Origin of the sequence: Streptomyces sp. NPDC058274, from assembly GCF_042881375.1 — a bacterium.
Lineage (GTDB): Bacteria > Actinomycetota > Actinomycetes > Streptomycetales > Streptomycetaceae > Streptomyces.
The window spans coordinates 1-56295 of sequence record NZ_JBHVXW010000010.1 but is presented as its reverse complement, the minus strand read 5'-3'; the positions used below and the strand labels follow the sequence as shown (position 1 = coordinate 56295).

At 70.3% G+C, this 56295-nt stretch carries 52 protein-coding genes, 2 tRNA genes and 1 riboswitch (1 of these 55 only partly in view); of the genes, 21 read left to right on the top strand and 33 right to left on the bottom strand.

The window, feature by feature from the left end:
• Positions 1 to 46, top strand: a riboswitch (cobalamin riboswitch) (it extends 96 nt beyond the left edge of the window).
• A gap of 126 nt (positions 47 to 172) precedes the next feature.
• Entirely contained in the window at positions 173 to 2554 is a 2382-nt protein-coding gene (locus tag ACFVYF_RS20935) for a ribonucleoside-diphosphate reductase subunit alpha (protein WP_389457350.1), read from the top strand.
• On the top strand, positions 2554 to 3567 hold the full coding sequence (locus ACFVYF_RS20930) for a ribonucleotide-diphosphate reductase subunit beta (protein WP_389457348.1): 1014 nt from the start codon (positions 2554 to 2556) through the stop codon (positions 3565 to 3567). The genes ACFVYF_RS20935 and ACFVYF_RS20930 overlap by 1 nt, the downstream gene beginning before the upstream one ends.
• Here ACFVYF_RS20930 and ACFVYF_RS20925 read toward each other — a convergent pair.
• Positions 3480 to 3701: a hypothetical protein gene (locus tag ACFVYF_RS20925; RefSeq protein WP_389457346.1), complete on the bottom strand. Its 222-nt coding sequence runs from the start codon at positions 3699 to 3701 to the stop codon at positions 3480 to 3482. The two genes, ACFVYF_RS20930 and ACFVYF_RS20925, sit on opposite strands and share 88 nt — an antisense overlap.
• 93 nt (positions 3702 to 3794) lie before the next feature.
• Here ACFVYF_RS20925 and ACFVYF_RS20920 point away from each other — a divergent pair, with 93 nt between their 5' ends.
• Complete coding sequence (locus ACFVYF_RS20920; RefSeq protein WP_389457345.1) at positions 3795 to 4760, top strand: helix-turn-helix domain-containing protein; 966 nt, start codon at positions 3795 to 3797, stop codon at positions 4758 to 4760.
• A 24-nt stretch (positions 4761 to 4784) separates the two neighbouring features.
• On the opposite strand, the gene ACFVYF_RS20915 is transcribed toward ACFVYF_RS20920, so the two are convergent.
• The 10 genes from ACFVYF_RS20915 to ACFVYF_RS20870 form a co-directional block, all read right to left on the bottom strand.
• On the bottom strand, positions 4785 to 6152 hold the full coding sequence (locus tag ACFVYF_RS20915; RefSeq protein ID WP_389457342.1) for a cytochrome P450: 1368 nt from the start codon (positions 6150 to 6152) through the stop codon (positions 4785 to 4787).
• Positions 6149 to 7234 carry an epi-isozizaene synthase gene (cyc1, locus tag ACFVYF_RS20910; protein ID WP_389457340.1) on the bottom strand — a complete coding sequence of 362 codons (1086 nt, stop codon included), beginning with the start codon at positions 7232 to 7234 and terminating at the stop codon, positions 6149 to 6151. Before cyc1 ends, ACFVYF_RS20915 begins: the two co-directional genes overlap by 4 nt.
• 412 nt (positions 7235 to 7646) lie before the next feature.
• Complete coding sequence (def, locus tag ACFVYF_RS20905; RefSeq protein ID WP_389457338.1) at positions 7647 to 8297, bottom strand: peptide deformylase; 651 nt, start codon at positions 8295 to 8297, stop codon at positions 7647 to 7649.
• A 76-nt stretch (positions 8298 to 8373) separates the two neighbouring features.
• Positions 8374 to 9354 (bottom strand): tetratricopeptide repeat protein, encoded by a 981-nt coding sequence (locus tag ACFVYF_RS20900; protein WP_383279353.1) that lies wholly within the window; start codon positions 9352 to 9354, stop codon positions 8374 to 8376.
• A gap of 153 nt (positions 9355 to 9507) precedes the next feature.
• A complete protein-coding gene (locus tag ACFVYF_RS20895; RefSeq protein ID WP_389457336.1) occupies positions 9508 to 10779 on the bottom strand; it encodes an HD-GYP domain-containing protein in 1272 nt (423 codons plus the stop codon).
• Complete coding sequence (locus tag ACFVYF_RS20890; protein ID WP_389457334.1) at positions 10776 to 12155, bottom strand: HD-GYP domain-containing protein; 1380 nt, start codon at positions 12153 to 12155, stop codon at positions 10776 to 10778. The genes ACFVYF_RS20895 and ACFVYF_RS20890 overlap by 4 nt, the downstream gene beginning before the upstream one ends.
• 196 nt (positions 12156 to 12351) lie before the next feature.
• Positions 12352 to 12654: a mycothiol system anti-sigma-R factor gene (rsrA, locus tag ACFVYF_RS20885; protein ID WP_383279345.1), complete on the bottom strand. Its 303-nt coding sequence runs from the start codon at positions 12652 to 12654 to the stop codon at positions 12352 to 12354.
• Entirely contained in the window at positions 12651 to 13343 is a 693-nt protein-coding gene (gene sigR / locus ACFVYF_RS20880; RefSeq protein WP_389457332.1) for an RNA polymerase sigma factor SigR, read from the bottom strand. Before sigR ends, rsrA begins: the two co-directional genes overlap by 4 nt.
• A gap of 295 nt (positions 13344 to 13638) precedes the next feature.
• Complete coding sequence (locus tag ACFVYF_RS20875) at positions 13639 to 14265, bottom strand: alpha/beta family hydrolase (RefSeq protein WP_389457330.1); 627 nt, start codon at positions 14263 to 14265, stop codon at positions 13639 to 13641.
• A gap of 1 nt (position 14266) precedes the next feature.
• Positions 14267 to 15085, bottom strand: a complete 819-nt coding sequence (locus tag ACFVYF_RS20870) for an SOS response-associated peptidase (protein ID WP_389457328.1) — start codon at positions 15083 to 15085, stop codon at positions 14267 to 14269.
• Between the two features lie 50 nt (positions 15086 to 15135).
• Here ACFVYF_RS20870 and ACFVYF_RS20865 point away from each other — a divergent pair, with 50 nt between their 5' ends.
• The 4 genes from ACFVYF_RS20865 to ACFVYF_RS20850 all read left to right on the top strand — a co-directional run bounded on the left by ACFVYF_RS20865 (position 15136) and on the right by ACFVYF_RS20850 (position 18892).
• The gene (locus ACFVYF_RS20865) at positions 15136 to 15858 is read left to right on the top strand and encodes a M50 family metallopeptidase (protein ID WP_389457326.1); all 723 of its coding nucleotides are present in this window, start codon (positions 15136 to 15138) and stop codon (positions 15856 to 15858) included.
• A 144-nt stretch (positions 15859 to 16002) separates the two neighbouring features.
• Positions 16003 to 17343: a 3-phosphoshikimate 1-carboxyvinyltransferase gene (aroA, locus tag ACFVYF_RS20860; protein WP_389457324.1), complete on the top strand. Its 1341-nt coding sequence runs from the start codon at positions 16003 to 16005 to the stop codon at positions 17341 to 17343.
• A 16-nt stretch (positions 17344 to 17359) separates the two neighbouring features.
• Positions 17360 to 18370, top strand: a complete 1011-nt coding sequence (gene rsgA / locus ACFVYF_RS20855; RefSeq protein ID WP_389457322.1) for a ribosome small subunit-dependent GTPase A — start codon at positions 17360 to 17362, stop codon at positions 18368 to 18370.
• Positions 18371 to 18568: 198 nt separating this feature from the next.
• Positions 18569 to 18892 (top strand): DMT family transporter, encoded by a 324-nt coding sequence (locus tag ACFVYF_RS20850; protein ID WP_383279324.1) that lies wholly within the window; start codon positions 18569 to 18571, stop codon positions 18890 to 18892.
• Positions 18893 to 18914: 22 nt separating this feature from the next.
• On the opposite strand, the gene ACFVYF_RS20845 is transcribed toward ACFVYF_RS20850, so the two are convergent.
• From ACFVYF_RS20845 to ACFVYF_RS20835, 3 genes are read right to left on the bottom strand one after another with little or no spacing between them, the layout of a single operon-like run.
• Positions 18915 to 20717, bottom strand: a complete 1803-nt coding sequence (locus tag ACFVYF_RS20845; protein WP_389457320.1) for a dipeptide ABC transporter ATP-binding protein — start codon at positions 20715 to 20717, stop codon at positions 18915 to 18917.
• Entirely contained in the window at positions 20714 to 21655 is a 942-nt protein-coding gene (locus ACFVYF_RS20840) for an ABC transporter permease (protein ID WP_389457318.1), read from the bottom strand. The genes ACFVYF_RS20845 and ACFVYF_RS20840 overlap by 4 nt, the downstream gene beginning before the upstream one ends.
• Entirely contained in the window at positions 21652 to 22638 is a 987-nt protein-coding gene (locus ACFVYF_RS20835; protein WP_389457316.1) for an ABC transporter permease, read from the bottom strand. The genes ACFVYF_RS20840 and ACFVYF_RS20835 overlap by 4 nt, the downstream gene beginning before the upstream one ends.
• Before the next feature lie 268 nt (positions 22639 to 22906).
• On the opposite strand from ACFVYF_RS20835, the gene ACFVYF_RS20830 reads away from it, so the two are divergent.
• The gene (locus ACFVYF_RS20830) at positions 22907 to 24595 is read left to right on the top strand and encodes an ABC transporter family substrate-binding protein (protein ID WP_389457315.1); all 1689 of its coding nucleotides are present in this window, start codon (positions 22907 to 22909) and stop codon (positions 24593 to 24595) included.
• Here the strand turns inward: ACFVYF_RS20830 and ACFVYF_RS20825 are convergent.
• A complete protein-coding gene (locus ACFVYF_RS20825; RefSeq protein WP_389457313.1) occupies positions 24585 to 25208 on the bottom strand; it encodes a TetR/AcrR family transcriptional regulator in 624 nt (207 codons plus the stop codon). The two genes, ACFVYF_RS20830 and ACFVYF_RS20825, sit on opposite strands and share 11 nt — an antisense overlap.
• A 165-nt stretch (positions 25209 to 25373) precedes the next feature.
• Between ACFVYF_RS20825 and hisN the strand changes: the two genes are divergently transcribed.
• Complete coding sequence (gene hisN, locus ACFVYF_RS20820) at positions 25374 to 26174, top strand: histidinol-phosphatase (RefSeq protein ID WP_383279306.1); 801 nt, start codon at positions 25374 to 25376, stop codon at positions 26172 to 26174.
• A gap of 228 nt (positions 26175 to 26402) precedes the next feature.
• Entirely contained in the window at positions 26403 to 26795 is a 393-nt protein-coding gene (locus tag ACFVYF_RS20815) for a cyclic nucleotide-binding/CBS domain-containing protein (protein ID WP_389457311.1), read from the top strand.
• Between the two features lie 118 nt (positions 26796 to 26913).
• Here the strand turns inward: ACFVYF_RS20815 and ACFVYF_RS20810 are convergent, their stop codons facing one another.
• A complete protein-coding gene (locus ACFVYF_RS20810) occupies positions 26914 to 28392 on the bottom strand; it encodes a catalase (RefSeq protein WP_389457310.1) in 1479 nt (492 codons plus the stop codon).
• A gap of 125 nt (positions 28393 to 28517) precedes the next feature.
• Here ACFVYF_RS20810 and ACFVYF_RS20805 point away from each other — a divergent pair, with 125 nt between their 5' ends.
• The 4 genes from ACFVYF_RS20805 (at position 28518) to ACFVYF_RS20790 (ending at position 31850) form a co-directional block, all read left to right on the top strand.
• Complete coding sequence (locus ACFVYF_RS20805; protein WP_389457308.1) at positions 28518 to 28934, top strand: Fur family transcriptional regulator; 417 nt, start codon at positions 28518 to 28520, stop codon at positions 28932 to 28934.
• Positions 28935 to 29074: 140 nt separating this feature from the next.
• A complete protein-coding gene (locus tag ACFVYF_RS20800) occupies positions 29075 to 29842 on the top strand; it encodes an ABC transporter ATP-binding protein (RefSeq protein WP_389457306.1) in 768 nt (255 codons plus the stop codon).
• Positions 29839 to 30702: an ABC transporter permease gene (locus ACFVYF_RS20795; protein ID WP_389457304.1), complete on the top strand. Its 864-nt coding sequence runs from the start codon at positions 29839 to 29841 to the stop codon at positions 30700 to 30702. The genes ACFVYF_RS20800 and ACFVYF_RS20795 overlap by 4 nt, the downstream gene beginning before the upstream one ends.
• Positions 30699 to 31850 carry an ABC transporter substrate-binding protein gene (locus tag ACFVYF_RS20790; protein ID WP_389457303.1) on the top strand — a complete coding sequence of 384 codons (1152 nt, stop codon included), beginning with the start codon at positions 30699 to 30701 and terminating at the stop codon, positions 31848 to 31850. Before ACFVYF_RS20795 ends, ACFVYF_RS20790 begins: the two co-directional genes overlap by 4 nt.
• 136 nt (positions 31851 to 31986) lie before the next feature.
• Here ACFVYF_RS20790 and ACFVYF_RS20785 read toward each other — a convergent pair.
• The 4 genes from ACFVYF_RS20785 to ACFVYF_RS20770 form a co-directional block, all read right to left on the bottom strand.
• A tRNA-Met gene (locus tag ACFVYF_RS20785) sits at positions 31987 to 32060 on the bottom strand.
• Positions 32061 to 32589: 529 nt separating this feature from the next.
• A complete protein-coding gene (locus ACFVYF_RS20780; protein ID WP_389457301.1) occupies positions 32590 to 34404 on the bottom strand; it encodes a tetratricopeptide repeat protein in 1815 nt (604 codons plus the stop codon).
• 260 nt (positions 34405 to 34664) lie between these two features.
• Positions 34665 to 34738, bottom strand: a tRNA-Met gene (locus ACFVYF_RS20775).
• 43 nt (positions 34739 to 34781) lie between these two features.
• Positions 34782 to 37721, bottom strand: a complete 2940-nt coding sequence (locus tag ACFVYF_RS20770; protein ID WP_389457687.1) for a UPF0182 family protein — start codon at positions 37719 to 37721, stop codon at positions 34782 to 34784.
• Positions 37722 to 37885: 164 nt separating this feature from the next.
• On the opposite strand from ACFVYF_RS20770, the gene ACFVYF_RS20765 reads away from it, so the two are divergent.
• Positions 37886 to 38428, top strand: coding sequence for a PPA1309 family protein (locus ACFVYF_RS20765; protein ID WP_389457299.1), 543 nt, complete (start codon positions 37886 to 37888; stop codon positions 38426 to 38428).
• Positions 38429 to 38498: 70 nt separating this feature from the next.
• On the opposite strand, the gene ACFVYF_RS20760 is transcribed toward ACFVYF_RS20765, so the two are convergent.
• The 4 genes from ACFVYF_RS20760 to ACFVYF_RS20745 all read right to left on the bottom strand — a co-directional run bounded on the left by ACFVYF_RS20760 (position 38499) and on the right by ACFVYF_RS20745 (position 41761).
• On the bottom strand, positions 38499 to 39593 hold the full coding sequence (locus ACFVYF_RS20760; RefSeq protein WP_389457297.1) for a PDZ domain-containing protein: 1095 nt from the start codon (positions 39591 to 39593) through the stop codon (positions 38499 to 38501).
• Between the two features lie 92 nt (positions 39594 to 39685).
• A complete protein-coding gene (locus ACFVYF_RS20755) occupies positions 39686 to 39874 on the bottom strand; it encodes a hypothetical protein (protein WP_389457295.1) in 189 nt (62 codons plus the stop codon).
• 115 nt (positions 39875 to 39989) lie between these two features.
• Positions 39990 to 40451: a molybdenum cofactor biosynthesis protein MoaE gene (locus tag ACFVYF_RS20750; protein ID WP_389457294.1), complete on the bottom strand. Its 462-nt coding sequence runs from the start codon at positions 40449 to 40451 to the stop codon at positions 39990 to 39992.
• A 197-nt stretch (positions 40452 to 40648) separates the two neighbouring features.
• A complete protein-coding gene (locus tag ACFVYF_RS20745; RefSeq protein ID WP_389457292.1) occupies positions 40649 to 41761 on the bottom strand; it encodes an SDR family oxidoreductase in 1113 nt (370 codons plus the stop codon).
• Between the two features lie 191 nt (positions 41762 to 41952).
• Here ACFVYF_RS20745 and ACFVYF_RS20740 point away from each other — a divergent pair, with 191 nt between their 5' ends.
• Positions 41953 to 43413, top strand: a complete 1461-nt coding sequence (locus tag ACFVYF_RS20740; protein ID WP_389457290.1) for a zinc-dependent metalloprotease — start codon at positions 41953 to 41955, stop codon at positions 43411 to 43413.
• On the top strand, positions 43410 to 43931 hold the full coding sequence (locus ACFVYF_RS20735; RefSeq protein ID WP_389457288.1) for an NUDIX hydrolase: 522 nt from the start codon (positions 43410 to 43412) through the stop codon (positions 43929 to 43931). The genes ACFVYF_RS20740 and ACFVYF_RS20735 overlap by 4 nt, the downstream gene beginning before the upstream one ends.
• A 148-nt stretch (positions 43932 to 44079) precedes the next feature.
• On the opposite strand, the gene ACFVYF_RS20730 is transcribed toward ACFVYF_RS20735, so the two are convergent.
• From ACFVYF_RS20730 to ACFVYF_RS20715, 4 genes are all read right to left on the bottom strand, one after another.
• On the bottom strand, positions 44080 to 44835 hold the full coding sequence (locus ACFVYF_RS20730; RefSeq protein WP_389457286.1) for an AIM24 family protein: 756 nt from the start codon (positions 44833 to 44835) through the stop codon (positions 44080 to 44082).
• 16 nt (positions 44836 to 44851) lie between these two features.
• A complete protein-coding gene (locus ACFVYF_RS20725; RefSeq protein WP_383279264.1) occupies positions 44852 to 45532 on the bottom strand; it encodes an AIM24 family protein in 681 nt (226 codons plus the stop codon).
• Between the two features lie 11 nt (positions 45533 to 45543).
• Positions 45544 to 47235: a TerD family protein gene (locus ACFVYF_RS20720; protein ID WP_389457284.1), complete on the bottom strand. Its 1692-nt coding sequence runs from the start codon at positions 47233 to 47235 to the stop codon at positions 45544 to 45546.
• 164 nt (positions 47236 to 47399) lie between these two features.
• On the bottom strand, positions 47400 to 47996 hold the full coding sequence (locus ACFVYF_RS20715; RefSeq protein WP_389457282.1) for a M48 family metallopeptidase: 597 nt from the start codon (positions 47994 to 47996) through the stop codon (positions 47400 to 47402).
• Positions 47997 to 48213: 217 nt separating this feature from the next.
• On the opposite strand from ACFVYF_RS20715, the gene ACFVYF_RS20710 reads away from it, so the two are divergent.
• Positions 48214 to 49506, top strand: coding sequence for a TOMM precursor leader peptide-binding protein (locus tag ACFVYF_RS20710; protein ID WP_389457280.1), 1293 nt, complete (start codon positions 48214 to 48216; stop codon positions 49504 to 49506).
• Entirely contained in the window at positions 49499 to 50869 is a 1371-nt protein-coding gene (locus ACFVYF_RS20705; RefSeq protein WP_389457278.1) for an ABC1 kinase family protein, read from the top strand. Before ACFVYF_RS20710 ends, ACFVYF_RS20705 begins: the two co-directional genes overlap by 8 nt.
• A 6-nt stretch (positions 50870 to 50875) precedes the next feature.
• Here the strand turns inward: ACFVYF_RS20705 and ACFVYF_RS20700 are convergent, their stop codons facing one another.
• From ACFVYF_RS20700 to ACFVYF_RS20680, 5 genes are all read right to left on the bottom strand, one after another.
• The gene (locus ACFVYF_RS20700) at positions 50876 to 51097 is read right to left on the bottom strand and encodes a hypothetical protein (protein ID WP_389457276.1); all 222 of its coding nucleotides are present in this window, start codon (positions 51095 to 51097) and stop codon (positions 50876 to 50878) included.
• A 117-nt stretch (positions 51098 to 51214) separates the two neighbouring features.
• Positions 51215 to 51538 carry a hypothetical protein gene (locus ACFVYF_RS20695; RefSeq protein ID WP_389457274.1) on the bottom strand — a complete coding sequence of 108 codons (324 nt, stop codon included), beginning with the start codon at positions 51536 to 51538 and terminating at the stop codon, positions 51215 to 51217.
• Positions 51535 to 51903, bottom strand: a complete 369-nt coding sequence (locus ACFVYF_RS20690; RefSeq protein WP_383279243.1) for a WhiB family transcriptional regulator — start codon at positions 51901 to 51903, stop codon at positions 51535 to 51537. Before ACFVYF_RS20690 ends, ACFVYF_RS20695 begins: the two co-directional genes overlap by 4 nt.
• Before the next feature lie 174 nt (positions 51904 to 52077).
• Positions 52078 to 52398 carry a hypothetical protein gene (locus ACFVYF_RS20685; RefSeq protein ID WP_389457272.1) on the bottom strand — a complete coding sequence of 107 codons (321 nt, stop codon included), beginning with the start codon at positions 52396 to 52398 and terminating at the stop codon, positions 52078 to 52080.
• A gap of 163 nt (positions 52399 to 52561) precedes the next feature.
• The gene (locus tag ACFVYF_RS20680) at positions 52562 to 54865 is read right to left on the bottom strand and encodes an ATP-dependent DNA helicase UvrD2 (protein WP_389457271.1); all 2304 of its coding nucleotides are present in this window, start codon (positions 54863 to 54865) and stop codon (positions 52562 to 52564) included.
• 129 nt (positions 54866 to 54994) lie between these two features.
• Here ACFVYF_RS20680 and ACFVYF_RS20675 point away from each other — a divergent pair, with 129 nt between their 5' ends.
• Both ACFVYF_RS20675 and ACFVYF_RS20670 read left to right on the top strand, forming a co-directional pair.
• Positions 54995 to 55252, top strand: coding sequence for a mycoredoxin (locus ACFVYF_RS20675; RefSeq protein ID WP_389457269.1), 258 nt, complete (start codon positions 54995 to 54997; stop codon positions 55250 to 55252).
• Positions 55253 to 55349: 97 nt separating this feature from the next.
• On the top strand, positions 55350 to 56162 hold the full coding sequence (locus ACFVYF_RS20670; RefSeq protein ID WP_389457267.1) for a phosphotransferase enzyme family protein: 813 nt from the start codon (positions 55350 to 55352) through the stop codon (positions 56160 to 56162).
• The last annotated feature ends 133 nt before the right edge of the window (positions 56163 to 56295 follow it).

Below are 56295 nucleotides of genomic sequence, written 5' to 3'. Positions count from 1 at the left end.
GCGCGCTCGGTCAGTCCGAGGACCTGCCGACAGCGCGCCCCGGCCGGCCGGCCCGGGCGCCGACGACGTCCGGGCCTCGTGGAATGGGCCGGTGGACGCACGCGTACCGGCAAGGTGTCGCGTGTTCCGCTGCCCTCCGCAAGGCCCCGTGCCGAGCGAGGGAGAGCCCCACGTGACCATCGCGCCAGCCGATCCGGCCACCGCGACACCGTCCGCGACGTCGGAGGAGACGGACGGTCCGGGTGCCGCACTGCTGCGGACCCTGACCCGCCTCACCGCCGACCTCCCCGGCGCCGACCCCGGCCGGGTCGCAGCCGCCGCGCTGCGCGGCCGGTCCGCCCGCGCCGATGAGGCGGAGCTGCGCGAGCTGGCCACCGAGGCGGCCGCCGGACTCATCTCCGAGGATCCCGTCTACTCGCGGCTGGCCGCCCGGCTGCTGACGATCAGCATCGCCGCCGAGGCCGCCTCGCAGGGCGTCACGTCGTTCTCCGGGTCCATCACCACGGGCCACCGCGAGGGTCTGATCGCCGACCGTACGGCCGCGTTCGTACGCCTGCACGCGGCCCGTCTGGACGCGCTGATCGACCTCGAAGGCGACGACCGCTTCGGCTACTTCGGGCTGCGTACGCTGCACAGCCGCTATCTGCTCCGGCATCCGATCACCCGGCAGGTCATCGAGACGCCCCAGCACTTCATGCTGCGGGTGGCGAGCGGTCTCGCCGAGGACGAGACGCCCCGCGCGCTCGACGAAGTCGCCGCTCTCTACGCCCTGATGAGCCGCCTGGACTATCTGCCGTCCTCCCCCACGCTCTTCAACTCCGGTACGCGGCACCCGCAGATGTCGTCCTGCTACCTCCTCGACTCCCCGCTGGACGAGCTGGACTCCATCTACGACCGCTACCACCAGGTGGCCCGGCTCTCGAAGCACGCCGGCGGCATCGGCCTGTCGTACTCCCGGATCCGCTCCCGGGGTTCGCTGATCCGCGGCACGAACGGGCACTCCAACGGCATCGTCCCGTTCCTGAAGACCCTCGACGCCTCGGTGGCCGCGGTGAACCAGGGCGGCCGGCGCAAGGGCGCGGCCGCGGTGTACCTGGAGACCTGGCACTCCGACATCGAGGAGTTCCTGGAGCTGCGCGACAACACCGGTGAGGACGCCCGCCGTACGCACAACCTGAACCTCGCGCACTGGATCCCGGACGAGTTCATGCGCCGGGTCGACACGAACGGCGTCTGGTCGCTCTTCTCCCCCGCCGACGTGCCCGAGCTGGTCGACCTGTGGGGCGACGAGTTCGACGCCGCGTACCGCAGGGCGGAGGAAGCCGGGCTCGCCAAGAAGACCATCCCGGCCCGCGATCTGTACGGCCGCATGATGCGCACCCTCGCGCAGACCGGCAACGGCTGGATGACCTTCAAGGACGCCGCCAACCGCACGGCCAACCAGACCGCGGAGCCGGGCCACACCGTGCACTCCTCGAACCTGTGCACCGAGATCCTGGAGGTCACGGACGACGGGGAGACGGCCGTCTGCAACCTCGGGTCGGTCAACCTGGGCGCCTTCGTGGTCGACGGCGACATCGACTGGGAGCGGCTGGACGCGACCGTGCGCACCGCGGTGACCTTCCTCGACCGGGTCGTCGACATCAACTTCTACCCGACCGAGCAGGCGGGCCGTTCCAACGCCAAGTGGCGGCCGGTGGGCCTCGGCGCGATGGGTCTGCAGGACGTCTTCTTCAAGCTGCGGCTGCCCTTCGACTCGCCCGCCGCCCGTGCGCTCTCCACCCGGATCGCCGAGCGCGTGATGCTCGCCGCGTACGAGGCCTCCGCCGACCTCGCCGAGCGCAACGGCCCGCTGCCCGCCTGGGAGAAGACCCGTACCGCCCGCGGTGTCCTGCACCCCGACCACTTCGACGTCGAGCTGAACTGGCCGGAGCGCTGGGCGGCCCTGCGGGAACGCATCGCCGCGGTGGGCCTGCGCAACTCGCTGCTCCTCGCCATCGCACCGACCGCGACCATCGCCTCCATCGCGGGCGTCTACGAGTGCATCGAGCCGCAGGTCTCCAACCTGTTCAAGCGCGAGACGCTGTCCGGCGAGTTCCTCCAGGTCAACTCCTACCTGGTGGACGAGCTGAAGAAGCTCGGCGTGTGGGACGCGCAGACCCGGGAGGCGCTGCGCGAGTCGGGCGGCTCGGTGCAGGGTTTCACCTGGGTGCCGCAGGACGTCCGCGACCTCTACCGCACGGCGTGGGAGATCCCGCAGCGCGGCCTGATCGACATGGCCGCCGCCCGCACCCCGTTCCTGGACCAGGCCCAGTCGCTGAACCTGTTCCTGGAGACGCCGACCATCGGCAAGCTCTCCTCGATGTACGCGTACGCCTGGAAGTCGGGCCTGAAGACGACGTACTACCTGCGCTCGCGCCCGGCGACCCGGATCGCCCGTGCCGCCCAGGCGCAGGCCCAGCCCGAGAAGACCATCCCCGTCCAGCAGGCCGCCGACCCCGACGCCGTCGCCTGCTCCCTTGAGAACCCCGAGTCCTGCGAGGCCTGCCAGTAATGTCCAGCGAAACCAAGAACCTGCTCGACCCGGGCTTCGAGCTGACCCTGCGTCCGATGCGCTACCCGGACTTCTACGAGCGCTACCGGGACGCGATCAAGAACACCTGGACCGTCGAGGAGGTCGACCTCCACTCGGACGTCGCCGACCTGGCGAAGCTGTCGCAGGGCGAGCAGCACATGATCGGCCGGCTGGTCGCGTTCTTCGCGACGGGCGACTCGATCGTGGCGAACAACCTGGTGCTGACGCTCTACAAGCACATCAACTCGCCCGAGGCGCGGCTGTATCTCTCGCGCCAGCTGTTCGAGGAGGCCGTGCACGTCCAGTTCTATCTGACGCTGCTCGACACCTATCTGCCCGACCCCGAGGACCGGGCGGCGGCCTTCGACGCCGTCGAGAACATCCCGTCCATCCGCGAGAAGGCCGAGTTCTGCTTCAAGTGGATCAACGAGGTGGAGAAGCTGGACAGCCTCGAGACCAAGGCCGACCGGCGCCGCTTCCTGCTGAACCTCATCTGCTTCGCCGCGTGCATCGAGGGGCTCTTCTTCTACGGCGCCTTCGCGTACGTCTACTGGTTCCGCAGCCGGGGTCTGCTGCACGGCCTCGCGACCGGCACCAACTGGGTGTTCCGTGACGAGACGATGCACATGTCCTTCGCGTTCGAGGTCGTCGACACCGTCCGCAAGGAGGAGCCGGAACTCTTCGACGACCGGCTTCAGGAGGAGGTCACCGACATGCTGCGGGAGGCCGTCGAGGCCGAGCTGCAGTTCGCGCGCGACCTGTGCGGTGACGGCCTCCCGGGGATGAACACCGACTCGATGCGCCAGTACCTGGAGTGCGTCGCGGACCAGCGCCTGACGCGTCTCGGCTTCGCGCCGGTGTACGGCTCCGAGAACCCCTTCTCCTTCATGGAGCTCCAGGGGGTTCAGGAGCTCACCAACTTCTTCGAGCGGCGTCCCTCGGCGTACCAGGTGGCGGTGGAGGGCTCGGTCGGCTTCGACGAGGAGTTCTGACCCTCCTGGGCGGCCCTCAGCTCCCGGTCGATCCGCGCTTCGCGGCGCAGTCCGAGCAGCGCGGGGAGAGCCAGGACCACGAAGATCCCGAGGACGGTCAGCAGGGCGGCTGTGGTGTTCATGAGTGTCTGCATGAACACCACTGTCGCGCCGATCGGCCCTCGGGGTCAGTGGCAGGACTGCCGTAGGCCCTCGAATTCCTGCCACATCCGAGGCACACTGACAGCATGCTGAAAAACGTGGCCGCGGTTCTCCTCGACGGAGTGCATCCCTTCGAACTCGGCGTCGTCTGCGAGGTGTTCGGCCTCGACCGCAGCGACGAGGGCCTGCCCGTGTACGACTTCGCGGTGGCCTCGGCCGAGGGGCCGACCCTCGCTACCCATGTCGCCGGGTTCACCGTCTCCACTCCCTACGGCCTCGACCGGCTCGAAGAGGCCGACCTGGTCGTGGTGCCGGCCGCGCGCGACAACGCCGGGCGCGGCTATCCGCCCGAGCTGCTCGACGCCCTGCGCCGGGCCGTGCGCCGCGAGGCCCGGGTGCTCAGCGTCTGCTCGGGCGTCTTCGTGCTCGGCGCGGCCGGGCTCCTCGACGGACGGCGGTGCTCGGCGCACTGGCAGCACGCCGACGAGCTCGCCCGCCGGCATCCGCGGGCGATCGTCGAACGGGACGTCCTGTACGTCGACGAGGACCCCGTCATCACCTCGGCGGGCACCGCCGCCGGAATCGACGCCTGCCTCCACATCGTCCGCAAGGAGCAGGGTCCCGAGGTCGCCAACACCATCGCGCGCCGCATGGTCGTACCGCCGCACCGCGACGGCGGACAGGCCCAGTACATCGAGCGGCCGCTGCCCCGCTCGCAGTGCGACACGGTCGGCGAGGTGCTCGTCTGGATGGAGCGCCACCTCGACGAGGAGGTGACCGTGGAACAGCTCGCCGACCGCGCCCACATGTCCCCGCGCACCTTCGCGCGCCGCTTCCAGCAGGAGACCGGCACCACGCCCTACCGCTGGATCCTGCGGCAACGGGTGCTGCGGGCCCAGGAGTTGCTGGAGGCGTCGGACGAGACGATGGACGCGATCGCGGGCCGCACCGGGTTCGGCAACGCGGCCGCGCTGCGCCATCAGTTCGTCCGGAGCCTGGGGACGACCCCGCAGGCGTACCGGCGCACGTTCAGGGGCCCGCAGGCTGCCTGACCGTGCGCCGGTAAGCGCGCGGGGTCAGCGCGGCACGGCCCTCAGCAGCAGCCGCCGGGGTCGGAGCGTGATGCCGACCCTGGTGTTGCGGTCGGTCTCCGGCAGGTTCTCCAGACGCCACTTCGGCACCACGGTCGCCAGGATGATGGCGAGTTCGGCCATCGAGAAGTGGTCGGCCGGGCACTTGCGGTTGCCCACACTGAACGGACTCATCGCGTACTTCGGCACGTCCTTGGAGCGTTCCGGGAGCCAGCGGTCCGGATCGAACTCCAGATTCCGCTCGTAAGACCGCGGATCACGCTGGATCGCCAGCGGACTGTAGACAATGTCCGCACCGGCCGGAATGCGGTAGCCACCGAGTTCGGTTTCGGCCAGCGCCTGCCGCGTCAATATCCATACGGCGGGGCGTATACGCAGCGCCTCCGTGATGACATTGTTCGTGTGGCGCAGGTTCCGGAGGTCTCCGAATGTGATCGGCCGGTCCCCGATGACGGATTTGACCTCTTCGCTCAGCCGGGTCGCGTGTTCCGGGTGCTCCGCGAGCAACTGCAAGATCCACATCAACTGGGACCCCACCGTTTCGCTGCCCGGTGTGAGTATCGCTATGACCTGATCGTGAACCTCCTGATCGTTGACCGTTTCACCATTTTCGTCCTTCGCCTCGAGCAGCGCCGTGAGCAAATCGTCCGGCTTCTCCTTCGACGCCCGGCGCTCCGCGATGACCTCGTCGGCCAGGCGGTGCAATTCGGCCAATGCGCGGTCGAATTCACGATGGGCCGGAAGGGGGAGCCGATAGAACGGGCCGAACGAGAGGATCATGCGCCGGTACATACCGCCGAACACGGTCGCCAGCGCCGTGCTCAGCCGTTCGGCCAGCTCGTCGATGGGCCCGATCTGCAGGAAGCAGCGGGCCGTGACGCGGACGCCGATGCGGAACGCCTCCGTCGTGACGTCGACCGTGTCGCCGGGCTTCCAGCGCTCCGCGAAGGCCTGCGCCTCCTCCACCATCACCGCCGTGTACTTGGGGATGGCGTCGAGCCGGAACTCGGGCTGGATCGTCTGCCGCTGCCGCCGGTGCAGCTGGCCGTTGCTGGTCGCGACCCCCTTGCCCAGCAGGACGTCCAGGGTGTCCCAGAGCGGGCCGCCGATCTGGTATCCGGGGCTCGTCAGCAGAGTGCCGACGAGGGCCGGCGAGGTCACGGCATAGACCGTTTTCGGACCGAGCTTCAGCCGGACCAGATCGCCGTGGTCGCGCAGCTGGGTCAGGAAGCCCAGCGGATCGCGTACGAGGTTCCAGCCGTGACCGAGACCCGGAACACCACCTCCCGCGAGGGGCGGTACGGACAGCTCCGGCACTTCGGGGGTCGTGGGCCGTACGGACTCGACGGTCATTTCTCACCTGCCGCTTCGTTGTTGACGTACGGGGGTGTGGAGCGGTCGTCCCAGTTGTCGACCATGTACCGGCCGGACTCGTGATGGAACCAGTACACGGAACTGAACCAGTTCCGCATATTGGAGAGGCACGCCTTTACGGCACAGCTCAATTCCCGGCCCTGTGCGGTGCCGTCCGCGAGGGTTTCCGCGAGCCGCAGGACTTCCTTTTCAGCGGCCCGGAATTCGTCGATGCATTCCTCGACCCGGCGCCGTACTTCCGTGACGGCTTCCTCGATGGTCAATCCCTCGTGCTGAATGAGACTGATTCCGAGATTATGGACCTCGTCGCCCGCTATCTCCTTGGGGAGCGAGCAGAGATCGTTGTACCAGGCGGCGAATTCCTGACTGAGCAGTGCGGCCCGCCGAAATGCCGGGTGTTCCCGCACGCGAGCCGGAATTTCGCATCCCGCGCTCGGCTCCAGGAGGTCGGTCCAGATCCAGTGCGCGAACGTCAGCCGGCGGAGTTCGAGGTACTCCTCGACCGTGGGCACGGTGCCGGACGTACGGTTGTGGAATTCCCGGTCGTACGCGTCGATGACGGCGTGGAAGTGGCCGGCGAACCGCGCGTTCCACCGCTTGCTGAGGAACGAGTAGAGCCGGACCATACTGTCCGCGAACGCTGCGACCAGGGGATCCTTGTGGTGCAGATGGTCCCGGGGGGAGTCGAGCGCCGCGTGCAGCTGGAAGCGGAGCCTCCGCCAGGCGGCCGGGCGGCCGTGGACGATGTCGCGGTCGTGCCGGTCGTCCCAGACGAAGAACCACGCGCTGTAGTCCGCTATCGCCTGGAGTACCTCCTCGGGGGCGCCTATGTAGTAGCCCGCCATGAGGTCCGTGTAGCACAGTCCGTCGGCATATTCCTGGACCTTGTCCGGGGACATGAGGCGCTTTTCGAGGAGCCAGGCCCTCGTCTTCTCCTGGAGCCGGGGCCAATACGGGTGCAGTTGACGAGGAAACGCCGTCTCGATCACCGGGAGAGAGAGCGCCGGTGGTACCGCGATCGCGGTCGGTGTCGATGAAGTGCCGTGTGAGAAAGCATGCACGAACAAACCCCTCTCAGCCGCCTGTTGGCGCTACACCCCTCCCGTCGTGCCGGGCGTGCGCCGTTGCGTATCCCCGCACTTCCCATTCAGCACCACAACTGACCGTTCTGGGAACGGATTTGCTCCACTCACTACCTCAAGGTGCCGAGAATCTCCCCATGTATGACTGATTCTGGATCATTCCAGGAGTACAAGCGATCGAACGTGCGACGTACAGACGAACGACGCCTGGTCAGAGAGGTTCTCGACCAGGCGCCGTTGATGCGGGCTCACAAGAGATCGCGAGCCTCGCCTGTCATTTTCTGTCACAGCCGTCCGCGACGACGTCTCCGTCACACGGGCAGCACGGGTCACTCGGCCTGACGCCGTCTCCGCCGCAGCGCGGCGCGAGGGACTCGGCCCTGACGACCTCTCAGTCGTTCGCCACGATCGGGTAGCGGGGCTCGTTCTCGGCCATCTGCCGCAGGGCGTCCTTGCGCTCGCGCTTGGAGAGCCGGTCGATGTACAGGTAGCCGTACAGGTGGTCCGTCTCGTGCTGGAGGCAGCGCGCGAAGTAGCCGGTGCCCCGCACCTTGACCGGGTTGCCCTTCTCGTCCTGCCCGGTGACCTCCGCGTAGTCGGGGCGGGCGAGCGGCGCGTAGGCGGTCGGCACCGAGAGGCAGCCCTCGTTGCTGTCGTCCAGGCGGCGCTGGTCGGCGGGCAGTTCGACGAGCACGGGGTTGCAGACCACACCGGTGTGCCGCTTGCCGTCGTCGTCGGGGCAGTCGTACACGAACACCTTCAGGTCGACGCCGATCTGGTTCGCGGCCAGGCCCACGCCCTCGGCGGTGTGCTGGCTGGCGAACATGTCGGCGACCAGCTGCGCCAGCTCGTCCCCGAACTCGGTGACGTCCCTGCACTCCTTGTGCAGCACCGGGTTCCCGACGACCGTGATCGGCCGCGAGGTACCGCGCTCACGGTAGGCGGCCTCACGCTCCTCGCAGTCCTCGGTGTCGATGACGAAGCCCTCGTCGTCCACGGGGAGCACGCCCGTGTGCTGCTGATCGGTGTCCTGCTGCGCCATGACCGACGTATGCCTTCCTGCAACGTGGAGAGATTCTGCGCGTACAGCCTAAAGGGCGCTGCGGCGGACCCCTGCGCTAACAGACCTCTTCGAGGTCCCGCCAGTCCCGGGAGTCCGGGCTGTCGGCGACCCAGCCGTCGAGCAGGCCACGCACCAGAGCCGCCGGCGCAGCCAGGCCGCACTCCCGCTCGGGCACCCACAGCTGCCCGTCGGTGCGGTGGCCCAGGGGCCCGGGGTGGCCCGGCTCACTGTGGTCGTGCGGGTCCAGATGCTCGCCGTCGCCCTCGTCGGACGGCATCCGCGACTCGGAGCACATCCGGCACAGCAGCCGTACGGACGACGACCAGTCCTCGGCCGCGAAACCGGCGTCGGCGGCGAGCCGCTCCAGGGCGTCCCGGTCCTCCTCGGTGGCCGCCTCCAGGAGCACGACCCAGGTGGGGACGGGTGAGGGCGCCCACAGCTCGATCTCGTCGAAGACGGGGTAGGCGTGTCCGGCCGCGGTGGTCCTCTCGCCGTGCGGGACCCCGTCGTGCAGCACGACCTCGCCCCAGCGCCGGCCGGACGACGGCAGCGGAATCGACAGCACCTCGATCCGTGCGGGGTCCAGCCTGCGCCCCCACACGACCTCGGCCTCACCCTCGGGCGACAGCCGGACGGCAGAGCTGCCCAGGTCCATGCCGACCGGCTCGCCGGCCACCGCGGCACCGCCCGGCACCCGCAGCCCGTAGGCCTGCCAGGCGCGACGGGCCAGCGGCCAGTCCTGGAGTGCGGTGGCCGCGATGCCCACGTTCCACCAGTCAGGTGCGCCGGTCTCCCGGTCGAGCAGGGCCACGGCACGCAACCCGGCCGCGCGCGCCTGCTCCCAGTCGTGCCGGAACTTGTGCAGCAGGGCCAGGTTGAACCAGGACTCGGACAGCCAGGGCTCCAGGTCCGCGGCACGGGTCAGCAGCGCTCCCGCGTCCTCGTACCGGCCGTCGCCGATCAGCGTGAACGCGCGGTCGGTGGCCTGCCGCCATGAGGCGGAGGGCCGGTGTCGTCCCTTGCCGAAGATCCTCACGATTCCCGCCTGCCAGTTCCTTGCGATTCCCGCCTGCCGGTCCCTTGAAGAGTCCCCTGGAGACAGCGCAGCCCCGGGCTGGCCCGTGCCCCCGAACACCCTCTTCCTCGCATCCAACCACGTACCGTCGGACGGGCGCTCATTACCCATGGGTTACCCAGCCTGGGGCAAGGTCAGACCCGGTCGGGACAGCACCCTGGCCAGCGACTCCACGACCTCGGGCTGATAGTCGCGGGCCGTCGCCAGGCGCAGCTGCTCCAGGGCGGTCAGCGGCCCTGTGGGCCCTGCTTCCCTGGCCATCTCCTCGTATGCGTTCACGGCCCGGACGATCCGCGCGCTGACGGGCTGCTCCCGGTACGGGTCGGCCTGCCGCTCCACGACCACGGCGACCTCGGCGTCCACCCCGGTCTGGCGGACGACGGCACCGCCCAGGAGAGCTATCCGCCGTTGCTCGTCGGTGGGGAGGGCGGCGGTCGCCCCGGCCGGCACCGGGTCGACGAGGCTGAGCTGTCCGATGTCGTGCATCAGGGCCGCGTACTCCAGAACGGTCAGGTCGGGCTCGGAGAGCCCGAGCTCCCGGCCGACGGCCCGGCTGAGCACCGCCACCCGCCGGGCGTGCCCGGCCGGCGTGTAGCCGGCGATCTCGGTCGCACGGGCCAGGGAGGCGATGGTCTGCCGGTAGGTGGTCCGCACGGCGGCATACCGGCGGAAGGACATCTGGGTGAGCAGCAGCGGCAGCGAGAAGACGGGCAGCGCCCACAGGCCCACCACCGCCACCGCGAGGGACATCACGGCTCCGGTCGCGCACACCGCGGAGCCGACGCCGAGCATCGCCCGCAGCTCGTCGCGCAGGACCGGTCCGAAGGGCCAGCGCGTCCGGGAGTGCGCCATCACCGCCGCGAGCACGGCGTCGCACAGCGCGGTGAGCACCAGCAGGGCGACCAGGAGCACGGCGTACGCGGGGCCGTTCCACTCCAGCAGCCTGCCCTGGTTGTAGAGGGGCTGGAAGCAGACGGCGGTGAAGGCGACGGTCAGGACGCGCCGGGCGAGATGGTCGAGGGTGGGTCCCCGTCCCCGCGCGACATGCGGCACGGAGCCGACGAGGACGGCCGCGACCACCACGGCGACGACCTGGAGCACCCCGTGGTGCGTGGGGTGGCCCGCGTTCTCGCCGAGCAGGGCGTACGCCAGGGCCCCGGCGGCCCCGAGCGGCGCGGACTCCCGCTCCTCGGTCCCGCTCCAGCGGGCGAGCTCGCCCACGGCGACGAGCGCCCCGAAGGCGAGGGCGACGCCCCGCTCGTCGAGGCCCTGCCAGAGGGTGCCGGCCAGTGCGACGACGGCGAGAAGTGCGGCCGAACCGTGGACGAGGGAGAGGGCGAAGGGGGGCCGCGCCGGCCGCGGGAGGCCCGCCCCGACGGCGCTCACGACGTTCTCCGGCCGGCGGTGTCGCGCCGGCCCTCCCACTGACCGGCCAGGGGCGCGGCGGGTGCCTGCGCTCCGTCGCGCAGGGCCGGCAGGCTGCCCGGCGGCTCGTCCGCGGTGACCGCCGGATGCCAGCCGTGCCGGCCCAGCGCCCGCACCAGGGCGGTCACCATCTGCGGGTCGAACTGTGCCCCCGAGCAGCGTTCGAGTTCCTCCAGGGCCACCGGCACGGGACGGGCCCGCCGGTAGGACCGCGTGGACGTCATCGCGTCGAAGGCGTCGGCCACGGCGACCACCCGGGCGAACTCCGGGATCTGCCGCCCGATCAGCCCGTACGGGTATCCGCTCCCGTCCAGCCGCTCGTGGTGGTGCAGGATCGCCGACCGCGCCTCCCCGAGGAAGCCGATCCCGCGGACCATCTCGTGGCCGTACTCGGGATGCAGCTCGATGATCCGCCGCTCGTCCGGGGTGAGCGGGCCGTCCTTCCTCAACAACCGTGTGGGGACGCCGAGTTTGCCCACGTCGTGCAGGATTCCGGCGAACCGCAGCACCTCGGCGCGCTCGTCGTCCATGCCCAGTTCCCGGGCGATCATCATGGACGCCTGCCCGACCCGCTCGCTGTGACCGCGGGTGTAGCCGTCCTTGATGTCGACGGCCTGCACCAGGGCGCGGATGGTGGCCTGGTGGGCGGCCCGCTCACGGTGGTACTGGGCGAACACCCAGCAGGAGACGTACATCGGCAGCAGGACGAGCAGGGCCGCGACCGGGCCGTACGGGCTGCGCCACAGCACGGCCATCATCAGCCCGGCCAGTCCGTGCACGGTCACGGGCGCGAGGGAGCGCAGGAACAGTCCGCGCCAGGCGGTGCGCACCGGCACCCGCTCGGCGGTGGCCAGGATCCCGCCGTCGAGGACGGTCAGGACCAGGCAGAACGCCAGCACCGCGAGACCGGCGGGCCAGAGTGCGTACGGGAAGTCGGGCGCGACGACCGCGTCACGGCCGCCCAGCGCCCAGTGCACGCGGGAGGCGGCCCAGATGCCGAGGGCGAGCTGGGCGGCGCGCCAGATCCGGCGCAGCCGACGGGGCCGCTGTTCGACCCGGGAGAGGAGCGCGCCGGGCAGCGCGACGAGCGCGGCGGCCGGCGGCGGCAACAGAAAGGCCCCGGCCAGCAGCACGGGGAAGAAGGTGCCCATCCCCTTGGGGGCACGGTGGCCGACGAAGCGGCAACGGGTGATCTGCTCGCAGCCGGCGTACAGCGCGGCCAGCAGCGCGATGGCCCACCACGGTGTGCGGATCGCCGTCACGGGGGCGACAACGGCCAGGGCCGCGACGACGACACAGGCCACGTACACACGGGCCCACGCCGGAATCGACCCCATCCTCGTCCCCTCCCCCCTGTCCAGGCTTCCGGAGCCTAGAGCTGCGGGCGTGGCAGGGGGGTGGCAATGGGCGAATCCGCGGGTTCAGAGCCCGCGGATTAGCACATTCGGGTGACGGGCGGCCGGCTCCCGCGTCCCGGCCGAGGGTGCGGGACGGGCCTGCCCCCGCGAACCCGCGGAGGGTGCGTGCCGGGGTTCAGGACTCCTGCGCGGTCGCGGTCACGTCGTGCTCGGGCACCGTCTGTCCGGAACGGATCAGGTCGATGCGGCCCATGACCTTGGCGCGCAGATCGGTCGGCACGTCGTCCTGACCGCAGCAGCGCTTGACCAGCTTCTTCACGGCCTGCTCCAGGCCGTACTTCTCCAGGCACGGGGAGCACTCCTCGAAGTGCACCTCGAACTTGGTGCAGTCCGCGTCCGGCATCTCATGGTCGAGGAACTCGTAGAGATGGTCGAGGACCTCACTGCAATCCGTCTCGTGCGGCTCTCCGCAGCTCATGAGCCCGAGCCTTTCGCTTCGTTCGACTCTCCGGCGCCGGCCGGGACCAGCCCGCGGTCACGGGCGTAGTCCTCGAGCATGCCGCGCAGTTGGCGACGGCCCCGGTGCAGCCGGGACATCACCGTTCCGATGGGTGTCCCCATGATGTCCGCGATCTCCTTGTACGCAAAGCCCTCTACATCCGCGAGATAGACGGCGATGCGGAATTCCTCGGGGATCGCCTGCAGCGCCGACTTGACGTCCGAGTCGGGCAGGTGGTCGAGCGCCTGGGACTCGGCGGAGCGCAGACCGGTCGACATGTGCGACTCGGCGCGCGCCAGCTGCCAGTCCTCGATCTCCTCGGCCGCACTGCGCTGGGGCTCGCGCTGCTTCTTGCGGTACGAGTTGATGAAGGTGTTGGTCAGAATGCGGTACAGCCAGGCCTTCAGGTTGGTGCCTTCGCGGAACTGGTGGAAGGACGCGTACGCCTTCGCGTAGGTCTCCTGCACCAGGTCCTCGGCGTCGGCGGGGTTGCGCGTCATGCGCAGCGCGGCCGAGTACATCTGGTCGAGGAATTCGAGCGCGTCCCGCTCGAAGCGCGCGGTGCGCTCGGCGGAGGATTCCGTCGTCGCCTCGCTCGTGCCCTGGCCCTCGGGCTGCTCCGCCTGGCCGTGATCGGTCCCTGCGTCGGTCCCAGTGACCGGACCCACCTCCTCCAGAGTCTGGGCAGGGCCGAAACCGGTCCCACCAGAATCGGAGGATAGACGACGATCCGGTCCGCCCGCCGCCCGAATAGGGCCGGTCTTTGCCGCATGCAGAACCGACCAGTCCAGGTCAGCGGCGCTGCGACGGCTCGGGCAGATGGTCGAACCCATGCGGCGGACTTCCTCTCGTACGAACGCTCAGCACGGCCTGTGCTGTCTGATCCGCACAACATTGGTCCCCCGGCCAACATTCCCGTCGGCGGGCCGGGTGCGTCACGTCTCACCCGAGTCGCGTCACGTCTCAGCCGAGTGAGGTGAGCCACTTCGCGGTGGCGTCAGTGACGATCTTCACAGCCTCGCCCTGGTCGAGGGGCGCCTTCTTCGGTACGGCGAAGCCGTGATCGCCGTACGGCACCTCCACGAGTTCGAACGTCCCCGCCGGGAACTCCGCCGGTTTCCCGAACGGGTCGTTCCCGCCCTGCACGACCAGCGTGGGCACACCGCTGCCGAGCAGTTCGTCCGCCCGGGATTTCTCGGGCCTGCCGGGCGGGTGGAGCGGGAAGCTGAGCGCGAGGACGGCGGCGGCGCCGAGCTCGGTCGCCGTACGGCAGGCCACGCGGGCGCCCGCGCTGCGTCCGCCCGCGACCACCGGCACGCCGGACGCCGCCAGCGCCGGCCACAGGCCCCGCCATCCCACGTCCAGCGTCTTCGGCGCGGGTGCCACCTTCTTTCCCGCCACCCGCCAGGGCTGCTCGACGAGGGCCACGCTCACTCCGTGCGCGGGAAGGGCCTGCGCCAGGGCCTGGAGGTCGCGGGCCTCGATGCCACCGCCCGCGCCGTGGCTGACCGCGAGGACCAGCCGCGCCTTCTTCGCCTCGTGCCAGGTGATGCGGGCCGTACCGGCGTCCGTCTCAATGATCTCCGTCACGTCAGAAGAGTGTGCCCTCTTCGGGCCCCTCCAGCTCCTTCAGCAGCTCCGGTCCGTTGTTGCGGACGTTGCTGACGGCCGTGGAGACGGGGTAGGCGCGCATCAGTCCGGCGGGCGGTGCCGCGAGCAGTTCGCGCAGGTCGTCGACGTCGGTGCGCGCCGGGTCCAGCCAGTCGTCCCAGCGGTCCGGCGTCAGCATCAGCGGCATCCGGGGGTGGATGTCGGCGAGCGCGTGCGGCCCTTCGGCGGGAGCCACCGCGAGCGGCGAGGTCTCCGCCTCCGTGGTGATCACCGAGCAGGTCACCCACCAGGCCCGCGGGTGGTCGTCGGGGAGCGTCTTGTCGCGCCAGAACTCGTACAGGCCCGCCATCGCGAAGACCGAGCCGTCCGCCGGCGTCACGAAGTACGGCTGCTTGCGCGGCCGCTTCTTCTTGCCCTCGACCTCCAGCTCGCGCTCGGCAGGAACGGTCACCCACTCGTAATAGCCGTCCGCCGGGATGATGCACCGGCGGGCCGCGAAGGCGCGGCGGTACGAGGGCTTCTCGTGCACGGTCTCGGCGCGCGCGTTGATCATCCGGGCGCCGCCCTCGGGGGTCTTGGCCCAGGACGGGACCAGTCCCCACTTGAGGGTGCGCAGCTGGCGAACCGGCGCGGGGTCGTCGGCGTCCTTAACGGGACGGTCCAGGACCGCGTAGACCTCCTTGGTCGGAGCCACGTTGAAATCGGGTGCCAGAGCCTCCTCCTGGGGCTCCCACTTCTCGATCTCAAAGATTCCCGCGAGATCCTCGGGTCGACGACTCGCTGCATACCGTCCGCACATACGTGCCAGACTGCCAGATCCCGCGTGACGAGAGGGAGCTCCCGCCGACAATGGACAGCACCGCATCCACTTCGCTGGCCGGCCTCTGGGACCAGGTCTTCGGCGGTCAGCCGGACCCGGACCTGTGGGTGGTGATCGCCACTCTGGTCGCCGCGCTTGCGGCGATCGTCCCGCACAGCGTCTGGCGGCTCTCGCGCAACGCCATCACCATCGCCCACGAGGGCGGCCACGGCCTGGTCGCCCTGCTCACCGGCCGCAGCCTCAGCGGCATCCGGCTGCACTCCGACACCAGCGGCCTCACCGTCAGCCGCGGCAAGCCCACCGGCCTCGGCATGATCCTCACCGCGGCCGCCGGTTACACCGCGCCGCCGCTGCTCGGCCTGGGCGGCGCCGCGCTGCTGGCCGCCGGCCACATCACCGCGCTGCTGTGGCTGGCCACGGCCCTGCTGCTGGTGATGCTGGTGATGATCCGCAATGCGTACGGCGCGCTCACGGTGGTCCTCACCGGCGGCACGTTCCTGGTGGTGTCCTGGCTCGCCGGACCCCAGGTGCAGGCGGCGTTCGCGTACGCCGTGGTCTGGTTCCTGCTGCTCGGCGGTGTCCGGCCGGCCTTCGAGCTGCAGGCCAAGCGCAGCCGCGGCAACGCGGGCGACTCCGACGCGGACCAGCTGTCCCGGCTCACCCACGTGCCGGCCGGGCTGTGGCTGTTCCTCTTCCACGCGGTGTCGGTGTGCTCTCTGATAGGCGGGGGGCGCTGGCTCCTGCAGGTGTGAGGGACGGGCACGGCCCGGGCCGCCGACGCTGCGGTGCGCGGGCGCACGCGGGCGCGGACGCCTCGCACCACCGCTCTGTTTCGCTCGGATTTCGCCGCTTTTGATCAAGATCTGCGCCCATCGCCAGCCACTAAAGTAGGGCGCATGACCGTTAACCCCGCTCACACCGCCCTCTGGCCCGCCCCGCACGCGAGCGGAGCCGTCGACGCGACGGTCCACGTGCCCGGGTCGAAGTCGGTCACCAACCGTGCCCTGGTGCTTGCCGCCCTCGCCTCCGAGCCCGGCTGGCTGCGCCGCCCGCTGCGCTCCCGCGACACCCTGTTGATGGCGGGTGCCCTGCGCGCGATGGGCGTGGGCATCGAGGAGACGGTCTCCTCCAGTTCCACGGTCGCGGTCGGTTCCGACGGTTCGGGCGAGGCCTGGCGGGTCATCCCCTCCGGTCTGCAGGGCCCGGCCACGGTCGACGTGGGCAACGCCGGCACCGTGATGCGCTTCCTGCCGCCGGTCGCCGCGCTGGCCGACGGTCCCATCCGCTTCGACGGCGACCCGCGGTCGTACGAGCGTCCCCTGACCGGGGTGATCGACGCGCTGCGCGTCCTCGGCGCCCGGATCGACGACGACGGCCGTGGCGCGCTGCCGCTGACCGTGCAGGGCGGCGGCGCCCTGGACGGCGGACCGGTGGAGATCGACGCGTCGTCCTCGTCGCAGTTCGTCTCCGCGCTGCTGCTCTCCGGTCCGCGCTTCAACCAGGGGGTGGAAGTCCGGCACACCGGCTCCCGGCTTCCTTCCATGCCGCACATCCGGATGACCGTCGACATGCTGCGCGCGGTCGGCGCCCAGGTGGACACCCCCGAGTCGGGCGGTGAGCCCGATGTCTGGCGGGTCACGCCGGGCGCGCTGCTCGGCCGCGACCTGACCGTCGAGCCGGATCTCTCGAACGCCCAGCCGTTCCTGGCGGCCGCTCTGGTGACCGGCGGCAAGGTCCTCATCCCCGACTGGCCCGAGCGCACCACCCAGCCCGGCGACCGGCTGCGGGAGATCTTCACGGAGATGGGCGGTTCCTGCGAACTGACCGACCGCGGTCTGCAGTTCACCGGTTCGGGTGCGGTCCACGGGATCGATGTGGACCTGGGCGAGGTCGGCGAGCTGACCCCCGGTATCGCGGCGGTCGCCGCCCTGGCCGACTCCCCCTCCACCCTCCGGGGCGTGGCCCATCTGCGGCTGCACGAGACGGACCGCCTGGCCGCGCTCACCAAGGAGATCAACGAACTCGGCGGCGATGTCACCGAGACCGCCGACGGCCTCCACATCCGCCCCCGCCGGCTGCACGGCGGGATCTTCCACACCTACGACGACCACCGCATGGCCACCGCGGGCGCGATCATCGGCCTGGCGGTGGAGGGGATCCAGATCGAGAACGTGGCGACGACGGCGAAGACCCTGCCGGACTTCCCCGATCTGTGGACCGGAATGCTCGGGAACTGACGGGCGGACCGGGATCATGCGCCGTTACGGCAAGCACACCGACGAGGACGACATCCGCAGCCGCCCCAACCGCAAGGGCAACCGGCCGCGTACGAACATCCGCCCCAAGCACGAGGAAGCCGTCGAGGGCATGGTCGTCACCGTCGACCGGGGCCGCCTGACCTGCCTCGTCGAGGACCGCGTGGTGATGGCGATGAAGGCCCGCGAGCTGGGCCGCAAGGCCGCGGTCGTCGGCGACCGGGTCGCCATCGTCGGGGACCTCTCCGGGGAGAAGGACACCCTGGCCCGGATCGTCCGCATCGAGCCGCGCAGCTCCGTGCTGCGCCGTACGGCCGACGACGACGACCCCTATGAGCGGGTGGTCGTCGCCAACGCCGACCAGCTCGCGATCGTCACCGCCCTCGCCGACCCCGAGCCCCGCCCGCGGCTGATCGACCGCTGTCTGGTGGCCGCGTACGACGGCGGTCTCGAGCCCCTGCTGGTGCTGACCAAGTCGGACCTCGCCTCCCCGGACGAACTCCTGGAGATGTACGGGGCGTTGGGCGTCCCGTACGTCGTGACCAGCCGCCAGGAGCTGGAGAGCGGCGAGGCCGTGGACCGGGTGCGCAAGCAGCTGGACGGCAAGATCACGGCGTTCGTCGGCCACTCCGGTGTCGGCAAGACGACCCTGGTCAACGCGCTGGTGTCGCTGGAGCGGCGGCGCAGCACCGGAATCGTCAACGCCGTCACGGGCCGCGGCCGGCACACCACCACCTCGGCCCGCGCGATCCCGCTGCCCGGTGCGTCCGGCTGGGTCGTCGACACCCCGGGTGTCCGGTCCTTCGGCCTGCACCACGTGGACCCGTCCCGCGTCATCAAGGCCTTCCCGGATCTGGAGCCCGGTACCGAGGGCTGTCCGCGCGCGTGCAGTCACGACGAGCCGGACTGCGCGCTCGACCAGTGGGTGGCCGACGGTCACGCGGACCCGGCCCGGCTGTACTCCCTGCGCCGGCTGCTCAGCACGCGGGAGCGGCACGAGGGCGACTGACGGCTGGTCAGTACGCGGGAGCGGGACGCGGGCGAGGGACACGGGCGAGGGACACGGGCTGTTCCGTTCCCGGCGCGATCTCCGCGTTGTTTGCATCCCTGGCCAGTCGGTAAATGCATAATCGCACCAAGCCGGATCCGAGCCGGACGAAGCAGTCAACGGGAAGCACGTCAACGTGGAGACGCGGGAGGACAAGAGATGGCGTGGCTGCTCGTTGTTGTGGCCGGATTCCTGGAGACCGGCTTCGCCGTCTGTCTGAAGCTCTCGCACGGTTTCACCAGACTCTGGCCGACGGTCGCCTTCTGCGTCTTCGCCCTGGGCAGCTTCGGCCTGTTGACCCTGTCCCTGAAGAAGCTCGACGTCGGCCCCGCGTACGCCGTGTGGACCGGCATCGGCGCCGCGGGCACCGCGATCTACGGAATGATCTTCCTGGGCGACCTGGTCTCGGTTCTGAAGATCGTCTCCATCAGCTTTGTGATCATGGGTGTGATCGGGCTTCAACTGTCGGGCTCGGCCCACTGAGTTCCGGTCCCGGACGCCTCGCTCAGATCACCTCGCGCACCCGCGCGAAGTGGCAGGCGGCCCCGTCCCCTTCGAGGACGGGCACGTCGTGGGCGCACCGCTTGCGCTCCTCCTCGGCGAGAGAGGTGTACAGCGGGCAGCGGGCCCGGAACCGGCAGCCCTCGTAGCGCCGGGTCGGGCTCGGCGGGTCCCCGGCCAGCAGGATCCGGGTGCGCTGCCGGGCCCGCTCACGCTCCGGGTCGGGCAGCGGTACGGCGGACAGCAGGGCCTGGGTGTACGGGTGCCGGGGCCGCTCGAAGACCTCCTCGACCGGGCCCGCCTCGACGCTGCGGCCGAGGTAGACCACGCTGACGCGGTCCGCGATGTGCCGGACGACGGACAGGTCGTGGGAGACGAAGAGGTAGGCGAGCCCGAGCTCGGTCTTCAGCCGGTGCAGCAGATCGAGGACGCCGGCCTGGACGGAGACGTCGAGGGCGGACACGGGCTCGTCCAGCACGAGCAGTTCCGGTTCGACCGACAGCGCCCGGGCGATGGCGATGCGCTGGCGCTGGCCGCCGGAGAACTCGTGCGGGAAGCGTTCCGCGTGCGCCGGGTCGAGGCCGACCTGGGTGAGCAGCCCGGGGACCCGGCGGGCCACCGTGGCGCGGTCGGCGCCCTGGGTACGCAACGGTTCGCCGATGATGTCGCCGACGGGCATCCGCGGGTCGAGCGAGGCCATCGGGTCCTGGAAGACGATCCCCAGCCGACGGCGCAGCGCCCTGAGCCCGGACGTGCCGAGCGTGCCGAGGCGCTGCCCGAACAGCTCGACGGATCCGCCCTCGGGGACGGCCAGTTCGAGCAGCTCGAAGAGGGTCGTCGACTTCCCGGACCCCGACTCGCCGACGAGGGCGAGGGTCTCACCGCGCCGGATGTCGAGATCGATGCCGTCGACGGCGTACACGCTCCCGACCCGCCGTTTGAAAGCGCTGCCCTTGAGGAGGGGGTAGGTCTTGGTGAGTCCGCGGACCTTCAGCACGGGTTCGCCCGCGGGGAGTTCGGTGCGGGGCCGGGCGTCGTCCAGCCGGGGTACCGCCCCGATCAGCTTCCGCGTGTACGGCTCCCGCGGCCGGGCGAAGACCTCGTCGGCCGTGCCCGACTCGACCACCCGTCCCTCGTGCATCACGGCCACCCGGTCGGCCATCCCCGCGATGACCCCGAGGTCGTGGCTGACCAGCAGGACGGCGGCGCCGGTCTCCCGCCGGGCCGTGCGCAGCACGTCCAGCACCTGGGCCTGGATGGTGACGTCGAGGGCGGTGGTGGGCTCGTCCGCGAGGATCACGTCGGGTTCGTTGGCCATCGCCATGGCGATCATGGCGCGCTGGCGCATACCGCCGGAGAACTCGTGCGGGAAGGCCCGCGCCCGTACGGCCGGCTCGGGGATGCCGACGAGGTCGAGCAGTTCGACGGCCCGCTCCCGCGCCCGCTCCCGGGACACGTCCTGGTGGGCCCGTACGGCCTCGGCTATCTGGTCGCCGATGCGGTAGACGGGGGTGAACGCGGAGAGCGGGTCCTGGAAGACCATGGAGACGCGGCTGCCCCGGATCCGGGTCAGCTCCCGTTCGCCCGCGCCGATCAGCTCCTGCCCGTCGAGCCGGACGGATCCCCGTACGGCCGCGTTGTCGGGCAGCAGCCCGAGGACGGCGAGCGCGGTGGCCGACTTGCCCGAGCCCGACTCCCCCACCAGGCCGAGGACTTCGCCCCGGGCCAGCGAGAACCCCACGTCACGGACGGCGGGCCGGCCGTCGAAGTCGACGTCCAGACCGGCCACTTCGAGCACCGGGGTCACCGGACGGCCCCTTTCTTTCCGCGGCGGGAGGCCGGGTCCGGTTTCTTACCGCGGCGCGAGGTCGGGTCCAGGGCGTCCCGCAGCCCGTCGCCCACCAGGTTCACCGCCAGCACGAACACCACGAGCAGACCGGCCGCGTAGAAGAACATCCAGGGGTACGTCACCGCCGCGCCGGTCCCGGAGGCGATCAGGGTGCCGAGCGACACGTCGGGCGCCTGCACACCGAAGCCGAAGTACGACAGCGCGGTCTCGCTCATCACCGCGCCGCCGACCGAGATGGTCGCGTCGATGATGAGGAACGACGCCACGTTCGGCAGCACGTGCCGCCAGATGATCCGGAACGGGCCGACGCCCATGAACCGTGCCGCGCGCACGAATTCGCGCTCCTTGAGGGACAGCGTCATCGACCGCACCACCCGCGCGGTGATCATCCATCCGAAGACGGCGAGCAGTCCCACGAAGGCGAACCAGCCGCCGCTGCGCAGCCGCGGCGAGATGATCGCGATGATGAGGAAGGACGGGAAGACCAGCAGCAGGTCCACGAAGAACATCAGCAGCCGGTCGGTCCAGCCCCCGAAGTACCCGGCACAGGCGCCCACGAGCGAGGCGAGGCCGGTCGAGAACACGGCCACCAGCAGCCCGATCAGCAGGGACTTCTGCAGTCCCCGCACGGTCTGCGCGAACACGTCCTGCCCGATCCGGTTGGTCCCCCACCAGTGCTCGGCGCTCGGCCCCGACCGCAGCGCGGTGTAGTCGATGTGGCTGTACGACCAGGGAGTGACGTACGGCCCGGCGAAGGCCAGCAGGAACAGCAGCACGAGGACGGCCGCGCCGGCCAGCGCGCCGCGATTGCGTACGAAACGGCGCAGCACCACGGACCCGCGCCCCACCGGGCGTACCGCCGGTGCGACGGCCTCGACGACCGGGGTGGTGGTCATGACGCCTGCCTGATGCGCGGGTCGAGCGCGGCGTGCAGCACGTCCGCGAGGAAGCCGGACAGCAGCACGGTCACGGCGGCGAACACATTGACGGCGACGACCGAGTTGACGTCGTTCTTCCCGATCGACGACACGAACCACTCCCCCATGCCGTGCCACCCGAAGATCGTCTCCGTGAAGGTGGCCCCGGTGAACAACGCCAGGAAGCCGTACGAGAAGTAGGTCGACATCGGGATCAGCGCGGTCCGCAGCCCGTGCTTCAGCAGCACCGCCCGGCGGCCGAGCCCCTTGGCCCGCGCGGTCCGCAGATAGTCGGATCCGAGTACGTCGAGCATGGTGCTGCGCTGGTAGCGGCTGTAGCCGGCGATGGCGCCGAGGGCGATCGAGATGGTGGGCAGCAGCAGATGCACGCTGCGGTCCTTGAGGACCGTCCAGAAGCCGGAGTCCACACCGGGGCTCTTCTCGCCGGTGAACTGGATGAGATCGCTGCCGGTCTCCTGGTTGAACCAGATGGCGCCGGTCTTGAGCAGGACGGCGAGCAGGAACACCGGGGTCGACAGGAGCACGAAGGAGCCCAGGGTCAGCAGCCGGTCGGAGAGCCGGTACTGGCGTACGGCGGTCCAGGCGCCCCCGAGGACGCCGAGCACCGTGCCGGCCAGGGTGCCGATGAGCAGCAGCCGCAGGCTCACCCCGATCCGGCGGCCGAACTCGGCACCCACCGAGGTGCCGTCGATCGTCTCCCCGAGGTCCCCGTGCAGCACCCCGCCCGCCCAGTGCAGGAAGCGGCCGAGCAGCGGCTGGTGGTCGTTGACGCCGAGCGCGGTGAGGTGATGGTCCACGGCCGTGGGCGAGAGTGGGGGCTGGCGGCCCTCGTAGTACGCGCGCGGGTCGAGGGCGAGCGACGCCAGCAGATAGGAGAGGCAGACGGCCGCCAGGAGCAGTACGGCGTAATAGCCCAGGCGTCTGGCCAGGAAGGCGGCCACGGTGCTGTCCTCCCGAAGGGTCGTCGGTGTCCTCGATCAGCTTGGCCGTCTTCTGTTGCAGCCGTACGAAGAGTGCATGACAAGGCCGGAATTCGCCTCCTGCGGGCCAGGTGATCGCCGTACCGTCTGCGCAGCCCGACGCCCGCGCTTCGCGAACCGAGCCCGGGCGTCGCCACCTGACACCGAGCTTCGCGACCCGAAGCCCACCCGGGCCTCGCCACCTGACAACAAGCTTCGCGACCCGAAGCCCACCGGAGGAAGCAGAACCATGCGCAGATCCGCAGTCACCGCCCTCGCCGCAGCCCTGTCGGCCACCTTGGTGGTCGCCGGCTGCGGTTCCTCCGACGACGGCGCGGAATCCAGGAAGGCGGCCGCGCCCAAGGCCGACGGGCAGGACATCAACGTCCACCCGCTGAGCGACCTCAAGCAGGGCGGTCAGGTGAAGTTCCCGATCACCCAGTGGATCTCCCAGTACAACGCCAACACCGTGGACGGCAGCCAGGGCGACTCCTCGGACATCGCCAAGCTCCTGCTGCCCGACCTGTTCGACTCCGACGCCAAGGGCGCACATCACGCCAACCCGAACTTCCTGCTCTCCGCGAAGGTGACCTCGACCAGCCCGCAGGTCATCGAGTACGAGCTGAACCCCAAGGCGAAGTGGTCCGACGGCAAGTCGCTGAGCTGGAAGGACTTCCAGGCCCAGTGGAAGGCCCTGAACGGCACGGACAAGGACTACGAGGCCGCCGACACCTCCGGCTACGACCAGATATCCAAGGTCGAGCAGGGCAAGGACGCGCACGCCGTCAAGGTCACCTTCGACAAGCCGTACGCGGACTGGCAGCGGCTGTTCGACCCGCTGTACCCGGCGGCGTACATCGACACCCCGGAGAAGTTCAACAAAGCGTGGACCGAGAAGGTCCCGGTCACCGGAAACGCCTTCAAGATCGGCACGTACGACAAGACGGCGCAGACCATCACGGCCGTCCCCGACCCCAAGTGGTGGGGAACGAAGCCCAAGCTGGACGCGATCGTCTTCCGCGTGCTCGACTTCACGGCGCTCACGGACGCGTACCTCAACAAGGAGATCGACTTCGCGACCGCGCTGCTGCCCGAGGACTACAAGCAGCTGGTGAAGGCGCCGAACACGGACATCAGGCGCGGTGCCCGCTGGGACGAGGTGCACATCACGCTGAACGGCGGGCGCGGCCCGCTGAAGGACGTGAACGTACGCCTGGCGATCGGCGCGGCGATCGACCGCAAGGGGATCAACTCGACCTTCAGCAAGGACCTCTCCTTCGAGCTGAAGCCGCTCGACAACCACTTCTTCATGCCCAACCAGAAGGGCTACCAGGCCAATTCGGGTGAGTACGGGAAGTTCGACCCGGCCAAGGCGAAGAAGCTGCTCGACGCGGCGGGCTGGAAGGACAACGGCGAGGGCAAGCCGCGCACCAAGGGCGGAAAGCAGCTCAGCCTCGACTACGTGCTGAGCTCGGGGAGCAGCACCGCCCAGGTCGACCAGGCGCAGCTGGTCCAACAGCAGCTCGCGGTGGCCGGTGTGAAGCTGAACCTGAAGAAGGTCCCGGCGAACGACTACTTCAACAAGTTCGTCAACACCGGCAACTTCGACCTGACCAGCTTCCGCAACGTCGACGCCGTCTACCTGACCATGCTGACCCCGGTCTTCCTGCAGCCCCAGGGCAAGAACCTCTTCCAGAACTTCGGCTCGGTCGGCTCCCCGGAGATCGACACGCTGCTGAAGAAGGCCGGCCAGACCACCGACCAGGCCGAGGCGATCAAGCTCTACAACGAAGCCGACGTCAAGATCTGGAAGCTCGGCCACTCGATCGAGCTCTACCAGCGCCCGCAGATCGTCGCGGTCCAGAAGGACCTCGCGAACTACGGCGCCGAAGGCCTCGCGGACACCGACTACACCAAGGTCGGCTGGCTCAAGAAGTAGGCCCCAGGGCGCGATGCGGCGGGGTCAGCGCGGCCTTCACCAGGTCCGTGACCCCGCCGTCCCCCGGCGGCGCCGCCACGCAGGACAGCGAGAGCCGTACGACGAGTTCGCAGGAGCGGGCCAGCTCGGCCGCGTCCGTCCTGGTGGTGCCGGGACCGGACAGCGCGGCGACGGCCCGGTCGCGCACCAGCGTCACGAAGTCGGCCGGTGACGGCAGCGGCCCGTCGGCCCGACGCTGGGCCGGCACCGGGGACGAGGACCGCACCGCGGAGAGCGTCGGCGCCGGCAGCCGCTCGCTCCAGCAGCCGGTGAGCATCGCTCGTACGAGCGCGTTGTCACGGGCCGTCGCGGCGGTCCACTCGGCTGTGGCGACCAGGCGCTCACGCGGATCGGGGTGGGCGGCCAGCGCGCGCTCAACGCCCGCGAGATAGCCGTCGGCCTCCCGGCGGACCAGCGCCCGCGCGAGCCCCTCCTTGCTGCCGAACTCGTTGTAGAGCGTCTGGCGCGACACACCGGCCACGGCGGCCACGTCCACCATCCGCACGGTGGACCAGGAGCGGCGTACGAGCGCCGTGAAAGCGGCATCCAGTAGGGATTCCCGCGCTGCAGGCATCTTCGCCTCCTAGGGGCGAGCGGCTCTGCGACTCAGATTTGACGCGGGCGGGGGCACTGTCAAGGGTTCGCGGCGGTGCTGGGGGTGTGCGCCCCGTGGTCGCGCGCCGCGAAGATCTCGCGGGCCGTGTGGCCGCTGCCCGAACGCGGCAGATACGGTTCACCCATGCCCGACTATCGCGATGACCTGCGCCTCGCCCACGTCCTGGCGGATGCCGCCGACGCCGCGACGATGGACCGGTTCAAGGCGCTCGACCTGAAGGTCGAGACCAAGCCGGACATGACGCCGGTGAGCGAGGCGGACAAGGCCGCCGAGGAGCTCATCCGCGGCCATCTCAAGCGGGCGCGGCCGCGCGACGCGGTCCTCGGCGAGGAGTACGGCATCGAGGGCACGGGCCCGCGGCGCTGGGTGATCGACCCGATCGACGGCACCAAGAACTACGTCCGCGGTGTGCCCGTGTGGGCCACGCTCATCTCCCTGATGGAGGCGAGCGAGGGCGGTTACCAGCCCGTCGTCGGGGTCGTCTCGGCGCCCGCGCTCGGCCGCCGCTGGTGGGCCGCGAAGGGCCATGGCGCGTTCACCGGCCGCAGCCTCTCCGCCGCGTCCCGGCTGCGGGTCTCCCAGGTCTCCCGGATGGCCGACGCCTCGTTCGCGTACTCCTCGCTGACCGGCTGGGAGGACCAGGGGCGGCTCGACGGCTTCCTGGACCTGACGAAGGCCGTCTGGCGCACCCGCGGGTACGGCGACTTCTGGCCGTACATGATGGTGGCCGAGGGCTCGGTGGACATCTGTGCCGAGCCGGAGCTGTCGCTCTGGGACATGGCGGCGAACGCGATCGTCGTGACCGAGGCGGGCGGCTCCTTCACCGGCCTCGACGGCCGCCCGGGCCCGCACAGCGGCAACGCGGCCGCGTCGAACGGCATCCTCCACGACGAGCTGCTCGGCTATCTGAACCAGCGGTACTGACCCGGCCGCCGGCCGCACCGGTCCAGGGGTACCGACCCGGCCACCGGCCGCACCCGTCCAGGGGTACCCACCGGCCGCCGGCCGCACCGGTGATGCCCGGGCGCCCCTGAACTCACCTCACGCGCCCCCTTGTTGACCCTCCCTTTAACTGCCACCCTGAGAGTCCCCCCACTTGTGAACTTGTGAATCGCTTCTCTTGGCGCTTCACCAAGGAGGTGGCTCCATCCCATGCTCGTCCGCGACGCCATGAGCACGGTGGTCCTCACCATCGGCCCGGCACACACCCTCCGCCAGGCGGCCCGGCTGATGTCGGCGCGCCGCGTCGGCGCGGCCGTCGTCCTCGACGAGGAGTCCAGCGGCCTCGGCATCCTGACCGAGCGCGACATCCTCAACTCGCTGGCCCTGGGCCAGAATCCGGACAGTGAGACCGCAGGCGCCCACACCACCACCGATGTCGTGTTCGCCGCCCCGGCCTGGACCCTGGAGGACGCGGCGGCCGCCATGACGCACGGCGGCTTCCGGCATCTGATCGTGCTCGACGCGAGCGGTCCGGTCGGGATCGTCTCGGTCCGCGACATCATCCGCTGCTGGGCTCCGGTCCGTCAGCACGCACCGGCCTGACGGGCTGACACGCCACGGCGCCTGTGCGGACGAGTCCGCACAGGCGCCGTATCAGACCGCAACCATCAATTGAGGAACCCCCACGGCGAGCAATCACGTCCGCGAGAGCGGCGCCGGTTCAGGCGCGAAGGGGGCGCAGGGCCTGGACCGCGGCTTCCAGCCGCTTGCCGAAGTCGGCGTCCGCCTGGCGGAAGTTGTTGATCGCGCGCTCGGCGATGTCGTCGCGCGAGACCTGGGAGATGAAGCCCGCGAGGTTGTCGACCAGGCGGCCCTTCTCGTCCTCGGACAGCAGCCGGTAGAGGTTGCCCGCCTGGACGAAGTCGTTGTCCTCGGCGTGCACGGGAGCCTCGCTGTTGCCCGTGACACCGGTGACCGGCGTCGGCTGCCACAGCGGCCGGTCCGTCTGGAAGGGCCCGCCGAAGCTGTTCGGCTCGTAGTTCTTCGCGCCGTTGTGCCGGCCGTCGTAGAGAGCGCCGTCACGCGAGTTGGTGCGCGCCTCGGTGGCGTGCGGGCGGTTCACCGGCAGGTGGTCGGCGTTGATGCCGACGCGGTAGCGGTGCGCGTCCCCGTAGGCGAAGAGGCGGCCCTGGAGCATCTTGTCCGGGGAGGGACCGATGCCCGGGACGAAGTGGGCCGGGCTGAAGATCGACTGCTCGACCTCGGCGAAGATGTTCTGCGGGTTGCGGTTGAGCTCCAGCCTGCCGATCTCGACCGGCGGGTAGTCCTCGTGCGGCCAGACCTTGGTGAGGTCGAACGGGTTGAAGCGGTACGTGGCCGCGTCGGCCGCCGGCATGATCTGCACCTGCACGGTCCAGGACGGGAAGTCACCGCGCTCGATCGACTCCCGCAGATCCCGCTGGTGCGAGTCGGGGTCGAGACCGGAGACGTTGACGGCCTCTTCGGTCGTCAGGTTCTTGATGCCCTGGTCGGTCTTGAAGTGGTACTTGACCCAGAAGACCTCGCCGGCCTCGTTGTTCCACTGGTAGGTGTGCGAGCCGTACCCGTTCATGTGGCGGTACGAGGCCGGGATGCCGCGGTCGCCGAAGAGCCAGGTCACCTGGTGGGTGGACTCGGGGCTGAGCCCCCAGAAGTCCCAGACGTTGTCCGCCTCCTGCGAGCCGGTGTACGGGTCGCGCTTCTGGGTGTGGATGAAGTCGGGGAACTTGATGGCGTCCTTGATGAAGAACACCGGGGTGTTGTTGCCGACGAGGTCGTAGTTGCCGTCCTCGGTGTAGAACTTCAGCGCGAAGCCGCGGGGGTCGCGCACGGCGTCGGCGGAGCCGAGGTTGCCGGCGACCGTCGAGAACCGCAGGAAGGTCTCGGTCTGCTTGCCGACCTCGGAGAGGAACTTCGCGCGGGTCCACTGCGAGACGTCACGGGTCAGCGTGAAGGTGCCGTACGCGGCGGCGCCCCGGGCGTGGACGACGCGCTCCGGGATCCGCTCACGGTTGAAGTGCGCGAGCTTCTCCAGGAGCAGCTGGTCCTGGACGAGGACGGGCCCGCCGACGCCCGCGGTCTCGCTGTTCTGATTGTCGGCCACCGGCGCGCCGGCCTCCGTCGTAAGCGGTCCCTGCGTCACGTGCGCCTCCTGCGTCATTCCTGCCAGTCCTGTCCACGGGCCAATCCCAGGATCGATCCTACATTGGACTTTGTCCAAGTCAAGTGAGGTTCCAAAGTCACACCCATTCGGGAACTGGTCCCCTTGCTGTTAAGCTGGGTCGCATGAGTGACCTGTTGGAACGTCTGCGCGGCCGCGGATGGCGGATGACCTCGCAGCGCCGTGTCGTGGCCGAGGTCCTCGACGGCGATCACGTGCACCTGACGGCCGACGAGGTGCACGCCCGCGCCGTCGTGAAGCTGCCCGAGATCTCCCGGGCGACCGTCTACAACACCCTGGGCGAGCTGGTCTCGCTCGGCGAGGTGCTGGAAGTCGCCACCGACAAGCGCGCCAAGCGCTACGACCCGAACGCGCACCGGCCGCACCACCACCTGGTCTGCGCCCAGTGCGGCGCGATCCGTGACGTGCACCCGAGCGGCAATCCGCTCGCCGACCTCCCGGACTCCGAGCGCTTCGGCTTCGAGGTGTCCGACGTCGAGGTCACCTACCGCGGCGTCTGCCCGAACTGCGCGGCCGCCTGACACCGCCCTCCGAGCCCTCGAAAGCCCCGCCACCTCCAGGTGCCGGGGCTTTCTGTTGCGTACGGACTTCCCGAATCTGACGGGCCGTCATATGGTCGGCGGCACCCACCAGTCCGTACCGCACTCCGCGAGGAGACCCCGTGGGAGACCCGCACCCGAAACTCAGCGCCCTCGACCTGACCCGCACCTTCGGCCGGGGCTCCCGGGCGGTGGACGCCCTGGGCCCGCTCGGCCTGACCGTCGCCCCCGGCGAGTTCGTCTGCATCGTCGGCCCCTCCGGCTGCGGAAAGTCCACGCTTCTGCGCATCGCCGCGGGCCTGCTCCGGCCCACCTCGGGGCGGCTGGAGATCCGCGCCCACGGTCCCCGCCCGGCCGCCATGATCTTCCAGGACTACGGCATCTACGACTGGAAGACCGTCCAGGCCAACGTCCGCTTCGGCCTGGACATCCAGCGCGTCCCGCGCCGCGCGGCCGACGCCCGCGCGGCCGACTGGCTGGCCCGCATGGGCCTGGCCGACTTCGCCGACGCCTACCCGGCGACGCTCTCCGGCGGGATGCGCCAACGGGTGGCGATCGCCCGCGCGCTGGCGGTCGAGCCCGAAATCCTGCTGATGGACGAGCCGTTCGCCGCACTGGACGCCCAGCTGCGCACCATCCTCCAGGACGAACTCCTCGACCTCACCCAGGCGACCCGCACCACCACCCTCTTCATCACGCACAGCCTGGAAGAGGCGATCGTCCTCGGCGACCGCGTCCTGGTGATGTCCGCCCGCCCGGGCCGCATCATCGCCGAACACCGCCCGCCCTTCCCCCGTCCCCGCACCGGCGACGTCCGCGCGACCCCCGAATTCACGGCCCTGAAGAGCCAGTTGTGGGACCTGCTGCGCAAGGAGGCGGTGCCGGCATGACGACGGTCGTCGACTCCCCGGGCGAATCGGTCCTGGTCCGCCGCCCGGGCCCCCAGGAGCTGAACCCCGTACGCACCCACCGCCGGCGCCGCACGCTCGAACTCGCCCTCGCGATCGCGGTCCCGCTGGCCCTGGTCCTGCTGTGGCAACTGGCGGCGACCCTGGCCTGGATCGACGACCGCGTCTACCCGGCGCCGTCCACGATCCTCGTCGACGGCTGGGGCCGGGCCGCGGCCGGCGACCTGTGGCCGGATGTCCGGGCCACCCTCCAACGCGTCCTCGCCGGGTACGCGGTCGGCACGGCCGCCGGTTACGTCCTGGGCCTGCTGATGGGATCCCTTGCCCTCGTACGGGCCGCACTGGAGCCCCTGCTCGACGCCCTGTACGTCGTGCCGAAGCTCGCGCTGCTGCCGGTGTTCCTGAACATGTTCGGCCTGGGCGAGGGCCCGCAGATCGCCCTGGTCGCGGCCACGGTGTTCTTCTTCGTGTGGATCTCCACGATGTCCGCCGTGGTCGCGATACCCGAGGGGTACCGCGAGGCGGGACAGGTCTTCGGGGCCTCCCCCTGGCAGATGTTCCGGCATGTGCTGCTCCCCGCCTCGCTCCCCGCGGTCCTGGTCGGCGCCCGGATCGCGGCGGGCGTGGCCGTCCTCGTGATCGTCGCCTCGGAGCAGATCGCGGCCACCAACGGCCTGGGGCATCTGATCTTCGACTCCCGCGCGCTCTTCCAGAACGACGTGATGTTCGTCGGGATCGTCTGTGTCGCCGCGCTCGGGGTCGTCTTCTCCGAACTGGTGCGCATCATCGGCCGGTTGCTCACCCCATGGGCGCCGAGGGACCGGGGACGGGGACAGTCATGAGACGTGTGTACGGCAATGTGGTGCTGCTGGTCGCGGGGGCGCTGCTCGCTTCGGCGGGCTGCTCGCGGCAGGACTCGGGGAGTTCGGGAGCGGACGACGGTCCGGCCGCGCCGCGCGCCGTCGAGGCGGTGTCCGGCTGCGGCACGTCCGCGTGGACCGACCCGGCCGACCTCTCTTCGGACCGCAAGCCGGCCCGCTGCTCTCCCGGGGCCCCGGCACCGCACCCCCTCGCCGAGTCCCGCAAGCTGACCATCGCCACGGGCACGCTGAGCGCCGAGTATGTGGCACCCCTCCAAGTAGCCGTGGACAAGGGCGAGTTCAAGAAGGAGGGCCTGGACGTCGCCCTCAAGGTGCTGCCCACGCCCGACGCCCTTCCGCTGCTGGCCAAGGGCGACATCGACGCCCTGTGGGCCGCCCCCGAGGCCGCCGTGATGAACGGCGTCAACGGCGGTTTCGACATCAAGTGGGTCGCGGGCAACTTCTCGCCGGACCCCGCGTCGAAGAGCGGCCTGTGGGTGCGGCTGAAGGACGGCGAGAAGCCGGCGGACGTCCGGATGGCCGGCCGCAGGATGGGCACGATGATCGGCAAGGGGTCCGTGATCGCGTACCCGATGGAGAAGGCCCTGGCCCGGCACGGCGGCGGTCTGGAGAAGATCCAGTTCCAGCAACTGGGCTCCGCCGACGTCCTCACCGCCCTCCAGAACGGCGGAGTCGACTCGGCCTGGCTGCTCGATCCGGTCTGGCGCAAGGTCGACGGCGACTCCCGGTTCGCCTTCCTGGGCGGCCAGCCCGCCGGTGAGCCACTGGGCGGGATGCTCTACGGCCGTACGCTCCTGCACGACGACGTGGACGCGGGGGTCGCGCTCCTGCGCGCATACATCCGCACGGTCAACACGTACTTCGCCGGCGACTACAAGAAGGACGAGACCTTCGTCACATCCCTGGCGAAGCTCCTGAAAACGGACCCCTCCGTCCTCCGTTCCACCCCGTCCCTCCGCATGGACTGGGAGATCCGCGCCGGCACCACGGACCGCCTCCAGTCCGCGTACCGCGCGGCGGGCGTCTCCGAGGGGGCTCCGGTCCCGGAGTCGAAGGCGGTGGACCGCTCGCTGTACGCGGAGGCGGTGGGCCACCGGTCATCGACATAGCGATACGGCGATACGGCAATACGGCGGATACGGCGATACGGCACCTGAAGGCCGCCTGTACGGCGCTACGGCGACCTGGTGTCACGCGGATACACCGAAGGCCCGGAACCATTGGTTCCGGGCCTTCGGCCTTCAGTAGCGGGGACAGGATTTGAACCTGCGACCTCTGGGTTATGAGCCCAGCGAGCTACCGAGCTGCTCCACCCCGCGGCGATGAACTGAACGTTACGTCAGCACCATGGAGCAGCGCAAATCGCTTTCCTGGAGTTGGCGGAGGGCGAACGCGATCACCTCACCGGGTGCCGCGGGCGGGCGCCCGGACCCGCACGGACTCCCCCGCGCGGGCTCCCTCACCTCGCGCCCGGCCGTACGCCGAGCCGGCGCCCAGGCAGGCGCCTCCACCTCGCGCCCGAGCAGGCGCGCCTGGGTGCCTGGGTGCCTGGTGCCTGGGTGCCTGGTGCCTGGGTGCCTGGGTGCCTGGGTGCCTGCGGAGTGTCCAGCCGGCGCCCTAGTGGGCGCACCGCTGGTCCGAACAGGCCCGCCCGCACCGCGAGGCCGGCCCGACGCGCGCGCCCGCGCGCCCGCGCGCCCGAACAAACACCCCCGCCGGATGCCCGCACAGGCACCCGGCCGCAGGTGCCGCCAGGCCCGCCCGCACCGCGAGGCCGGCCCGATGCCGGCACCGGGTGTCTGCCCGGCAGGCAAGCACCCGCACCGATGCCGAGCCGGCGCCCACCCCCTACGCCGACAGTTCCTGCCGCAAGGCATCCCGCAGGCGGGCCGCCCGTTCGGAGACTTCCGCCGGGCCGAGTGTCACGGCGCGGTCGGCCCAGCGCTGGCCCTCCGCGAGCTCGCCGGACCGGGCGTAGACGAGGGCGAGGCGCAAGGCCGCACGTCCGTGCCCCGCGTCCGCGGCCCGGGCCCACCACAGGGCGGCCTCCGGCTCGCTGCCCTCCCGGGCGAGCAGCAGCCCGAGGTTGAACGCCCCGTTCCGGGACCCGGCCTCCGCCGCTTCCCGGTACCACCGGGCCGCCTCCACGACATCGCCCCGCGCGGCGGCCAGCATCCCGACCCGCACCTGCGCGCGCCGGTGCCCCTGGGACGCCGCCCGCTCGTACCACTCCTCGCACTCGCTCTTCTCGTGCGCGGGCTCCCCGAGTTCGTGCGCGGGCGTCGGCGGGCGCCGCGCGTCGAGCACGGCGGCGAGCCGGTACGCCGCCTCGGCGCTGCCACCTCCCGCCGCACAGCGCAGGTGCCGCTCCGCGGCCGCCTCGTCCCCGTCGCGCAGCCGCGCGATGGCGACCTGCAGCGCCGCGTCGGTGTGCCCGGCGGCCGCCGCACGCTCGTACCACCGCAGCGCGGCGGCCTCGTCCTCCTCGGTCCCGCGGCCGGCATGCAGGATGCCGAGGTTGAACGCGGCGTCCACGCTGCCCGCCTCCGCGGCCTTGGAGAACCACGGCTCGGCCCCGGCCGCGTCACCGACCTGGAGCAGCAGGATCGCGAGCGCGTTCGCGGCCTCGCGGTGCCCGGCGTAGGCGGCCCGGCGGTACCACTGCTCGGCCTGGGCGGTGCGCCCCTGCTCGGCGCAGAGCAGACCGAGGTTGTACGCGCCGTTCACATCGCCCGCGTCCATCGCGGCGCGGTACCACCGCTCGGCGGTCTGGGTCTCGCCGCGCTCGGCGTGCTGTGCGCCGAGCGCGTTGGCCGCGTTGCCGTCTCCGTCCTGGGCGGCGCGCAGCCACCACACGGCGGCGCTCTCGGGGTCGCCGGCGTCCCGCAGCAGGAACCCGAGCGCGCAGGCGGCGCGCGCCTCCCCGTCCTTGGCGGACGTCAGATACCAGCGCCCGGCCTCCTTGAGGTCCCCGCGCTTCTCCAGGATCGCCCCGAGATGGAGCGCGGCCCGGCGGTGCCCGCGCGCGGCGGACTGCCGGTACCACTGCTCGGCCTCCGCGCCACCGGCCCCGATGACGCCGTTCTCGGCCCGGGCCTCGCCCGCGTCCGCGACCTTCCGGTCGAGCGCGCGCGCCAGCCGGTACGCCGCTTCGCGGTGTCCGCGCTCGGCGGCCACCCGCATCCACTGCTCGGCGCCGACATCACTGCGGTGCTCCAGCAGATCCGCGAGCGCGTAGGCGCCGAGGGCGTGCCCCTGCTCCGCGGACTGACGCAGCCAGTACTCGGCGGCGGGCTCGTCGCCGCGCTCGCGGTGATGGCGCCCGAGCGCGTGCGCGGCGGCCGCGGAACCCGCGACGGCGGCGATCCGCCACCAGCCGGCGGCCTCGTCGGCGTACCCGCGCTGGTGCAGGAGGACACCCAGGTTGTTGGCGGCGGCGCGGTCACCGGCAGCGGTGGCGGCACGCAGCTGAGGCTCGGCTCCGTCGAGATCACCACGGCGCAGGAGCATGGCTCCGAGGACACTCATCGCCTCGACGTCGCCGGCTTCCGCGGCGAGCCGTTGCCGTGCCTCTTCTACAGCTTCGCCGGTTTCGTCCCGGTCGGATTGCTGCACAAAACGCCCTGTCTCCAACAGAGTTGCCTTGTCCCCCATAACGTCCATCGTCGCACCACCTGCAACCCGGGTACACCTGGTATACCGCAGTCAGTGAGGTCACTTCAGCGTTTTGTCGACATGCCCACAGAGAGACAAGTCAAACACAGAACTCCCAACTCTCCCCGCATGAGGCGGCCTTCAGGCGAGTCGCCAGTACACCCCGCACAGACGTCCGTACCGCGCGCAAGATCAACGTCTTGCCCGGAGCCCGTCCGCGCACACGACGAAGGCCCGGATCCTGGAGGATCCGGGCCTTCGCTTTTCAGTAGCGGGGACAGGATTTGAACCTGCGACCTCTGGGTTATGAGCCCAGCGAGCTACCGAGCTGCTCCACCCCGCGCCGTTGTGTCCCAACCGTACCACGGCGCGAGGTGGCCCCTGACTCAGCCGCTGCTCGAAGCCTTGTCGCTGGGTTTGGCGCTGGGCTTGGCGCTCGGCTTGTCGCTGTTCTTGCCGCTGCCGGTACCGGCCTTGTCGGCCTTGGTCTGCGCCTCCTCAGCCCGCTTCAGCGCGTCCTGCAGCTTGGTCTGCGCCTCGCCGTAGGCCTTCCAGTCGTTGTCCTTCATCGCCTTCTGACCGTCCTCGAATGCCTTCTCCGCATCCGCGAGGGCTGCCTTGACCGTCGAGTCCGCCGGTGGCGGCGTCGTGTCCCCGCCGGGTTTCGAGGGCTCGGGGGGCTGTGCCCCATCCACCCCGAACGCCTGGTTGAGCGCCTCACTCAGGCTGTTGGCGAAGCCGGTGTTGTCGCCGTACGAGACGGCCACCTTTCGCAGCAGTGGGTACTCGGCGTTGCGCCCCTGGGCGTAGATGGGCTCGACGTAGAGGAAGCCCTTGTCGAGTGGCACCGTCAGCAAATTGCCGTACAGGACCGTCGAGTCGGCGCCCTTCAGGTCGCGTACGAAGTTCGCCACATCCGACAGCGAGTTCAGTTTGTTCTGCACCTGTTCAGGCCCGTAGACCTTGTCCTCGGTGACCCGCAAGAGTCTGATGGCGCCGTAGTCCTTGCTGGTGGCATCAGCGTCGACCGCCATGAACGCGCGCAGATTGGGCCGCCCGCTCGGGGTGAACGTCGTCGTCAGCGAGAACTGTTTGTCCTGCTCCCCCGGCACCTTCATGGACAGGTAGTACGGCGGGACGGCGCTGTTGTCCTTCTTCGTCGGGTCGTTGGGGACCTGCCACGCGTCACTCGCGTTGTAGAACTGGTCGGAGTCGGTGACGTGGTACAGAGCGAGCAGCTCCCGCTGGACCTTGAACATGTCCTGGGGGTAGCGCAGATGCTCCTTCAGGTCCGCGGGAATGGCGCTCTTGGGCTGCACCGTGTTCGGGAAGGCCTTCTTCCAGGTCTTGAGGACCGGATCCTTCTCGTCCCATGTGTACAGCTTGACCGTGCCGTCGTAGGCGTCGACCGTCGCCTTCACCGAGTTGCGGATGTAGTTGACCTGGTTCTGCTGGGCCACCACGGCGCGCTGGTTGTCGCCCTCATTGAGGGAGTCGGCCGTCGTGTCCCCGAGCGTCGTACGGGAAGCGTAGGGATAGCCGTTCGACGTGGTGTACGCGTCGACGATCCACTTGATCTTGCCGCCCACGACGGCGGGGTAGGCGTCACCGTCGATGGTCAGCCACGGGGCGACCGCTTCGACGCGCTCCTTCGGCGTGCGGTTGTAGAGGATCCGCGAGCCCTTGCCGATGGCACCCGAGTACAGGATCTGCGGCTCACTGAACGCCACCGCGTACGCGGCCCGGTTGATCGGGTTGGCGAGGTTGACCCCGCTGTTGCCCTGGTAGCTGGTGGTCTTCTGCGTACCGTCGTCCTGCTCGTAGTCGAGCTCCTTCTGCGGCCCGCCGACGATGGAGTACTGGTGCGTCTTCTCTCCGTAGTACACGCGCTGTTGGTACGACCCGAGTGCACCACTCGTCGGCAGGCCCGACTCGGTGAACAGGGGTGCGCCCTTGGAGTCGGGGTCCGTGGTCGTGCCGTTGGCCGCGACCGCTCCGAAGCCGTGCGTGTAGACGAAGTGGTCGTTGATCCAGTTGCGCTTGTCGAGCCGCCCGAGGTTGAGCTCACGCAGGCCGATGACGGTGTCCTGGCCCTTGTAGCGGTCGACGTCCAGTGTTGTGGGGAACTGGTAGTACTTCCGCTCCTGCTCCAGCTGCTGGAAGGTCGGGGAGACCACGTTCGGGTCGTTCAGACGGTAGCTGGCCGCCGAGTTGGCGTCATTGCGCTGCTGGCTGCCGTCCTGGACGGCGCCCTTGCCCTCGTAGTCCTCGGGCGTCACACCGTCGATGCCGTACGCCTCGCGGGTCGCCTCGATGTTCCGCTCGATGTACGGGGCTTCCTTGGCCTGCTCGTTCGGCTGGACCTGGAACTTCTGGACGATCGCCGGGTACAGCCCGCCGATGAGGATCGCCGAGAGGACCATCAGGCCGAAGCCGATCACCGGCAGCTGCCAGGTCCGCCGCCACAGCGTGGCGAAGAAGAGCACGGCACAGATGACGGCGATGCAGAACAGGATCGTCTTGGCGGGCAGGTACGCGTTGGCGTCGACGTATCTGAGGCCCGTCCAGTTGCTGGTCGCCTTGAAGTCACTCGACTTCACCGCGAGCCCGTACCGGTCGAGCCAGTAGGCGACCGCCTTCAGCGCGACGAAGACGCCGAGGAGCACCGAGAGATGCCCGGTGGCCGCGGCCGTGGCACGCGCACCCGGGCTGGTGATCCGCAGCCCGCCGTACAGGTAGTGCGTCAGCGCGGCGGCGATCAGCGACAGCACCGCGGCCGCGAAGCCGAAGCCGAGCAGGAAGCGGTACCAGGGCAGGTCGAAGGCGTAGAAGGACACGTCGAGGTGGAACTGGGGGTCCTTCTGGTGGAAGGGCACCCCATTGACCCACATCAGCCACGTGCGCCACTGGCCCGCGGCGGACGCGCCGGCGATCAGCCCGACCAGGGAGGTGACCGCGAGCAGCAGCCACTTCTTGTACGGCGCGATGCCCATGCGGTACCGGTCGAGGTTCTGCTGCTCCATCGACATGGCGCTCAGCGGCGGCCGCAGCCGGTGCGCCAGCCAGACGTTCACCCCGACGGCGGCCGCCATCAGCAGGCCGAAGACGAAGAAGAGTCCGATCTTGGTCCACAGCGTGGTCGTGAAGACGGACGAGTAGTTGACCGACCGGTACCAGAGCCAGTCCGTCCAGAATCCCGCGAACATGGTGAACGCCATGGCCAGTACGGCCAGGACGCCCAGCGTCATCAGCAGGGTCCGGACGCGCCGGGACGGGCGGCCCACTCTGATCCGTGGCCCCGTCGGGCCTCCGCCGCGGTCCGGCATCTGGAAAGCCAAGGTGCGCACCTCGAAGTTCGCTGTTGATCCGTCAGGCCCCCGTGAACGCGGACCATTGGCCAGGCTCCGTGATCGTGGAGCCTCACCTATGCAACTTACTCACGCTTTACTCGGTTCCCGGTTCGGGGTACTTCCGAGGCAGGATTGTGACCATGTCCAACACTCCCATGGCAGCGAGCCCGCTCACCCGGGCCGTACTCGAGATCGACGAGTACGCATCCGGCCTCGGCTGGGACCAGCCCGCTCGCCTTTTCGCCCTCGTAGACACCGCGCGACTGCGGACCCAGGAACCCGGTCTCGCGGCCCAGCTCGGCCTGGAGGACGAGCAGAAGACCCTCGGTCTCACCCCCGTCGAGCAGGACGAGATTCCGGCCGGCAAGCCGCTCGACGAGTTCCTCGGCACCATCGCCTGGCCGGACGCGGTCGTCGGCTGCGCGCTCACGGTGGAGCGGCTGATGCTGCCGCCGTCCGCCGAGGCCTCGGTCCCGGAGGGCCTCAGCGAGAAGAAGCTCACCCAGTGGGTCGCCGAGCACCCGGACCGCCAGGAGGTCCGGATCACGGTCGGCGTCCTGCGTGACGGGACCCGCGACTCGGCGCTGCGGCTGCGCGAGAAGGACGCGCCGACGGAGGTGCTCACCGGCTCGAACCTGGTGCCGGGTCTGGCGGAGGCGCTGTCGGCGACGTTCGCGGACTGACGGCTTCGGCCACTCGGCCGTGCCGACCTGTCGGACTGCTCGTCGGAGTGCCGCCGGACTGCGTGTCGGGCTACTTGGACGTGCACTTCGGCAGGTCGGCGGTCTTGCCGGTACGGATGTCCTCAAGGGCGTTCATCGCGTCGTCGATGGTGTTCACCTTGACGAGCGTGAGCCCCTTGGGGACGTCCTGGGCGGCGTCCGCGCAGTTGTCCTTGGGCGTCAGGAAGTACTGGGCGCCCTTGTCCCGCGCACCGACGGTCTTCATCTCGATGCCACCGATCGGGCCGACCGTACCGTCGTCGTCGATGGTGCCGGTGCCCGCGACGAACTTGCCGCCGGTCAGGCTCCCCGGCGTCAGCTTGTCCACGATGCCGAGCGCGAACATCAGACCCGCACTCGGACCGCCGACGTCGGCGAGCTTGATGTCGATCGTGAACGGGAACGTGTGATCGGTCCCGGCCGAGATGCCGACGATCGCGCGCGCCTTGCCCGTGTCGTCGGACTTCTCGGTGGTGATCGTGACGTCCTCGGTGTTGGTCGCCGTCTTGTTCTCCTTCTCGGCGGCGGCCCGGTCCTTGGCGGGCACGATCGTGAAGTCGACCTTCTCGCCCGGCTTGTGCTTGGTGACGAGCTTCGCGACGTCGTCGGGCGCCTTCACCGCCGTGCCGTCGACGGCCTTGATCACGTCACCCGCGTGCAGCCTGCCCTCGGCCGGGGAGCCCTTGAGGACCGTGGAGACGATCACCCAGGACGTCACCGGGATGTCCAGCTCCTTGAGCGCCGCGACCTTGGCGCTCTCCTGGGACTGGCTGAACTCCTCGGCGTTCTCCTGGGTCGACTGCTCCTCGGTCTTGCCGTCGGGGTAGAGCGTGTCGTGCGGCAGGACCTTGTTGTCGTGCGCCAGCCAGCCGTAGACCGCCTCGACGAGGTTCATGTTGTAGTCGGCGCTGGTGACCCTGACCGTCGTCATGTTGAGGTGACCGGTCGTGGGATACGTCTTGTGGCCGGCGATCTGCAGCACCGGCTCGCCGCCGTGCTCGCCGAGCGTGTTCACCGTCGGGCCCGGTGACATCTCCGAGTAGGGCACTTTGATGAACACACCCGCGCACAGGAGCGCGATCAGCATCAGGGTGGAGGCGAGCATCGTCGCGGTGCGGCGTGGCATGGCACGACAGTACGGGACCACCCTGACAGCGCACCGCCGGGGCGCCCGTACGAGGCGGACCCGCGGGGCCCGCCACCCGAGCGGAAAGGGATTCAGCCGCCCGAGTGGGGCTCCGGTTCAACCGCTGCCGCGGGCTTCTCCATGGCTTCGCGGAACCGCGTGTATCCCGCGAGCTCGGTGCCGTCTCCCATTGTCTTGCGATTCCGGCTGGCCCAACTTCCCCACAGTCCGGCGCCGATCGCAGCCAACAGCGGAATCAGCAACCAGGCGAGCGCCGCCATGCCGACCTCCCAACCCCGTGAGCGACCGCAACTGACTGATCAGCAGATTAACCATCCGCAGAAGTAACGCTCACGCCAGGGGTGCGGTTACGCAACCGGAGGACCGGGGGCGGGCTCAGCAGGCGCCGACCCACTCCTCCGTACCGTCGGAGAACTTCTGGTGCTTCCAGATCGGCACCTCGTGCTTGAGGTCGTCGATCAGCTTGCGGCACGCCTCGAAGGCCTCGCCGCGGTGCGGGCACGACACGGCGACGACGACCGCGAGGTCTCCGACGGCCAGGTCACCCACACGGTGGAGTGCGGCCAGGGCACGTACCGGATAGTCGGCGACCACCTTCTCGGCGATCCGCCGCATCTCCGCCTCGGCACTGGGATGGCACGAATACCCCAGCTCGTCGACATCGGCGCCGCCGTCGTGGTTCCGCACGGTTCCCACGAAGAGCGCGGTCCCGCCGGCGGCGTCGTCCCCCACGGCCCGGAAGACCTCGTCCAGGGACAGGGGTGTCTCCCGGACGGCGAGCAGCCGGATGGGGTCCTGCGCGCCCTGCTCGCCGGGGTGGTCATTGGTAGGTGCCATGCCCCCATCGTGCCGCACCCGGCTGACCCCACGAAATAGCCTTTTCACCCGGCACACGCGCGTGCGGCTTTGGAGCCTTCTACAGGGAGGGCGGTTCCAGCGGCGCCCAGCCGACACGTACGGGTGCAGGGGCGCGCGGCGCGCTGCGAACCCTGCGCCCCGCCCCGAACCCGGCCACTGCCCCGGGTCGCCGCCGCTCAGATCCTGCGTCGGGCCTTCCGGGCCCGGCGCACCAGGGCCGCCGTACCGAGCAGGGCGACCGTCGCGCCCGCGGCCCCCGCCGCCGTCGCGTCCTTGCGCCCGAGCCGCCGTCCGGCGACCGTGTGCCGCCCGGCGACCTCCTCCAGGAGCTCCGCGAGGACCTCCTCGTTGGTCCATTGCGGCCGCCAGCCCGCCTCGTGCAGCCGGCTCCCGCTCACCACCCAGGGGTACATCGTGTACGCCAGGTCCCCCGCGGGCGACGGGGTGAGCCCGATCCGGTGAAGCCGGGCGGCCGCGCCGAGCGCGACGGCGGACGGCAGCTCCATCCGGCGGATCCCGCTGAGCTCCTCGACCTCCTCCTGCTCCAGCCAGCCGTCACACCCGACGGCCAGCTCGCCATCGACCTTCTCCAGAACGGCGTACTCCAGGGCGCTGCACAGGTCCTCGACGTGGCAGAACTGCCAGGCGGGCCGTGAGCCGGCCACCACCAGCAGTCGCGGCGACTCGAAATACCTCGTCAGAGCCGTGTCGGTGCCCCCGACCAGGACGGCGGGCCGTACGACGGTGACATTGAGGCCGGGATGCGCACGCGGCGCCCGCCGGGCGAGCCGCTCCACCTCCAGGAGGTCGCCGACCCCGGTGGCCTCGGCGGTCGCCCGCAGTTCCGCGTCCTCGGAGAGCGGCAGTTCGTTGTCGGGCAGTGCCCCGTAGACCATCGAGGACGTGCACAGCACGACCCGGTGCACGCCGGCCGCCGCGGCCGCCGTCAGCACCGTCTGCGTGCCCCGTACGTTGTACGCGGACCGCGCCGCCGGGTCCGTCTCCAGGTCCAGGTCGAGCGCCAGATGGACCACGACGTCCGCGCCGCGCAGCTTCTCGGCGATCACCGGATCCCGCACGTCCAGGATGTGCCACTGCGCGCCGTCGCACTCGCCACGCCGCTCGTCGATGGCGATGACCTGCTTGATCTCCTCGCTGGCGGCCAGCCGCTCGGTGAGCAGCGCGCCCATCCCGGACGCGGCGCCGGTCACCGCGACGACGGGCCCGCGCGGGGCCGGGCTGGTAGAAGGGTTTCGCGCTGCGCGAACCTGCGGATCTGGGGAACTCACCGGGCGTCTCCAGCGGTTGTCTTCAGTAACGGACGCGCGTGACGCGTACGTACCAGGTGGCATCCATCCTGCCGCAGGCCAAGAGTCGGCGAAGCACCGAGGCCCGATCGGCTCGCGGTGTCTACGCTGGGTGGTGTTGTCGGGCAGCCGCCGTCGGAGAGAACCGGCGGCCTTACCAGCCGAGGAATCCCGTGAGTGACACCCCATTCGGATTCGGCCTTCCGCCGGAGGAGCCGGAGAACGGCGACGAGGGCAAGAAGAAGGACCAGGAGAGCGGCGGTGGTCAGGGACCGGCCAACCCGTTCGGCTTCGGGGGATTCCCCGGAGCCGGCGGTCCCGGCGCCGACAATCCGCTCGCCGCGATGTTCGGTTCCATGAACCCCAACGACCTGGGCGCCGCGTTCCAGCAGCTGGGCCAGATGCTCTCGTACGAGGGCGGCCCGGTGAACTGGGACATGGCCAAGCAGATCGCCCGCCAGACGGTCTCCCAGGGCGCTCCTGACGGCAGCAAGGACGCGAGCGTCGGTCCCGCCGAGCGCACCGCGGTCCAGGAGGCCGTGCGCCTGGCCGACCTGTGGCTGGACGACGCGACGTCGCTGCCGTCCGGCGCCGGCTCCGCCGTGGCCTGGAGCCGCGCGGAGTGGGTCGAGGCGACCCTGCCGGTGTGGAAGGAGCTCGTCGACCCGGTCGCCGAGCGGGTCGGCGCGGCCATGGGCGATGTCCTGCCCGAGGAGATGCAGGCCATGGCGGGCCCGCTGATCGGCATGATGCGCTCCATGGGCGGCGCCATGTTCGGTACGCAGATCGGGCAGGCCGTGGGCGTGCTCGCGGGCGAGGTCGTGGGCTCGACGGACATCGGTCTGCCGCTCGGCCCGGTCGGCAAGGCCGCGCTGCTGCCGCTGAACATCGAGTCCTTCGGCAAGGACCTGGGCATCCCCCAGGAGGAGGTGCGGCTCTACCTCGCCCTGCGCGAGGCCGCCCACCAGCGTCTCTTCGCCCATGTGCCGTGGCTGCGCTCGCACCTGTTCGGCGCGGTCGAGGGGTACGCGCGCGGGATCAAGGTCGACACCGCCAAGCTGGAGGACGTGGTCGGCCAGTTCGACCCGCAGAACCCGGAGCAGCTGCAGGACGCCCTCCAGCAGGGCATGTTCCAGCCGGAGGACACGCCGGAGCAGAAGGCCGCTCTCGCCCGCCTGGAGACGGCGCTCGCGCTCGTCGAGGGCTGGGTCGACGCGGTGGTCCACGCGGCCGCCAAGCCGCGTCTGTCGTCCGCCGACGCGCTGCGCGAGACGCTGCGCCGTCGCCGGGCCACCGGCGGCCCCGCGGAGCAGACGTTCGCCACCCTGATCGGCCTGGAGCTGCGTCCGCGCCGGCTGCGGGATGCCTCGCGCCTGTGGGCCTCCCTCACGGACGCGCGCGGTGTCGACGGCCGTGACGGCCTGTGGGCCCACCCGGACATGCTCCCGACCTCCACCGACCTGGACGACCCGGACGGCTTCGTGCACCGCGAGCAGATCGACTTCTCCGAGCTCGACAAGATGCTCGGCGAGGCGGCGGGCGGCACGGACACCGGCACCGGTCCCGCGGACCAGCCGAACCTGAAGAAGGACGAGGCCAAGGACGACGAGGGCAAGGGCGACGACGCCGAGTGACCCTCCACGACGACGCCGTCCTCGTACTGAAGGAGTACGAGGACCAGGAAGAGCTGCGCCAGGCCTACCTCGACCATCTGCAGGCCCACCCGGACGGCATGTGGAAGGCCTGCACGGCCGGGCATGTGACGGCGAGCGCCCTGGTGGTCGACCCCGAGCACGGCCGGGTGCTGCTGACCCTCCACAAGAAGCTGCGCATGTGGCTGCAGATGGGCGGCCACTGCGAGCCGGGTGACGCGACCCTCCGGGAGGCGGCCCTGCGCGAGGCCGCGGAGGAGTCGGGCATCGCCGGCCTGACCCTGCTGCCGGGCGGGCCCGTGCGCCTGGACCGGCATCCCATCCCGCCCCCGTGCCACTGCCATTTCGACGTCCAGTACGCCGCCGTGGCCGCCCCGGGGGCCGTACAGGAGATCAGCGACGAGTCGCTGGACCTGCGCTGGTTCGCGTACGACGAGGTCGCGGGCGTGGCCGACGCGTCGGTCGTACGACTGCTGGAGGCGACCCGCGCGCGGCTCTGAACGGCGCTCCACCGGAAGGGCGCGACGGGGTTCGCCGAGCCGGACGGGTGCGCCGACCGCTGAGGGGCGGCGTGAAGACGTGTAAGGGGCGGTCGCCCGGGCGACCGCCCCTTACACACGCTCCGCTGGAGCGCCCCTTGCTGCGGGCCTAGCTCCAGGCGTTGCCCTGGTTCTGTGCGTGCGCGCCGTGCTGGCCCATGCCGTACTGGGCGCGCAGTCCCTGGCCGATCGCCGCGTTCTGCGGCGGCAGCAGCTCACTGGGCTGGACCAGGATGAAGCCCTGTCCCATGAAGCTGAGCTCCCAGCCCTCACCGGTGTTGCCGCGACGGCGCCACACCCCGGAGGAGTGGGTCTGGGCCTGCATCTGCACGCGCAGACCGGTGGACCAGGCCACGATCGCGTCGGCGTCGCAGTTGACGTACTTGTCCGGGGTGACCTGCATCATCAGGGGCATTCCCGAGGTCATCAGGGCCACCTTGCCGCGGCCCGTGATGTTGAGCTGGTACTTGCCGGACCCGGAGATGCCGTACTGGCTGTCCACGGCGATGACGTCGTGGTGCAGCGAGGAGTCCATCGCCAGGACGTAGCTGCTGTCGACGGTGAGACCGTCCTGGTCCACCTCGACGACGTGCACGTGCTGGGCGAGGTTGGCGAGGTAGACCGAGCCCTGCCCGTGGCAGCGCATCAGCTCGAGGCCCTCACCGGTGTAGGCACGCGCGCGGTGCTGGCTGTTGTTCTGGTACTCGGCGTCGAACTCGACCAGCCCTTGGTACGCGACCATCGTGCCCTTGCGGGCGAGGATGTCGTCGTGTCCCTCCAGGACGACGCGCAGCATCTGCGAGTTCTGCAGGCTGTAGCGCTCCTGTGTCTGCTGCTCGTTGTAGCCGAAAAGCGAGCTCTGCATGCTGTCCTGCTCCCCCTCAGCCCCGGATCCGGAGGCGGTCGGTGCTGTCCTCGCTGGGCTGGACGACGACGATGCCCTGCCCGGAGAACGCCATCTGGTAGGCCTCGCCGCTGCCCCGCCCGATCAGTGACTGCGCCTTGAAGCTGCGCTTGCCCTTGACCTTGAGGTTCGGTGACCAGGCGACGAGCGCGTCCGGGTCGACGTACGTCTCGTCCTCGCCGCCGCCGCAGTCGACCACGATCGGCTTGCCGCGGGAGGTCAGCGCGACCCAGCCCTGGCCGGAGATCTTGGTGTTCCACAGCCCCTGGCCGGCGAACTTGGCGAGCCCCTTCACCCGCTCGACGCCCCACGTGAGGTGGGCGTCGAAGGCGAGCAGGTTGGTGGCGTTGACCGAGATCGCGTCCCCGTTGAGGTTGATCACGACGACGTTGGCGCCGTAGTCGGCGAGATAGAGCAGTCCGTCCCCGGAGCACTTCATCAGGGGCGCGCCCTCACCGGTGATCCAGTCCCGCGCGATCTGGCGCACGGCCGGCGGGTTGGGCTCGTACTGGACGAACCCTTCGTAGGCGACCATCGAGCCCACGCGCGCGAGGAGGTCGTTTCCGGTCTGCATGGCGACCTTCAGCATGTGGTTGCCGTGGTTCTCCATGCGCGCGGTGACGGCTGCCGGGGCAAAGCCCGCGAATGGCTGGTTCATGACGGGCTCCCTCAGACCTCGTACGGCTGGACGACGACGAAATTGCCCGGCGCGGCGCGGAACTGGAGGTTCACGCTCTCGCCGGTGTCGCCCGGGTAGGCATTGCGGCGCATCCGCACCTGGCTGGAGACGATCACCTGGGCGGCGGCCGACCACGCGACGACCGCGTTGCAGTCGGCGAACGTCGTGGGCGTCACCGGCAGCACGACGGGTGCGCCGTGCGTCTTGACGACGATGGTGCCGGTCCCCTGGAACTGCATCGTGAACAACGCGCCCCCGGGGATGCCGTGTCCCTCGATCCTGCGCACCTCGTACTGGAGCGTCTCGTCGAACGCCAGCACGTTCTCCGCGGACACGCAGATCGCGTCCCCCTGGAGCTCGATGGGGTGCAGCATCGTGGAATCCTCGGCGAGGAACACCTGTCCCCGGCCGGAACAGCGCATCAGCTGCATCTCCTGACCGGTCGCGTTGCCCACGATCCGGCCGGCGAAGCCCGCGCCCTTGTAGCTGAAGTCGACCTTGCCCTGGTAGAGCACCATGCTGCCCTGCCGGGCGAGCACCGCCTGGTCACCACCGATGCCCAGGTCGACCCGGACGAGCTTCTTGTTCTGCTGGGTCCAGCGCTGCCCGGTGGGCGTCTCCTTGAAAGCCTGCAGCGCGGCGGACACGCCGGCACCGCCCTGCGGCACGCCTTGCGGCGCACCGTATGGCGAGGGCGCTCCGGCCTGGCCGGGGACCTGCCCGTACTGAGGCTGCTGCCCGTAGCCCGGAGGCGGGGCGGACTGGCCGTAACCGGGCGGCGCGCTCGGAGTCTGCCCGTAGCCGGGAGGTGCGGGCGGCGCCGGCTGGCCGTAACCGGGCGGCATCGGCGCGGTCTGGCCGGGCGGCTGCTGTCCGTAGCCGGGAGGCGGGCCGGACTGCCCCGGCGGCTGGGCGTACGGCGCGGGACCGGGCGGCGGTACGGTGCCGCCGCCGGGCGGGGTGAGGGGCGCGATGATCGTCGGCGCGGCGTGCACCGAGGGCGCGGGCGCGGGGGGCGGAGTGGCTCCCGGCGGTGGCGCGAAGCCCTGTGCCGCGGGCTGCGGAGCGGGCGCCGGGGCGCCGAACGCGGGCGGCGCGAAGGACGGCGACGCGCCGGCCCCCGACTGCTGCGGCACCGGCGTGGCGGCCTCCTCCTCGGCGACCTCGCCGCCGAAGTTCTTCAGCAGCGCGTCCAGCCCGCCGTCGAAGCCCTGTCCCACGGCGGCGAACCGCCAGACGTCCTTGAGGTAGAAGTCGCCCAGCATCACGGCGCGCTCCGTGGTGAACTCCGAGCCGCTGAACGAGTACCGGGCCACCTCCTCGCCACCCGCGACGATACGGAGATATCCGGGGGCGACCTGCGACATCTGCCCTGCGCCGTCGATCGTCGCCGTGAACGACAGCCGCTGGATCTGCGGCGGGATGCGGTCGAGCGTGACGCGGAAGGACTCCGCGTCGCCGGCCTGGGCGCCCAGCAGCTGAATGGACTCCTCGGGTGTCTTCGGCTGGTTGAAGAAGACGAAGTAACGGTCGTCCGAAAGCCGTTCGTCGGCGTCCAGACCGAAGCAGCTGATGTCGAAGCTCAGCCCCGGGCCGGTGATCTGCACACCTACGTACAGATCGGTGCCCGCGGTGAGGTCACTGATCTTGGCCTTGTGGCCGCGTTGGAATTCCCTGGCCATGCGTAACGACCGTCCCCCATCCCGAATGTGACTGCGTCGCGTCAGGCTAACGGCAAACTCCGGGAGCGAACGAAGCCGGTACAGACCCGGTACACAAACCGCGCTTCGAGGGCCTGCGGAAGCAGAGACCTGTCTCCGGCAGCTGAGGGCGGTGTGCGGCTGCCCTACTCCTCACGCATGGGGGGCTGATGGGGCAGCCGGTCGGCGGCGACCACCCCTTCGAGGTAGCCACGGGCACGCTCCGTGCGCGGGTAGGCCTCCAGGAGCCGCCAGAAGCGGGGGCCATGGCCCGGTACGAGAAGGTGCGCGAGTTCGTGGACGAGGACGTAGTCGACGACGTACTCGGGCATGCCCTGCAACCGGTGCGAGAGGCGGATGCTGCCCTCCGACGGGGTGCATGAGCCCCAGCGCGTGTTCTGGTTGGTCACCCAGCGGACCGATTTCGGGCGGGCGCGACCGTCGAAGTACAGGTCGGAGAGGCGGGCGGCGCGCTCGGCGAGTTCACGGTCGCCAAGCATCCGTTTGCTTTCCTGGGCCGCCAGCTTGTCGAGCATGACGCTCACCCAGCGCTGCTCCTCCGCCTCGGACATCCGAGCGGGGATGAGCACGACGGTGCGATCGCCCTCGCGGTACGCGGAGACCGTCCTGCGGCGGCGAGCACTCCGGCGAACCTCGATCGCGCTCGCCCCCGAGCCGCTTGGCGGCAGGCTCGTCGTGCTGCGCTGTGGCATGGCGGCGCGGTGCAGTGGGTCGGCGGGCACGCCCCGACGTTACCCGTTGCACAGGGGAGAAGTCCCGCCTCCGGGACGGTTCGGTGGCGATCCGCACTCCGTGCGCTGGATTTGTACGACGAACGCCGTGGCCTGTGGACAACTTTCGGCACCGATCCGGCAGGGCGGGCATGCTGGCACTCGTCGGCGGAGCAGGACTGCCGCCCACCGACGTACGGGGACACTCTGAGGGCTACGGGGGCCGGTCATGCATCCCATGGTGAAACCCGCGCTGCGGCGCGGCTGGCGGGATCTCAACACGGTGCAGTTCGGGATGGCACCGGCGCACGCGATGGTGCTGGGCCCGATGGACACGGCCACGGGCAGTTTCCTGACCCTGCTCGACGGGACACGCGGGCTGCCCCTGCTGCGCGACGAGGGGCGCCGGATGGGGCTGCCGGACGGTCATGTCGACGGACTCATCGAGCGGCTGGCGGGTGCCGGCCTGCTGGACGACGCGACGGGCGGCGGCCCGGCCGCCGACACGCTGCGCGGAAAGAAGGCCGTTCTCGACCGGCTGCGGCCCGACCTCGCGTCGCTCTCCCTGGTCGCCCCCGCACCGGGCGAGGGGATGAGACGCCTGGCCGCCCGCCGCTCCCTGCGGGTCCAGGTGCGCGGCGCGGGCCGGGTGGGCGTGGTCATCGCCGCGCAGCTGGCGGGTGCCGGGGTGGGCGAGGTCGACGTGCGCGACGGCGGCCGTGTCGAGCCCTGGGACGTCGCCCCGGGCGGTCTGCCCGCCGAGTCCATCGGCGACCGCAGGGAGGACGCCGCCCGGCGGGCCGTCCGGGACGCGGCACCGGACCGGCCGCCCCGCCGCCGCGCGCAGAAAGCCACGGGTGAGACGGGTAAGGGGCGGCGGCTGACCGCGGAGGGCGCCGCGCGGACACCCGCGTCGAGCGACCAGCCCCTGTCCTCCGAGCAGGAGTCCGGCTGGTCCCTGGTGATCCTGGCCCCGCGCGACGGCCTCGCGGTGCACGCTCCCGACCCGGTCGCCGCCGAACCCCTCATCACCTCCGGCACCCCCCATCTCTATGCGGGAGTCGTGGAGGGGACGGGGATGGTCGGCCCTCTGGTCCTGCCCGGCGACACCGGGTGCGCCGGCTGTCTGGACCGGATGCGCGCCGACCGGGACGAGACCTGGCCACGGCTGATCGCCCAGTGGCGGTCCGGAGGCGCCCGGCACCCGCAGGCTTGCGATCTGGCCCTCGCGACCGCCGTAGCCGCTCTGGCCGCCGCGCACGCACTCACCTTTCTGGACGGAAAGTCGCCCTCCGCCACGGGTGCGCGCTGGGAGGCCTCCGTACCCTCTCTGACCTGGCACGCACGCCCGGTCTGGGCGCATCCCGCATGCCCTTGCGGCGCGGCGCAGAAAGGTAAGGAGGAACACCCCTCCGAGAACGGGGAGCCGCACGAGACAATGGCGGAGCAACAGCCGTCGACGAAGTCAGGCCGTCAGGCACACGCGTCGCGGCTGTCTGGGACCTGGAGGGCGCATGTCTGATCTTCCCCGGAAGGCGGTCACCCGGACCGCCAAGCTCGCCGCGCTGCCGCTCGGCTTCGCCGGACGGGCGACGTGGGGGCTTGGCAAACGCATCGGCGGCAAGTCCGCGGAGATCGTCGGCCGCGAGCTGCAACAACGCACGGCGGAGCAGCTGTTCAAGGTGCTCGGCGAGCTCAAGGGCGGTGCGATGAAGTTCGGACAGGCCCTGTCCGTCTTCGAGTCGGCACTGCCCGAGGAGATCGCCGGGCCCTACCGCGCGGCGCTGACCAAGCTCCAGGAAGCCGCCCCGCCGATGCCGACACGGACGGTGCACGCCGTGCTGGAGGAGCGGCTCGGCGCCGACTGGTCCGAGCTGTTCCTGGAGTTCGACGACAAGCCCTCGGCGGCCGCCTCGATCGGCCAGGTCCACCGCGCCGTGTGGCACGACGGGCGGGGAGTCGCGGTCAAGGTGCAATACCCGGGCGCCGGCGAAGCCCTGCTGTCGGACCTGACTCAGCTGAGCCGTTTCGCCCGTCTCCTCGGGCCGCTCATCCCCGGTATGGACATCAAGCCGCTGATCACGGAGCTGCACGACCGGGTGTCCGAGGAGCTCGACTACGGCTTGGAGGCACAGGCTCAGGCAGCGCACGCGGACGAGTTCGCGGGGGACCCGGATGTGCTGGTGCCCGCCGTGGTCCACCAGTGCGAGCAGGTGCTGGTGACGGAGTGGATCGACGGCATCCCGCTCTCCGAGGTCATCGCCGACGGCACTCAGGAGCAGCGCGACCGCGCCGGCCAGCTGCTGGCGCGCTTCCTGTTCTCGGGCCCTGCCCGCACGGGCCTGCTGCACGCGGATCCGCACCCGGGCAACTTCCGCCTCCTGCCCGACGAGAAGAGCGGCTGGCGGCTGGGCGTCCTGGACTTCGGCACGGTCGACCGTCTCCCCGGCGGTCTGCCCTCGACGATCGGGGACTCGCTGCGCATGACCCTCGACGGCGAGGCGGACGCCGTCTACGAACTGCTCTGTACGGAGGGCTTCGTCAAGGAGTCGATAGAGCTCGCCCCTGACGCCGTCCTCGACTATCTGCTCCCGATCATCGAACCGGCCCAGGCCGACGAATTCACCTTCACCCGTAGCTGGATGCGCAGCCAGGCCACGCGCATCGCCGATCCCCGGTCCCCCGCCCACCAGCTGGGCAGGCAACTGAATCTCCCCCCGTCCTACCTCCTGATACACCGCGTCACCCTCAGCACCATCGGCGTCCTGTGCCAACTGGGCGCGACGGTGCGGCTGCGGGACGAACTGGAGGAGTGGCTGCCGGGATTCCTGGCGGAGGAGGACGAGTCGCAGGAGCTGGAAGAGGAGTCGGCTGCGGAGGCGTGAGCGGAACTACCACCAGGACGAGTCGAGGCGGCCTTCGATCGCTCTGAGGTTGGCCCGGGCACACCCGTCACAGAAGTAGTGGCGGGTGCCGTTCTCCACGGAACAGGTCCAGGTGACCGGGGTGCCTTCGGCCGGGATTCCACAGCGGGCGCACACGATCTGGGCCTCGGCCGTGTCGGACCGCTGCGCGGAACCGCTGCTGTCACTGTCCCCGGGAAGACTCGTCACGCGGCGACGATATCGCCGAAATGGGCGGTTCGGCGGGCACAACGCACCGCGGGGGCCGGTCCGTTCGGACCGGCCCCCGCTCTGAAGGTGTCGCCTACTGCTTCCGAATGCCTCGGATCACTGCATGACAGCCATGGCCAGCGCCCGGCGAGCACGCATCGAGGCGCGCTCGGCACGGCGCTGCATCCGCCGGGCGGTCGCCAGGCGCAAGGCCCGGCGTTCCCGCTCGGCCTCGTGCAGCCGGTCGTGCATATGCGCACGAGCCAGGGCTTCTGGGATGAGTTGCATCTCTCGGGTCCTGTTCTGACGCGAGTCGATCGCGCCGGTGGTGGTGAAGTCTGGGATTGCGGAGCCTGCGGGCTCGTTGATGGACGGCTTCATCGGGGCCTGCTTCTTGGGGTCGTTCGTCAGGGGGCGGTCGATCGTTCCTGCGATGTTCATGCTGTGACCGGGTTCTTGCGCGGGCGGCCACGCGGCCGCTTGCGAGCCACGACGACACCCTGGACGAAGAGCTCGCCACCCCAGACGCCCCAGGGCTCACGCCGCTCCTTGGCGCCGGCGAGGCAGGCCTCCATCAGCGGGCAGGTGCGGCAGAGCGACTTGGCGTACTCGACATCGGCCGGCGACTCGGCGAAGAAGACCTCCGGGTCGTAGGAGCGGCAGGGGACGGGTACGCCGAGGCTCTCGATGGCGTCGTCGAGCGCGGTGAGCGCAGTGAGCGGGATCAAGGTGGAGTCCTTCGTGGGGCTGGGCGGGGGGATCGTCTCGGAAGGCGGTACGGACGGGGCGTGCGCTTCGAGTTGCACGGGGTGTTTTCCTCGTCTGGTCGTGCCGGCCGGTTGGCCGGTTGGCGGCTGGTACCGGGTTCTTTTCTTGTCCCGAGGCCCCTTCGCTCTGCTGTCCCCGGTCGGGGACAAACAGAAGGGCCGCGGATCCCGGGTGGGGTTCCGCGGCCCTGAAGGCGCCGGCCTGATCGAAAATCAGGCTGGATCACTCCAGGGTTCAGGCCCACGGAAGGCCCACATCGTGTGGTGCTGCGTCGAGTGCTTCAGGGCTCCGGCACTGGCTGCCGCAAAGGCATAGGTCCGTGCCTGTGCCGCTACTGCTTCCAGTGCCTGGATCGGTCGCTCATTGCGCTCACGGATGGGAAGACCCGCGAGAGACACGGGGGAGGCCGGACGGACGGCGGAGATGCCGGACAGACCGGTGCCCAGGTTCGAGACGCCGAGCGCGCACGTGGAGACGACCGAGCGATCGGTCATTTTCACGATGCTGTTGAAGCTGGTGGTGATGCTGATCACTGGAATCGCCTCCTCTCGGCGTCTATGGGGACCGGGATGAACCGGTCCGACGGTTGTTAAGTACAGCACGGAACCAGGGCCTCGGAGAAGGCCGCTGCTTCCGTGTTAAGAACCTATGGGGATTGCTGGGGCATGCGCAAACTATTTTTTCGACGAGTTTGAATCAGTCACTTTCGTCGTCTCCTCCAAGCTCCCGGCCTGCGCAGATGGCCAGAACATCGGCCCCGAAGCGGTTGAGTTTGCGTACTCCGACGCCCGGGATGCGCGCCAGCTCACGCTCGTCGTCCGGCACGGTCTCCGCGATCGCCATCAGTGTCTTGTCGGTGAAGACGCAGAAGGCCGGCTGCCCGCTGCGCTCCGCCTGGACCGCTCGCCACTCCCGCAGCCGCTCATAGAGACCCTCGTCCATGTCGGAGGGGCAGTCCTCACAGCGCATCAGCTTCATCTCACCGGCCTCGGTGAGCGAGCGGCCGCAGACCCGGCAACGGGCCGGCGTCCGGCTGACGCGCCGCACGGCACTGCCACCACGGCTGCCGACACCACGCTCGATCCCTCCGGCGCCTCCGGCCCCTCCTGAGGCGGCGCGGCCCGCGGTGGCGACCGAGCCGGGGCGCAGGCCGTCGAGGAAGCGGCTGGGACGGCGGTTGGCACGGCCACCGGGCGAACGGGAGAGCGCCCAGGAGACGAAGAGGTGTTCTCTGGCCCGGGTGACTCCGACGTAGAGCAGACGGCGCTCCTCCTCGATCTGCTCGTCGGTCTTTGCATAGGTGATCGGCATCATGCCCTCGGCGACACCCACCAGGAAGACGACGTCCCACTCGAGCCCCTTGGCCGAGTGCAGGGACGCGAGGGTGACGCCCTGGACGGTCGGGGCGTGCTGCGAGCCGGCGCGCTCGTCGAGCTCCGCCACCAGATCGCTCAGGGTGGCACCCGGCTTGGCCGCGGCGAAGTCCTGCGCGAGGTTGACCAGGGCGGCCAGCGACTCCCAGCGCTCTCTGACGGCACCGGAACCGGCGGGAGGCTGGTTCGTCCAGCCCTCCCCCGACAGCACCGCGCGGACCTGGGAAGGCAGGTCGATGACGTCGTCCAGCAGGGAGTCATTGCCTCCGAAGCGGGCCGCGCCGCGCAGGGCGACCCCGGCCTTGCGCACCTCCGGGCGGTCGAAGAACCGCTCGGCGCCGCGCAGCTGGTAGGGCACTCCGGCGTCGGCCAGGGCCTGTTCGTAGATCTCGGACTGGGAATTCGTCCGAAAGAGGACGGCGATCTCGGCCGCCGGGACTCCTGAGGCGATGAGGTCACGGATGCGGCGGGCCGCGCCCTCGGCCTCGACGGGCTCGTCCGTGTATTCGGTGTAGACGGGCTCAGGGCCGGGGGCGCGCTGGGAGATCAGCTCCAGGCGGTGGTCGGCGGCGCGGCCCCGGGCCTGGGCGAGCAGTCCGTTGGCGAGATGGACCACCTGGGGCGAGGAGCGGTAGTCGCGGACGAGCTTGACGACCGTGGCCCCGGGGTGGCGGGTGCGGAAGTCGAGCAGGTGGTCGGGGGTTGCACCGGTGAACGAGTAGATCGTCTGGCTGGCGTCGCCGACGACGCAGAGGCTGTCGCGCTCACCGAGCCACAGCTCCAGAAGACGCTGCTGGAGGGGGCTGACGTCCTGGTACTCGTCGACCACGAAGTGCTGGTACTGCGAGCGGACCTGCTCGGCGATGTCGTGCCGGTCCTGGAGGATGGCGACGGTCAGCAGCAGGACGTCCTCGAAGTCAATGACCGCGCGGTCGCGCTTGAGGTCCTCGTACGTCGAGTAGAGCTGGGCGATCTCGGCCGGGTCGCGGGGAACCTCGCGGCCGGACTTGGCGGCAGCGGCCGCGTAGTCACCGGGGACGGTCTGGGTGACCTTGGACCACTCGATCTCGGCGGTCACGTCCCGCAGCTCGCCCCGGTCGAGGCGGATGCGGCAGGCGGCCGCCGCGTCCGCGACGAGCTGGATCTTGCGGTCGATGAGCCGGGGCAGGCTCCCGCCGACCGCTTTCGGCCAGAAGTACTGGAGCTGGCGCAGCGCGGCCGAGTGGAAGGTGCGGGCCTGGACTCCGCCGGCACCGAGCTGACGGAGGCGGCCGCGCATCTCCCCCGCGGCACGGTTGGTGAAGGTGACGGCCAGCACGCTGGAGGGCTGGAGGATCCCGGAACGCACCCCGTAGGCGATGCGGTGGGTGATCGCTCGCGTCTTGCCCGTGCCGGCCCCGGCCAGCACGCACACCGGACCGTGCAGGGCGGTCGCCACCTCGCGCTGCTCGGGGTCGAGCCCTTCGAGCACCGCGTCGGCCGAGTCCGGTACCTGCGGGAAGAGGGTGGAGTGCGTTGCTGCTGTCACACCGCCATGCTGCCAGGTCGGCGGAGACGGGTGAGCCGGTTGTCCACAGGGAGGCCCCTGCAGTCGTACTAATGCGGCAGGCGCGCCGTCGGGGCCCATTGGGGAACAGAGCGGGCGCCGGGCCCTCGCGCCGAGCCCCAGGGCGGCCGCGTACGGGAATGGCCGCCCGCTCGCGTACGTTCCTCCCACAGCGAGCACGCATCCCTGCGGCGAAGGAGCACAAAAGACATGCCGGGCACTGTGACGATGTACAGCACCACGTGGTGTGGCTACTGCCGTCGGCTGAAGGGCCAGATGGACCGGGAGGGCATCACGTACAACGAGATCAACATCGAGCAGGACCCGGAGTCCGCGGCGTTCGTGGAGAAGGCGAACGGCGGAAACCAGACGGTTCCCACGGTTCAGGTGATTCCCTCCAGTGGTGGCGCTGAAGTCGTGATGACGAACCCGAGCCTTGCCCAGGTGAAGCAGGCGCTCGGCGTCTGACTCAGCTGACGCACACGACCCCCGACCGGCCCGGCGCCGGATCGGGGGTTTTGTATGCCCAGGCTGCACGAGACGGCCTGGCGGTAGCGTGATCCACATGACGACCGAGGACGAGGCCGACTGTGAGGCGCTGGTCGGAGGCATGATGAACGCGGGCGCGGTCTTCCGCCGGGGTGCGCTGGTGGAACGCCCGGCACCGCACAACGCACACGCCCTCCACGCCCACCTCCTCGCGCTGAAAGAGCACGGCTTCGACGCGGCTCCGACTCCCGTGGGTCTGACTGCTGAGGGTCGTGAGCAGCTGACCTTCATTCCTGGCGACGTGGCTCTGCCACCCTTCCCGCCCTGGGTGCTGACGACAACCGCTCTCGAATCGGTGGGGATCCTGCTGCGCCGCCTGCATGCGGCCGGCGCGGCCATCGCGGTCGACACGGACGTCGAGTGGCCCCAGGACCTCGCCGACCCGGAGGGAGGAACGGTGTTGTGCCACAACGACGTGTGCCCGGACAACGTCGTCTTCCGCGACGGTCGCGCCGCCGCCTTGATTGATTTCGACCTGGCGGCTCCGGGCCGTCCTCTCTGGGACGTCGCCATGGCCGCCCGCTACTGGGTTCCCATGCTTGATCCGGTGTCCGCGGCTGTGCTGTATCCCGCCGGGTCGGATGCGCCTGCGCGGCTGCGGATCCTCGCCGACGGCTACGGCCTCTCCGCGGGAGAGCGCGCCGAATTGCCCGGCGTGATCGAACAGGCCACGGAGATCTGCCGGGCCTTCGTCACCCGCCGCGTGGCTGACGGTGATCCTGTCTACCTCCAAGCGCTGGCCGACCATGGCGGATGGGAACGCTGGGACCGCATGCAGACCTGGCTGGCCGACCACCGCCAGACGTTCACTGTCGCGCTGCTGGACTGATGGGCTCGGGCGCTGATCCCCCAGAAGATCGGCGTCCGAGCGGCACGCCGTAGGTGCACGCCGTAGGTGCACGCCGTAGGTGCACGCCGTAGGGCGACGCGGACGCAGAAGTGGGGCTGACCTCGGTAGTGCG

Excerpts from the sequence above, each read along its gene's own strand:
- ACFVYF_RS20930 (WP_389457348.1), top strand. The coding sequence starts at position 2,554 with ATGTCCAGCGAAACCAAGAACCTGCTCGACCCGGGCTTCGAGCTGACC.
- ACFVYF_RS20925 (WP_389457346.1), bottom strand. The coding sequence starts at position 3,701 with ATGCAGACACTCATGAACACCACAGCCGCCCTGCTGACCGTCCTCGGG.
- ACFVYF_RS20920 (WP_389457345.1), top strand. The coding sequence starts at position 3,795 with ATGCTGAAAAACGTGGCCGCGGTTCTCCTCGACGGAGTGCATCCCTTC.
- ACFVYF_RS20915 (WP_389457342.1), bottom strand. The coding sequence starts at position 6,152 with ATGACCGTCGAGTCCGTACGGCCCACGACCCCCGAAGTGCCGGAGCTG.
- def (WP_389457338.1), bottom strand. The coding sequence starts at position 8,297 with ATGGCGCAGCAGGACACCGATCAGCAGCACACGGGCGTGCTCCCCGTG.
- ACFVYF_RS20890 (WP_389457334.1), bottom strand. The coding sequence starts at position 12,155 with ATGGGGTCGATTCCGGCGTGGGCCCGTGTGTACGTGGCCTGTGTCGTC.
- rsrA (WP_383279345.1), bottom strand. The coding sequence starts at position 12,654 with ATGAGCTGCGGAGAGCCGCACGAGACGGATTGCAGTGAGGTCCTCGAC.
- ACFVYF_RS20870 (WP_389457328.1), bottom strand. The coding sequence starts at position 15,085 with ATGTGCGGACGGTATGCAGCGAGTCGTCGACCCGAGGATCTCGCGGGA.
- ACFVYF_RS20865 (WP_389457326.1), top strand. The coding sequence starts at position 15,136 with ATGGACAGCACCGCATCCACTTCGCTGGCCGGCCTCTGGGACCAGGTC.
- aroA (WP_389457324.1), top strand. The coding sequence starts at position 16,003 with ATGACCGTTAACCCCGCTCACACCGCCCTCTGGCCCGCCCCGCACGCG.
- rsgA (WP_389457322.1), top strand. The coding sequence starts at position 17,360 with ATGCGCCGTTACGGCAAGCACACCGACGAGGACGACATCCGCAGCCGC.
- ACFVYF_RS20850 (WP_383279324.1), top strand. The coding sequence starts at position 18,569 with ATGGCGTGGCTGCTCGTTGTTGTGGCCGGATTCCTGGAGACCGGCTTC.
- ACFVYF_RS20840 (WP_389457318.1), bottom strand. The coding sequence starts at position 21,655 with ATGACCACCACCCCGGTCGTCGAGGCCGTCGCACCGGCGGTACGCCCG.
- ACFVYF_RS20830 (WP_389457315.1), top strand. The coding sequence starts at position 22,907 with ATGCGCAGATCCGCAGTCACCGCCCTCGCCGCAGCCCTGTCGGCCACC.
- ACFVYF_RS20825 (WP_389457313.1), bottom strand. The coding sequence starts at position 25,208 with ATGCCTGCAGCGCGGGAATCCCTACTGGATGCCGCTTTCACGGCGCTC.
- hisN (WP_383279306.1), top strand. The coding sequence starts at position 25,374 with ATGCCCGACTATCGCGATGACCTGCGCCTCGCCCACGTCCTGGCGGAT.
- ACFVYF_RS20815 (WP_389457311.1), top strand. The coding sequence starts at position 26,403 with ATGCTCGTCCGCGACGCCATGAGCACGGTGGTCCTCACCATCGGCCCG.
- ACFVYF_RS20810 (WP_389457310.1), bottom strand. The coding sequence starts at position 28,392 with ATGACGCAGGAGGCGCACGTGACGCAGGGACCGCTTACGACGGAGGCC.
- ACFVYF_RS20805 (WP_389457308.1), top strand. The coding sequence starts at position 28,518 with ATGAGTGACCTGTTGGAACGTCTGCGCGGCCGCGGATGGCGGATGACC.
- ACFVYF_RS20795 (WP_389457304.1), top strand. The coding sequence starts at position 29,839 with ATGACGACGGTCGTCGACTCCCCGGGCGAATCGGTCCTGGTCCGCCGC.
- ACFVYF_RS20790 (WP_389457303.1), top strand. The coding sequence starts at position 30,699 with ATGAGACGTGTGTACGGCAATGTGGTGCTGCTGGTCGCGGGGGCGCTG.
- ACFVYF_RS20780 (WP_389457301.1), bottom strand. The coding sequence starts at position 34,404 with ATGGACGTTATGGGGGACAAGGCAACTCTGTTGGAGACAGGGCGTTTT.
- ACFVYF_RS20770 (WP_389457687.1), bottom strand. The coding sequence starts at position 37,721 with ATGCCGGACCGCGGCGGAGGCCCGACGGGGCCACGGATCAGAGTGGGC.
- ACFVYF_RS20765 (WP_389457299.1), top strand. The coding sequence starts at position 37,886 with ATGTCCAACACTCCCATGGCAGCGAGCCCGCTCACCCGGGCCGTACTC.
- ACFVYF_RS20760 (WP_389457297.1), bottom strand. The coding sequence starts at position 39,593 with ATGCCACGCCGCACCGCGACGATGCTCGCCTCCACCCTGATGCTGATC.
- ACFVYF_RS20755 (WP_389457295.1), bottom strand. The coding sequence starts at position 39,874 with ATGGCGGCGCTCGCCTGGTTGCTGATTCCGCTGTTGGCTGCGATCGGC.
- ACFVYF_RS20750 (WP_389457294.1), bottom strand. The coding sequence starts at position 40,451 with ATGGCACCTACCAATGACCACCCCGGCGAGCAGGGCGCGCAGGACCCC.
- ACFVYF_RS20730 (WP_389457286.1), bottom strand. The coding sequence starts at position 44,835 with ATGCAGAGCTCGCTTTTCGGCTACAACGAGCAGCAGACACAGGAGCGC.
- ACFVYF_RS20725 (WP_383279264.1), bottom strand. The coding sequence starts at position 45,532 with ATGAACCAGCCATTCGCGGGCTTTGCCCCGGCAGCCGTCACCGCGCGC.
- ACFVYF_RS20720 (WP_389457284.1), bottom strand. The coding sequence starts at position 47,235 with ATGGCCAGGGAATTCCAACGCGGCCACAAGGCCAAGATCAGTGACCTC.
- ACFVYF_RS20710 (WP_389457280.1), top strand. The coding sequence starts at position 48,214 with ATGCATCCCATGGTGAAACCCGCGCTGCGGCGCGGCTGGCGGGATCTC.
- ACFVYF_RS20705 (WP_389457278.1), top strand. The coding sequence starts at position 49,499 with ATGTCTGATCTTCCCCGGAAGGCGGTCACCCGGACCGCCAAGCTCGCC.
- ACFVYF_RS20695 (WP_389457274.1), bottom strand. The coding sequence starts at position 51,538 with ATGAACATCGCAGGAACGATCGACCGCCCCCTGACGAACGACCCCAAG.
- ACFVYF_RS20680 (WP_389457271.1), bottom strand. The coding sequence starts at position 54,865 with ATGGGCCCCGACGGCGCGCCTGCCGCATTAGTACGACTGCAGGGGCCT.
- ACFVYF_RS20675 (WP_389457269.1), top strand. The coding sequence starts at position 54,995 with ATGCCGGGCACTGTGACGATGTACAGCACCACGTGGTGTGGCTACTGC.
- ACFVYF_RS20670 (WP_389457267.1), top strand. The coding sequence starts at position 55,350 with ATGACGACCGAGGACGAGGCCGACTGTGAGGCGCTGGTCGGAGGCATG.